The organism is Sandarakinorhabdus sp. (assembly GCF_051860625.1).
Lineage (GTDB): Bacteria > Pseudomonadota > Alphaproteobacteria > Sphingomonadales > Sphingomonadaceae > Sandarakinorhabdus.
In genome coordinates, this window is sequence record NZ_JBHYDQ010000016.1 from 1 (window position 1) to 54,794 (window position 54,794).

Here is a 54,794-nt window from a genome sequence, read left to right on the forward strand (position 1 = left end):
GACACTGACGCTGGCCAGCAGCGACTATGCAGCGGGCAGCGGCACCTTGCTGTCCAACTATGTCTTGCCGGTCAGCGTGAGCGCCGCCATCGGCACGATTACTCCACTCACCCTCGTCTATACCGCCGCTCCGGCAACACGGTCCGCGGGTCAGGCCAACCCGGTGTTTCAGGGCAGCGTGAGCGGCTTCATTACTGGCGAAACCCTGGCCAGCTCCACGACCGGCGCGCTGGTTTTTGATACCACCGCCAACGACAACAGCCTCGCCGGCACCTATCCGATCAACGGAAGCGGGCTGAGCGCGATCAATTATGTGTTTGTCCAGGCTCCGGGCAACGCCACCGCGCTCACCATAACGGCCAACGTGGTCGGCACGATAACCGGCACCATAAGCTCGGTCACGACCAGCGTAACGTCGGCTGTCGTGACCCCGCCCCCCGCGCCGCCGCCCCCCGCGCCGCCGCCCCCCGCGCCGCCGCCGCCTGCGCCGGCCTCCAGCGAATCGGCAGCTGCGCCTGCGCCCGCCAGCGAATCATCAGCTGCGCCTGCGCCTGCCAGCGAATCAGCCCCCGCACCGGCCTCGGGTCCTGCGCCCGCCTCGCCCGCGCCGGCACCAGTGGCAGCGGCACCCAGCGCGCAGGCGCCGGTCGACGCTGCCCCGGCCCCTGCGCCAGCGCCGCTGGCTGATGCCACGCCGCCCGCCGTCGTGGCCGTCGCCGCGCCGTCAGTGGAGCCCACTCCGCCGTCGCCAGTGGCCGCCGAACCGGATCCGGTGGCCCCCGATGCCGAAGATGCCGGCGATCCGGTGCTGCAACTGGCCGAAGAGCGTCCGGCCAGCCGCACCAACCCAGCCGCGCCTCAGGCGGTGCAGATTGCGCCGCAGATCATGCTGGAAACCAGAAGCCCGACACCGCCGCCGGTCGTGGACGCATTATCCTTTTCGATGTTCGTCACGATCGGTGATTGATCTTGCAGGACACATGGGGAACGGAAGTACGGATTTTGGTGACTGGCCCGCCGCGGGCAGTCACGCTGCTGCTGGAAGGCATCTGTGCTGAATAAGAGCGGGGTCCAGTTTCGATGCCGACCCACATTCGTCCACCCAAAGGTGGCCGCACCGCGTGGGCTATGGGCATTACGCGCGGATCGTGGCAGATTGAGACAAAGCATATGCCAGGTTCGAGTGACGCATGAATTGTGCCGACTATGCCGCCCATGACGGCCTTGCCCTGGCCGGCTTGATCCGCACGCGCGCGGTCTCGCCGCTTGAGGTCGTCAATGCCGCGATCGAGCGCATCGAAGCGCTCAACCCCGCGATAAATGCCGTCGTCCACCATGCATTCGATTGGGCGCGCGCCGCCGCGTCTGCGCCGCTGCAGGACGCGCTGTTTGCTGGGGTGCCGTTTCTCGTCAAGGACCTCGGCATCGGCGTCGCGGGCTGGCCGCGCACCAGCGGCAGCCGCTTCTGCAAGGATGTTGTCGACACGGCCGATACTGGGCTGACGCGGCGTTACCGCGACGCTGGCGTCGTGCTCCTCGGGCGCGCGGCATCTTCGGAGTTCGGCATCGTCGGCAATACGGAAACGTCGCTGTACGGCCCGACGCGCAATCCGTGGAACCCGGACTATATCGCCGGCGGATCGTCGGGCGGGTCGGCGGCGGCAGTCGCTGCGGGCCTGGTGCCGCTTGCCCATGCCTCGGACGGGCTTGGCTCGATCCGCATTCCCGCCGCCTGTTGCGGGTTGGTGGGCATGAAGCCGACGCGTGATCGCGTGCCCAACCTTCCCGATGGCTTCGACTATGCGATGGGCTTCGTCGCCGATCATGTCGTCAGCCGGACGGTGCGCGACAGCGCGGCGATGCTCGACGCGACGGGCATCCCGGAGCCCGGCTCGCCCTATGCGATCCCTGCCAAGGCCGGCCTCTACGCCGATGAGGTCGGGCGATCGCCGGGCCGGCTGCGCATTGCCTGGTCCCCCGAAACCGCGTCGGGCAAGCCGATCGACCCTCAGGTGCAGGCCGCGCTCGAAGCCACCGCTGCGACGCTGTCGGCGCTCGGTCATGAGGTGCGCGAGGAGGGTCTCGGCATCGATTATCGCCGGCTCTACAAGGTGCGCGGCGCGGTATCGGGGGCGAATTTTGCTGCCGGCATGGCGCGGACCATCGCCGAGGTCGGGCGCGAACCGCGCGAGGACGAGTTCGAGCCGCTGACCTGGGCCGCATGGCAGATGGCGCGCAGCGTGACCGGCGAACAGGCGTTCTGGGCGCTGCAGGAGTTGCGTCAACTGGCGCGCGGCATCTGTGCTCGCTTCGAGGCGTTCGACGTCTATCTCTGCCCGGTGATGACCGCGCCGGCGCCGCGGATCGGCTTCAGCGACCCGGCGACTGTGGCGCCTGCCGACATCAACCGCGCACAAGGCGTGCTCTACCCCTATACCGCGATGTTCAATTTCACCGGCCAGCCTTCGATTTCGCTGCCGCTCGCGCAGTCCAGAGACGGCCTGCCGATCGGCATGATGTTGACCGCGCGCTACGCCGACGAGGCGACGCTGTTCCGTCTCGCCGGCCAGCTCGAAAAGGAAATGCCATGGGCGGCGCGGCGGCCACTTCTATGGTGACCGAATGGCGCAACTGGTCGGGCAGCGTCGTCGCCAGCCCCGGTCAAATCGCCAGCCCACGCGACGAGGCTGAACTTGCTGCCATCATCCGCGCAGCCGCGCAGGTCCGCGTTGTCGGTGCCGGCCACTCGTTCATGCCGCTGTGCGAAACCGGCGGCACCCTCATCAGCATGGCGGATTACCAGGGCGCACTCGAAATCGCGCCCGACCGCCGTACCGTGTGGGCGCCCGCGGGCTGGAGTCTCGACCGCCTTGGCGTCGCGCTCTGGGCCGAGGGCCTGTCGCTGATCAACCAGGGCGACATCGACCCGCAGTCGCTCGCTGGCGCGACCGCGACGGGCACCCACGGCACCGGCGCCGACCTCGGCAGTATTGCCACCCAGGCGTGCGGCTACCGCCTGATGCTGGCGGACGGCACGACCACGGAATGCGGGCCCGGCGATGAGCTGTTCGAAGCGCAGCGCCTGTCGCTCGGGCTGTTCGGCATCGCCACTGCAATCCGCATCCATGTCGTGCCCGCCTATTACCTCGAGGAACGTATCGAGCGGCGGCATTTCGATGCGGTCGCCGAGCGCATCGACGAACTCGGGGCCGCGACCCGCCACATGGAATTCTTTGTCTTCCCCTATTCGAACCAGGTCACCTTCAAGACCCTCCATCCCGTTCCCGCCGCCGACTTCGTCCCCGCCAAGGACGACGACAGCGTTTTCGGCCTGATCTGCGAACTGGGTGCCGCGGCGCCATCGATGATTCCGACGTTGCAGCGCACGATCATGCGGATGTCGGGCCGCGCGACCCGTCGCAGCGGTCCCGCGCATCGCATCTTTCCGTCCGAGCGCAGCATCCGCTTCGAGGAGATGGAGTATGAGTTGCCACGTGCCAACGGCATCCCGATCCTGCGCGAGGCGATCGCCCATATCCGCAAACACCGTCTGCCCATCGCCTTTCCGTTCGAGTTCCGCCTGACGGCCGCCGACGACATCTGGCTGAGCCCGTTCAACGCCGGACCCGCCGCTTCGCTGTCGTTCCACCAATATGCGGGCATGCCATGGCGCGCGCATTTTTCCGCTATCGAAGCGATCTTCCGCAGCGGGGGTGGGCGCCCGCACTGGGCCAAGCGCCACACCCTGACCACCGCCGACGTCCACCGGCTCTATCCGCGCGCCGCCGACTTTCTGCGCGTCCGCAAGCGCGTCGATCCGGCAGGCAAGTTCGTCAACGCGCACGTTGCCCAGTTGTTCGACATTCAGGTTGCGCACCCGCTCGCAACGTGACCGATGCCGAACGCAACGGCCTTGCAGGATGACCAGCCTCGGGGCTCAGCCAACCTTTTTGAAAGACTTGCCTTGGGGCTTCCCAAATTCATCCACGTTTTGAAGCTGGGATTCTCCGTCCGGTCCACGTCTGGCCGGGGCAGAATTGTCACCAGCTGGAAATTTGTGGCGCCAGCCTGAAGCCACGGACCGAAGCGCCGCCCCGAAAAATCGTTTTCGTCAATAATGGACAGGCTGGTCGGCTTTTGCTCAAGTCGTTCGACAAGCAACGCGTCTTCTGGAACAGCTTGCGCCGCGCGCTTTCACACCAGCCGTGAGGAGACCGTATATGACCCGCATCGATCGCCGCCAGTTGATCGCCTATGGTGCTGCCGGCGCTGCCCTCGTGGCGCTGCCCGGCCCCGCCAACGCCGGTATCGGCAGCATCCCCGCCACCACCCCCATCGCTGCCGCCGCGCCGATCACCGCTGCCGAGCGCGTTGCCCGCATGGCCAAGGTGCAATCGTTGATGCAGCAGGCCGGCATCGGCGCGCTCCTGGTCGAGGCCGGTTCGACGCTGCGCTATTTCACCGGGATCAACTGGTGGCGCAGCGAGCGGCTGACGGCGGCGCTGATCCCCGCCGAAGGGCCGTTGTGCGTTGTCACGCCCTTCTTCGAGGAACCGTCCATCCGCGAAATGCTGGCCGTGCCCGGTGATGTCCGCGTCTGGCAGGAAGATGAAAACCCGCACGCGCTGGTCGCCGGCTGGCTGCAGGACCGCAAGCTGGCGGCCCGCCCGGTCGCCATCGAGGAGACCGTCCGTCACTTCGCCATCGACGGCCTGCAGCGCGCGCTCCCCGGTGTCGCCATCCGGTCGGGCGCTGCGCTGGTCAATGCCTGCCGCATGGTGAAATCACCGGCCGAGATTGCACTGATGCAGCGGGCGTCGGACATCACCATCGCGGCCTATCGGGCCACGGCGTCCCGGATCGAAACGGGCATGTCCGGCCCCGATATCTTTGTGATCATGGCGACCGAAATCGCCCGTTTCGGTGGGCAGACCCCGTCAGGTGGTATCCAGCTCAACGAAGGCAGCGCGCTCCCGCACGGCTCCAAGGAACGTCAGCTGGTGCGCGAAGGCTCGGTCATCCTGATGGACTGCGGCTGCACGGTCGACGGCTATCATGCCGATATTTCCCGCACTCTCGTCCATGGCAGCGCGGATGCCAGCCAGCGCCGCCTGTTCGATCATGTGCGCCGCGGGCAGGACGCAGCCATGGCGGCCGCAAGGGTCGGCACGCCGGCGGGCCGCGTCGATGATGCCGTGCGCGCCGTCTATGAACCATTGGGCTATGGCCCGGGCTACAAGCTGCCCGGCCTGTCGCACCGCACCGGCCATGGCATCGGCATGGATGTCCACGAACCGGTCAATCTCGTGCATGGCGAGGCGACGCTGCTTGCCCCCGGCATGTGCTTCTCCAACGAGCCGGGGCTGTATGTGCCCGGCAGCTATGGCGTGCGCATCGAGGATTGTTTCTTCATGACCGAAACCGGCCCGCGCTGGTTTTCCACCCCACCCAAAAGCCTGGATGAGCCGTTCTCATGAGTCTCAAGCACTTGCTCGGCGCCGCCGCCCTCGTTGCCGCCCCCGCACAAGCATTGGCTGCAGAACTGCCGCCGGCCGATCAGGCCGAAGCCTCGATGCGCCCGGCGCTGCCCGAAATCTTGTCCTTGCGCGACCGGGCTGCCCTGCAGGATCGCTGGCTGCAGGAGCGTCTGGATACGGTGGTCCCGGCGCTGATGCGCGAACATGGCATCGACATGTGGGTGCTGATCGCGCGCGAGAATTTCGAAGACCCCGTGATGGCGACGATGCTGAACGCCACGTCGCTGCATGCCCGGCGGCGCACCGTGCTGATCTTCTTCGATCCCGGCGGCGGCAAGCCCGTGGAGCGGCTGGTGGTCAACAAGCATGGCATGGGGGATCTGTTCGCACCGGCCTGGGACATGGAGAAAGAGCCTGACCAGTGGCGCCGCATCGCCGCGATCATCGCCGAGCGGTCCCCGCGCCGCATCGCGCTGAATGTATCGGACGAACGCGCCTTTGCCGATGGCCTGACCCACAGCCAGCACGAGGCGCTGATGGCGGTGCTCACCCCGGCGCAGCGCGCCAGCGTGGTCTCCGCCTTCCCGCTGGCCATCGGTTGGCTGGAAACGCGCACCCCGGCCGAGATGGCGCATTATGGCGAGATCGTTCGCATCGCCCACGCCATCATCGGCGAAGGCTTCACTGCCGACGTCATCAAGCCCGGCACTACCAATGATGATCTGGTCTGGTGGTATCGCCAGCGCGTTTCCGATCTGGGGCTGGGATCATGGTTTCATCCATCGGTGGAAATCACCCGCCAGGGCGTGCCCGGCGTCATCCGCGAAACCGCCGAAGCGATCCGGCCCGGCGACATGCTGCGCGTCGATTTCGGCATCATCTATCTGGGATTGAACACCGATACCCAGCATGTCGCCTATGTGCTGCGGCCCGGCGAGCGCGATGCCCCGGCCGGGCTGAAGGCCGGGCTGCGTGCCAGCAACGCCGTGCAGGATGCGGTGACCAGCGAGATGCGCACCGGCGATACCGGCAATGCCATCCTGGCCCGCGCCCGCGCCAAGGCGATTGCGCAGGGCCTCAACCCCACCATCTATTCGCATCCCATCGGCTATCACGGCCATGGCGCCGGCAGCGCCATCGGCCTGTCGGAAAACCAGAGTTTCGTGCCGCATGGCGAATATCGGTTGCGCCCCAATATCGCCTGGTCGATCGAACTGAAGGCCACCCAGGCCGTGCCCGAATGGGGCGGCCAGATGGTCGATTTCAAGACCGAGGAGGACGCGTTCTTCGATGGCAGCCGCGTTTCCTACATCGATGGACGGCAAACGAAGTTCCATCTTGTCGGCGCCGATCCGCAATAGCCTGCGCATCAGCCGCCACCCGGAAACAGCCCCGGTGCGCGGTTCAAGGATAACGCCAGCTCGTCAGGTCGGCGCCCTTCGGTGCGGTCTTCTGCATCCGATCGAGAATTTTTGGCACATACATGCTGTTGTAGCGCAGCCTGGTGATCGAATTGGGCAGGGTCGGGTCGCCGTTCCAGCAATGCTCGGCGCGGTCGCCATAAGTCACCTCGCCCTGGTACGGCGGATCGGCCTTGGTCAGGAAATCCTCCATCAGATAGACGGCATTGTTGAGGTAGAAATTGTCCATATCGCCGACGTAGATATGGATCTTGCCTTGCAGCTTGGGTGCCAGCTTTGCCCAGTCGCGCTGCAGGATGTGGCGCAGATCATAATTCTCGCGCCAGTGCGCCGCCACCGCCTTGTCGATCACGCCCGTTGTCTTGTCCCAGATCGGCTTGGGGTAACCGTCATCGCCCATCGGGGAATAGACCGCATCCCAAATGTCCCACTGCCCGCCTGACCGCGATTTCGATCCGATCACCCGTTCGTAGCGATTCTCCATCTCGTTGGTCCAATTGGCATGGCCCAGATAGTTGCGGTTCACGAACCGCGGCACGCGCCCGAAATGCCCCTGTTTCCAAAAGGCGTTGTCGTCCGCATAGATATTGACCACCTTGGTTTGCCGGAAATCGATGCTGTCGGGGCAGGCGGCAAAGGCGCCGTTATATTCGTCGGGATAGAACAGCTGCACGGCCAGCGCCTCCCAGCCGCCGGTCGATCCGCCATAGGTGAAGCGCGCCCAGCCGGCGCCCAGCCCACGGAATTTCTTCTCCAGCGCCGGGATGAATTCCTGCTGGATGGCATCGCCATAGGGCCCGAGATTGGCCGAGTTCACCGCATAGCTGTCGTCGAAATAGGGATTGCTGTGGTCGATCTCCACAACCAGAAATCGCGGAAATTCGGGCGAAATCCACTTCTTGTAGAAATCATGCGCTTCCTGCTGCTCCACGCGGTTGTAGCAGGGATCGTTGAACCGCGCGTTCGGCTCGCACACCAGATCGGGATCGGGCGGCGTCGCCCTGATGCCGCTGAAGCCTTCCGGAAAATGGCCGTGGTTGATCATCACCGGATAGCGCGCTTCGGGGTGGGCATCGAAATCGCGGGGCACCAGCACATAGGCATTCAGAAACGTGTCGCGGCCCCAGAATTTCGAAAGGCTGGGGCTCCTGAAGCTGAAGCGCCGCACGAATTCGGTATCGGCGGGCGGCGTGATCTCGGGCAGCACCTTGTCGAGCAGCAGATCGATCGGCGTTGCGGCCGCCGGATCATAGTCGATCTGTCGGACCGCGCTGATGAGATTGCCCGGCTCCTTGCGCCAGTTCTGCCCCGCGCCGCGCGCTGCCGGCAGCTTCACCGTCTTGCCGTTGGCCAGTTTGAAATTGTCGTACTTGTGCAGGATCGCCTGCACGAAATAGCGGCCCTTGGGGATTTCGCCCATCGTTTCCAGCGGATAGCCGGTCACGCTGCCATCAATGCTGACCGACTGCCCGGCGCGCATCCCGTCAGCATCCACGCCGAATATCTGCGCCGATGTGTTGCTGCGGTTGGCCTGAAAGCGCGGTTCGCTGGCGCCATCCTTGGTCAGCACCACCAGCACGCGGCCGTCATAGGCGGCTTGCGGCTGGCCAGGCCCCAACGTCACCCGAAACGGCCCGGCCGCCGCCGACCCAGCCAGCGCCAGCGCAATCAAGACCCCATATTTCAACATTTTGCCGTTCCCCTTAGGATTAGGGGCATAATGCCTGGCACGGGCGGGGAGGCAAGGGTCTTGCCGCAATCATGCCGCGCTCAACGCGGGTTGAGATCGACCACCTTCCAGTTGAGCGACGCTGCAAATGCCACCCACGCCAGATAGGGCAGGATCAACAAGGCCGCCAGCTGGTCGATGGGCCACAGGCCGATCACCATTGCGAGCACCGAAGCCCAGAGGAACGGCACTTCGATCAGCGCCCAGTCGGGCCGCTGCAGCTTGAAGAACAACGGGCTCCAGGCCACGTGAAACACGCCGTTTACCCCGAACAGGATCAGCACGTCGCGCTGCTGCGCCGGGTCGCCAGCGTTCCAGGCGCGTAATGCCGCCCAGGCCGCAAGACCGAGGATGATCGTCCACCCCGGCCCGAATGCCCAGCCGGGCGGCTGCCATGCCGGCTTGCGCAATCGTGCATACCAGTCGGCGCGCGGCGTCATCAGCCCGCCAATCAGGCAGAGGCCCACCATCCAGGTGATGGCATAAACCAGTGGCAGGTTGAGTTCGGACACCGATGTGCCTCACTTTCAACCGCCACCATGCCGTATCCCGGCTCTGCCAGATAGGGTGGTCTTCACCCATAGGTATCTGATTTCCGGCGTTTTCCGTTTTGCCGGTACCGCGCCGGCATGGCGGCCGCGAATTGCACCGCTCGCGGTGTCAAAGCCCCTGTTCGCGAACGGCTTTCCTGCTCTGCCGGCGCCGGTGCCAGCGGTAGAGCGCCGGGGCAAACACATGATCATAGGCTGCGCTGGCCACATGGCTGATCCCCGGCAGCCCCACGATCTTCGCGAGCAAACGATAGCGCGGCATCTGCGACCACAACACCAGAAACGCGGGCACGCCCGACACCAGCACACCATCATGTTGCACGTACAGATTGCGCGCGGCGGTATCGGAATCGAGCCCCCACCGCTCCCGCGCATCCGTGTTGAGGTCATCAAAACGGATCGTCAGGCCCGCTTCGTCGACATAGCGCGCATAATGCCCGATTTCGACGTTACAGACCGGGCATTGCGAGTTGTAGAGAACCGCCGTCTCAGAATTTTTGGCCATGCACCGTGGATAGTGACAGACGGAAACTTCGCCATGGCGCACCTCGCCGCAGGGCAGAATGGTTCCGATTTCAGCCTGGTCAAGCGCCGCCACGCCGCGGTGGTCGAAGGCAAAAATGTCAAAAAATGTAACTCGTAATTTACACTTCTGAACGTTCAGACCATCGCAACGCAAATAAAATCAGCATGTTGCTAGATTTTGGCAACTGGCACGCCTTTTGCATTTGTAAAACGTGTCGACTCAGATTGTCTGGTCGGAATTTTGCCAAAGAGGCTTCTGATGAAAATCGCCAAGCTCATTCTCGCCGCTGCCGTCGCGGCTTCGGCCACCACCGCCATCCCGGCCTCGGCCGTTGAAGTCGTGTTCGCCAACATCACCGCCACCGGTGGTCAGAACTTCAATTTCCGCCGGGGCAACGTGAACACGGACACGGCCATCTTCCAGACGACGGCCACGGCCACGTCCAATACCGCCGGCGCCACCGACGTGCTGTTCTCGCTGAGCGGTAACACCGCGCCGTTGTTCCAGCAGGCAAAATTCCTGCTGCAGGGCACGACTGTGGGTGATGCCGCCGTCCTGAGCGCCGGCAACTTCCAGCAGCAGCTCGATCAGTTCACCTTCTCGATCCGCGCCAGCAATGCCTTCACCTATGGCGGCACCAATTTTGCTGCTAACGATATCTTGCTGTCGGGCAGCGTGCAGAACGCCAATCTGTCCGGCAACATCGGCGGCACCACTGGCGGGATCAACGCGTCGACCGCGGGCGGCGCCACCATCCTGTTCGACCCGACCCCGCTGCTGACCTTCGAACCGAGCTCGCAGTTCGGCCTCGCCTTCACGTTGAACAGTGTGCTGCCCACCTTCGGGGCCGCGCCTGGTTCGGCATTGAATTCGTTCCGCTCGCAGATGAGCGGCGCGTTCCAGTCGGATCCGGCGCCCGTGTTCGCTGATCCGACGCCACCGGTTGTTTCCAGCATTCCTGAACCGGGCACCTGGGCGATGATGATCGTCGGCATGGGCCTGGTTGGCTTTGCCCGCCGCCGCCGCAATATCGCGGTTGCTGCCTGAACCGCGGTTCACGCCCGACAGCCAAGGGGGGCCGGAACGCCGGCCCCCTTCCGCCGTGCCCGGCCGGCTGCAAGACGCCCGCCATTGTTGGTCTGTTGTAAACCATATCTTACACCCATGGCTCAGCCGTGAATCGCAAATCCCGGTTTTTCAATAGCTTGGGTACATCTACCCACTTGGCACACCCTTTGCATAATTGATTGCGACGGCCAGCAATGTTGGCCGACGAATTGCAGAGGGAGAACTCGAATGAATATCACCAAGCTCATCCTGGCCGCTGCGGTCGCCGCGTCTGCCACCACCGCCGTCCCGGCCTCGGCTGTCGAAGTCGTGTTCGCCAACGTGACCGCCACTGCCGGCCAGAATTTCCACTGGCGCCGCGGCAACGTGAATACCGACACCGCCATTTTCAACACCACTGCAACGCCGACCAGCAACATCGCGGGCGCAACGTCCGTGCTGTTCTCGTTGAGCGGCAACACCACGCCGCTGTTCACGCAGGCCACGCTTCTGCTCCAGGGTACCACCGTCAATTCGGCAGCGGTCGTTGGTGCCGGCAACACGTTCACCCAGAACGTTGATGAGTTCACCTTCACCATCCGTTCCGGCAGCGCTTTCAACTACGGTACCGTCTCGGTGGCGACCAACGATATCCTGCTGTCGGGTACGGTGGGCAACGCGATCATCACGGGGACCCTGGGTGGCACCTCGGGCGCGTTCAGCGCCTCGACGTTGGGTGGTTCGTCCATCATGTTCAACCCGACGCCGCTGTTGGCGTTCCAGCCCAACTCGGAATTCGGTCTGTCGTTCACCTTGAACAGCGTTGCGCCGGCCTTTGCAGTTGCCAACGCCTCTTCGGCGCTTTCCACCTTCCGGTCGCAGGGCAGCGGCGCTTTCCAGTCGAACCCGGAACCGATCTTCGGCAGCCCGCTGCCGCCGGCGCCCCCGGCCATCCCTGAGCCGGGCACCTGGGCGATGATGATTGTCGGTATGGGTCTGGTGGGCTTCGCTCGCCGCCGCCGCAGCGCCACGGTTGCTGCCTGAATTTCAGCCAAACGCTGAATATGGAAAAGGGCCGGGCAACCGGCCCTTTTCTTTTTTGGAAAACAACGCTCTACGTGAAGTAGGCCGCCCCCCAGCGTTGATCAGGCGGCGCGGCGGCTCGACAACACAGCGGCATAGCCTGCGAACAATTGCGCGAAATGCGCGTCGATCGTCCGCGCCGTCGGCGCCGCTGCCATTGCCGCCGATCGTAACGCCGGAATCTGCGGTATGGCTTGCGCCACCACGCCGGCCAGACTCGCGGCATCCAGCGATCGAAACGCCAAGCCAAGCCCAGGCGCCAACTGGTCATAAGCCGCACCTTCATCCGGCACGATCAACGGCAGGCCACTGGCGCGGGCTTCGGCGCAGGCAATGCCAAAGGTTTCGGCTGGCGCGCCGTGTACCATCATGTCGGCGCTGGCCAATATCCGCGCAAACTCCGCGCGGTCACGCACGGGGGCGATCAACTGGATATGCGGGTTTTCGCCCACGGCGCGCGCCACCGATGCCCGGGCATGGCCATCGCCCAGAATGATCAGGCCCAGCGGCCGGCCATAGCTGGCTGCGGTGACCCCGGCGATCACCATCGGCCATTGCTTTTCCGGGCTGTGGCGGCCGACGCCAATCAACAGGGTCGCCTCCGGCGGCAGGCTGCACTGCGCCAGCAATCGCGCGCGCAGCATCTCGTCGCGATTGGCGGGTGAAAACACCCCAGGGTCAACACCCAGCGCATTGTCGACAATCTTGGTGAGGCCGCCGTCGCGCAGCCGCTTGGACAGGCTGGGCGCCGCCGAAATCACCTGATCATAACGCGCATCGAGCCGCCGCAGATAGCGCCAGAACCAATCGAAACCGCGATCGATGGCATGGCGCGGCAGCAATCCATCCAGATAGCGATAAACCCAGGCCGACAGCGGCTCGGCATGCATGAACAGGCTGCGCGGCGCGGTGCCCGGCCATTCCGCCACCGCAGCAGCACTGCCCCACGGCGACGAACATTCGATGAAGTCCGGCTGCTCTTTGTCCAGCACGGCATGAATGATGCGATCATTGGCGAAATAGAAATAGTTGCGATCAAGCGGGAAGCGCGGGGAGCGCAGGCTGATCAGCCGCGCCCGTCCGACATGCCGCACAGCATCGTCCGCGCCTGGCACCACCACCGTCAGCCGCACACCATGTTGTTCCGCCACTTCCAGCTTGCGGTGGGTATAGGTGCGTATCCCGCCGCCATCGGGCGAATAAAGTGCCGAGATGTCAACAACATGCACGTGAAAAAGCCATGCCCCTGCTGCGGTGTGTATCGACCGTGTATCGCTTCTTCTGCTGCTGCCGCTGGCCGGTCAAGCCCGCAATCACTTCCCGTCGCGCAGCGGACCAAAGCTGAACAGCCCTTTGCGGTAGTTCATTCGAATGGTGATGTACGTCAGGCCGGCCGTGGTGACGAAACGCGTGACGGCCGCCTTGGGCTTGCCCAGCCCAAGCTTGGGATTGTTTGGAAAGCCGACACCGTCCGACGAAAGGCCGAATTTGCGATTGCTGTCCCGATCATGCAGCAAGGACAATGTGTAGGCGCCCGGCCCTGGCGTCCGGATGCACAATTGCACCACGCCCGATGTCGGCACGGCAATTTCCACCCGGCGGAACGTCTTGCCGGCGTTCACCAGGATATTGTCGTCCTCCAGGAAATCGTCGTCATTGTCCGGATACAGCTCGGCCCGCAGCAGGCCGACGCGATCCTTCAGGCCGGCCGCCGTGATGATCACCGCCGGGCCTTGCTCGTTCGGCCGGCACTGCCCTTCGGCCTTGCCCAGATTGGGACTGGATTCAACCTGGGCGGCAGCCGGGGAGGCCAGGGCAAGCAGCGGCGCTGCCAGCCACGCCGCGGCAATCACAGGCATCATCTTCATTTGCGGCGCCATCCCACCGCCTCGCCGCCGACCAGCAGCAGCCCGAGGCCCAGATGCGTGACCAGCAACAGGCTGGCCATCATGGTCATCAACGCACCCACTTCGGCATCATGGCCGATCATGAACACCGCCAGCCCGGCAAACACCACATCCTTGTTGGGCAGGAAGGGCAGCCGCGACAGCAGCATGCGCATGGCCGACAACAGCACCCACATCTGGGCTGATTCCGCCGGCAGGGCCAGGTGCCAGCACCAGCCGGTCAATACCAGGGTCGCGACCACGCGCACCGTCTGCACCACCGCCACATGCGACAGATCGCGGCCGGGAAGGCTGAACAGTTTCTTGCGGAAAAACAGGATGCTGCTGGAAATCACCAGCATCAGGGCGACGGATGCGAAGAAGGAACTGCTGTCGATGCCCAGGTGCAGCGTATCGAGCAGCGGATAGGCCAGCACCATCAGCACCAGCGTCACCGCGTTGGCCGCCATCGCCGACAGGATCGCGACGTCCTTCACCGCACCAAATGGTGCCGAGGTCATCGCGGTGCGCTGCCGCGCCCAAGTGTAGAAATAAAGATCGCCGACATAGCCGGTAATCAATTCGTTGCCGATCAGCTTGCGCAGCAGCGCCAGAAAGCCATCGGCCGGGATTTTCCACAGCCGGCGAAAGATGATGAAATCGCCGAGCGGCCCGGCAAAGTAGGACAGGGCAAAAACCAGCCAGAAGGCCGGCGCGCTTGGCACCACGGCGGCCACCCGCGCCAGATCGACCTGCGCCAACTGCATCAGCGCCGCCACCAGCACGGCCAGGGTGATGGCGGAGCCAAGCCACCACGTCCAGCCGCGCTCACTGCGCGGCAGGGCCGGTAGTTGATCGGGAACCAGGCTGGCAGGCGCTGCGCTGGCGTCACTTGGGTACATGTCTGGCGCCAAACTCGTTTGTCCTTCGCGGCCCCTAGGCCGCCAATATGGCAATTTCAGGACGAGCGCCAGCACGACACTCCCGCCAGTTACGTGACGCATCCACCGCCGGACGTGATGTCACGACAAACGCGCGACCGCCGCCAACAGTTCCGCCTGCACGTCGGGCAGGCACATCAGCACGTCGGGCGTGATCGGCCGCGCCTGGTTGAAGGCCAGGGGCCGGCCATCGAGATGACTGACCATCAGGCCGGCGGCCTGTGCGACAGCGGCCGGGGCGCCGCTGTCCCATTCATGCATGTCGCCCTGGTGCAGATAGACATCGGCCTCACCGCGCAGCACGGCCAATGTCTTCACGCCGGCACTGCCCATCGGCACCAGCACGGCGCCAGTTGCGGCGGCCAGTGCGCTGGCAATCGCTGCCGGACGGCTGCGGCTGACGGCGATGCGCAGCGGCTGCTGCGGTGGCGGCACGATTGGCGGATGCGCGGTGCAGAAACATTGCCCCAGCGCCGGTTGCGCCACCGCACCATCGGCAATGCGGCCATCGATGCTGAGCGCGACATGCACGGCCCAATCATCACGCCGTTCGGCATATTCGCGCGTGCCATCCAGCGGATCGACCAGCCACACCCGCCGCGCCGACAGCCGGCTGCGGTCATCGGCTTCCTCTTCAGACAGGATCGCATCATCGGGTCGCTCGCGGCGCAGCGCGGCCATCAACAGGGCATTGCTGGCGCGATCGCCGGCATCGCCGAGCGCCTTGCCATCGACCGGGCCGTTCTGGCGCAGCGCCATCAGCAATTGGCCGGCTTCGATCGCCAGGCGGCGGGCAAGTTCTGCATCGGTCATCATCTTGCCCTGCCATCGGGCTGGAAGGCCGGCAAGTCCTCGCCGGGACAGCCTATTATATGGAAGTGGGTTGCCAGCCGGCGACGCGGCGGGCAGGCTGCAAAAAATCGTACATCGGCCAGGCTTTTGGGGAGACAATATGGCTGCGTCGGGACCGGCTGTGGAGGTGAAGCCACGCTTGCTGCTGTGGACGCTGCTGGTCGTCTATATCTTCAATTTCATCGATCGCCAGATCGTTGCCATTCTCGCCGAACCGATTTCCCGCGATCTCGGCCTGTCCGACAGCCAATTGGGCCTGCTCACCGGCCTGGCGTTTGCCCTGTTCTACGCCACCTTGGGGGTGCCGATTGCCCGCATTGCCGACAATGGCCGCACCAACCGCAGCCGGCTGATTGCGGTGTGCGTGGCGGTGTGGTCGGCGATGACCGCGCTGTGCGGCCTGGCGCAGAATTTCTGGCAGTTGCTGATTGCCCGCATCGGCGTGGGCGTGGGCGAAGCCGGCTGCACGCCCACCGCCCATGCCCTGATCGCCGACAGCCTGCCGCCGGAAAAGCGCGCCGGCGGCATTGCCTTCTTTGGCCTTGGCATCCCGATCGGCGGCCTGATGGGCACGTTGATCGGCGGCGGCATGGCCGAACTGTTGGGCTGGCGCGCCGCGTTTTTCGTGGTCGGCCTGCCGGGCTTGCTGCTGGCGGTGTTCGTATGGTTTTTCCTGAAGGATCCACGATTTGTCGGCGCCGGGGGCCGCGCTGCGCCGGAAAATGCGCCGCCGCGCCTGTCGATGTGGTCCAGCCTGAAGGCACTGGCCGCTTCGCCGGCCTATTGCCTGGTTTTATCGGGCGCATCGATGGTGGCCTTCCTGTCCTATGGCAAGGGCGTGTGGGTGCTGGTGTATTTCCAGCGCAGCCACGGGTTGAGCGTGGGGGAGACGGCACTGTATGTCGGCGTGATCCTGGGGATTGCCGGCATCTTCGGCACCTGGCTCGGCGGGTGGGCGGCCGATCGTTTTGGCAAGCATGACAAGCGCCACATGCTCACCCTGCCGGCCTGGGCGATGGCGTTGGCAGCCCCCATCTTGTTTGCGGGCTATTGGGTGGATGATTGGCGGCTGGCGATTGCCTTGCTGGTGCTGCCCACCGTGGCCAATTCCGCCTATTACGGCCCGGCTTACGGCGCGGCGCAGGTGCTGGCCCGGCCGGATACGCGGGCGATGGCGGCGGCGTGGATGGTGTTTGCCCAAAATCTGATCGGGCTGGGGCTGGGGCCGCTGCTGTTCGGTGCGCTGTCGGACATGCTCAAGCCGGAATATGGTGCCGAATCGGTGCGGCATGTGCTGTATTTTGCGGCATGGGCCGGGCTGGTGCCGGCGCTGTTGTTCTGGCTGGGTGCGCGGGCGCTGGGTCGCGAGACGTCGGGGAAGGGACTGCCAGATGCAAGTGTTGCGCACGCCAAATGAGGCCTTTGCTGGCCTCACGGACTATCCGTTCGCGCCAAATTACGGTGATCTGACCGACCGCGCCACCGGCACGCCCCTGCGCCTGCATTATGTCGATGAAGGCCCGCGCGACGCCGCCCCCATCCTGCTGATGCATGGCGAGCCGAGCTGGAGTTATCTGTACCGCAAGTTTGTGCCGCCTTTGGTCGCCGCAGGCCACCGCGTGATCGCGCCCGATCTCATCGGCTTCGGCAAGTCCGACAAGCCGGCGGATCGCAATGATTACACCTTCGAACGGCATGTCGAATGGATGAGCGACTGGCTGACGGCGCTGGATTTGAAAGGCATCACCCTGTTCTGCCAGGATTGGGGCGGGCTGATCGGGCTGCGGCTGGTGGCGGCCTTTCCGGAACGCTTTGCGCGGCTGGTGATCGCCAACACCGGACTGCCGATCGGCACTGGCTGGTCGGAAGGCTTCCGGGCCTGGCTGGAATTCAGCCAGAAGGTCGAAACCTTCCCGGTCGGCTTCATCGTCAACGGCGGCACCACCCGCGACCTGACGCCCGAAGAAGTGGCGGCCTATGACGCGCCGTTCCCCGACGAGACATTCAAGGAAGGTGCCCGCCAGTTCCCCACCCTGGTACCCATCACCCCCGAACATGCCAGCGTGCCCGAAAACAAGGCGGCATGGGCGGTGTTGGAGCGGTTCGACAAGCCGGTGGTCACCTGTTTCTCCGACAAGGATGCCGTCACCCATGGCGGCGAGAAGATCTTCATCGACCGCGTGCCGGGCGCCAAGGGCCAGCCGCACACCATCGTGAAGGGCGGCGGGCATTTCCTGCAGGAAGACGCGCCCGAGGAATTGGTTGCCATCATCCTCGATCATATCAACAGGGGCTGATCCGATGCAGGTCATCAACGAAACCGCGCCGCGGCCCGAAGTGGTTGCCGCCTTCTTCAGCGATGCCGATCATGGCCCGATGGTCATGGTCAACCTGTTGAAGTTCAAGGACAAGGCCACCTACCCCGATGGCCGCGATCCCGAATTGTCCGGGCGCGATGCCTATAATCGTTATGGCGAGGCCGTCGTCGCCTGCCTGGCGGCCGTCGGCGGCCATGTCGTCTATCACGGCCCCGTCACCGGCATGCTGCTGGGGCAGGTGGACGAGCAATGGGATGCCGTGGCACTGGCCTGGTATCCCAGCCCGCAGGCGATGCTGCAGATGGTGGCGCTGCCCGAATATCAGGCCATCGAAATCCACCGCTACGCCGGCCTGGCCGGGCAGCTCAACATCCGCACGAAACCGCAAGCATGAGCCTGCAATTCGATCTGTTCTGGTCGTTCCGTTCGCCTTATTCCTATCTGCTGCTGCCGCGCATCGTCGATCTGGTGGCGACGCACGACGTCACCTGCAATGTCCGCATCGTTTATCCGATCGCGGTGCGGCAGGCGGATTTCTTCATCAAGGTCGATCCGCTGTGGGCCTTTTATCTGATGAAGGACACGTATCGCACCGCGGACTATCTTGGCATGCCCTATCGCTGGCCAATGCCCGACCCGGTGGTGATGGACCCGGCAACCCGCCTCTATCCGGCCGAACAGCCCTACATCCACCGCCTGTCGATGCTCGGCATCGCCGCGACCGAAGCGGGGCAGGGCCTGCCCTTCATCCGCGAAGTCTCCCACACCATCTGGTCCGGTACCGTCGATCATTGGCATGAAGGCGCGCACCTGGCTGAGGCCGCTGCCCGCGCCGGGCTTGATCTCGCCACGCTTGATGCCGCCATCGCGGCCGATCCCGATCACTACCGCGCCGCCATCGCCGCCAATCAGGACGCCCAGCGCGCGTCCGGCCATTATGGCGTGCCGTTGATGGCCTTGGATGGCGAGCCGTTTTTTGGCCAGGACCGCTTCGATCAACTGGTGTGGCGCCTGAAGCAAAAGGGCATGGCGCCGCGTCAGGCCTGACGCCAGCGTCGGCCAATCCACAGCCCCACCAGCAGCAGCCACAGCGACGCCAGTATCGGCGCCAGCCGCGGCCACAGCAGATCGTTCAGCGCATTGGCATGGATCTGCGCCGGTGCATCATAGCCGTCCGGCATCGGCAACACCTGGTTGGCATCGGCCCATTGCGCCCACGCGGCCTGCATCGCGGCAAAGCGCGCCGGATCGGCCGTCGCCAGATCGCGGGTCTCGCCGGGATCGGCCATGATATCATGCAGATGCCAGGCGCCGTCGCCATAGGGCGGCAGATTCTTCACCAATTTGTGGTTGCCCTGATACAGCACGGCATTGCCGGACAATTCATGGCCGATGGCTTCATCCGCCGGGTGGATCGTGGCGGCCGGATCGGTCAAGGCGGGCAACAGTGACTGCCCCTCCAGCGCATCGCGCTCTGCGACCGCAGCCAGATCGAGCAAGGTCGGCACCAGATCGACCGCATGCGCCGGCGCCGCCACCACGCTACCGCGCGCCTGGGCCATGGCGGGCGGCAGTGTGACGATGAACGGCACCCGCACCCCGCCCTCCCAGGTCGAGAATTTATAGCCTTTCAAGGGGCTGGCCACCGCGCTGGCCCAACTGGCACCGATATAGGTCAACGTGCCGGGCTGCCCCTGGCGGTCGGGTGTCATGTCGTACAACAGGCGCGTCATCGCTGTGGTGAATGGTGTCGCTTCGGGGTTGGTGGCTTCTGCGCCATTGTCGGAGACGAACACGAACAATGTGTTGTCATACTGGCCGCGGGCTTTCAGATGCGCAATCAGCCGGCCGACCTCGCGGTCCATCGCCGTAGCCATGCCGCCATAGACCGCCATGGTCCGCGCCCAGCGCGCTTTCTCGTCCGCTGGCAACGCCGCCCAATTGCGGGTGCTGTCCATGGTCCCACGCGGCGCGGGCGGCAGCACGCCGGCCTGGACCACGCCGGCTGCACGGCTGTCCCGCAACGCGCGCCAGCCGGCGCGATAGCGGTCGCGATATTGCGCGATATCGGCCTCGCTGGCCTGCACCGGGATATGATTGGCCAGAAAGCCCAGCGTGGCGAAGAACGGCTGGTCCTTCACGCCGTCGATCTGGGCAATCGCCTCATCGACGATCAGCGTGGACGAATAAAAGCGTCGCGGCAGCTTTGCCGTCTTGCCGTCCCGCGTCCAGTCGGCACGTTCATACAGCAGGCGGTTGGGCTTGTTCTCCCAATTGTCGGCCCCTGATTGCGACAGCGCCTGCGCATGATCCCAGCCACGCGCCGTCGGCAGGTCGCCGGCATCGTGCCCCAGATGCCATTTGCCGGCATAGAGCGTGGCATAGCCGGCCCGTTTCAGCCGCTGTGCCAACGTGGTGACGCCTGGCGCCAGCACCGCGTTGTAACCGGGCTTGCCCTGATGGTCCGGCGGAATGGTCTCCGGCATGTTGCCAAGCCCGGCGCGGTGATTGTTCACCCCGGTCAGCAGCATGGCGCGGGTGGGGGAGCAGCTTGCCGCGACATGAAAATTGGCAAAGCGCGTGCCCTGGCGGGCCAATGCATCGATATTGGGCGTGGCGATCTCGCTGCCATAGCTGCCGGGATCGGAAAAACCCCAATCATCGGCGATGATCAGCACGATGTTCGGTCTGGTCGGCGCCGCGGGTTGCGCGCTGACAGACAGTGCACTGGCTGCGAGCAGCAGGGCTGCCAGCTTAAAATGCATCGTCTTCGATCGTCTTGCTGCCGGCGGGCAGGTGCAGCAGCAGGCCATCATGGGCAATGCGGATCGGCCCGGCGAACCGCGTCGCCGCGTCGCCCAGAAATGCCGCATGCAGCAGGCGCGACGGCAGCGGCGGCGCAATGTGGGTCAGCACCAGCATGCCGACCTTGGCTTGTGCAGCGAGATCGGCCGCCTGTTCGGGCGTGGTGTGATAATTCAAAATGTCCCGCGTGATCTGTGCGGTGCGCGGCTGGCCGGCGCGCTCCAGCCCCCGCGTGATGTCAGCCACCAGCCGCGGTTGCAGCGCTTCGTGCACCAGCAGATCGGCGTTCTGGGCGGCCGCAGCCACCGCCGGGCTGGCCGATGTATCGCCGCTGATCACTACCACCCGGCCCTTGTACTGCAGCCGATAGCCGAACGCCGGCGCAATCGGCGCATGATCGACCGCGAAGGCCGTCACCACCAGGCCATCGCGGTTCCACACCACGCCGGGCGCCACGTCGCGTCCGGAAAACACGCCGCCGCCGGTGGGGGTGATCGCTTCGCCATGATGGCCGGTGCGATAGGTGGCATCGGCGGCCAGCATCTCATTAAAGCCTGCGGCCACGCGCGCGGTGCCGGCCGGGCCGATCAACGGCAGCGGGGTGCGCGCCGCACTGCCGGTCCAGCGCATCAGCAGGGCCGGGCCCAGCCCCTCGATATGATCGCTGTGCAGATGGCTGATCAGCACGCCGTCCAGCCCACCCAATGGCACGCCCCATCCGGCCAGCTTGCGCACGCCGCCATCGCCGGCATCGATCAACAGCAGATTGGTGCCTGCCTGCACCAGCAGACAGGATTCGGCGCGATCGGGATCGGGCAGCGGCGTGCCAGTGCCGCAGAAAATCAGGGTCAGGCCATCGGAATGCCCCGCCAGGCCGTCGCGCCCGGCACGCAGCCCGGCAATCTGGGCATAGGCCGCCTCACCAAGCGGCGCGCGTTGCCACCACAGGCCTGCCGCCAGCGCGATTATCGCGATCAAGAACCCCCAGCGCCGCATGACCGCAACCTAGGCGGCAGACTGTTCAGAGGCAATGGCGCGCCTCTGTCCTACAGCGAAAGATGGCGCTATGCTGCTTTTGCCGATGGCACATGTGCTTGTGTCAGGTGGCAGCGGGGACGCGCTGAGATATGATCTTTGGCGCACAAAACGCGCAAAAGCCGAACCTTACTAACCTTGTAAACTACAATTTCGGGCATCTGCCCGGGGCGCAGAAAATAATTCGGGGGGACGAGCATGCTGGGGATTTTGCGGGTGGCGGTGGGGGCAATCGCCCTGTTCAATATCGCCATCGGGCTGGGCTTTCTGTTCAACCCGGCTGGCGCGGCGGCGAATTTCTTCCTGATCCCCGATGGCGGGCAGGGCATGGCGACGCTGCGGGCGGATTTTCCGGGGTTCTTCATCACCGGCGGCACGTTCGCGATGATCGGCGCCCTGCAAAAGGATAGCCGCGCGCTGCTGGTGCCGATGCTGCTGCTGGCCATTGCGCTGACCGGGCGCTGCGTGTCGCTGGTGGCGGATGGCATGGGGCCCGATGCGATCCCGCCGATGGTGGCCGAAGCGGTGATGATCAGCGTGCTGGCATTTGCCCGTCAGGCAATGGGGGCCGGCAAATGAAGCGTGGGCTCAAGATCCTGCTCGGCAGTGTCGCGCTGGTTGGTGCCGGGCTCTACTTGTCGGCGGATTATATCAAGCTCAACATCAACCACTGGCTGAGCACGCCGACCGAACCGAACCGGCCGGTGGTGTGGCAAGCGGGCCCGGCAGAGGCTGCTGCTGAACAGCGCCCGCCGAACATCGTGCTGATCGTCGCCGATGATCTGGGCTTCAATGATGTGACCATTACCGGTGAAGGGGTGGGCGGCACGGCGACGCCCAATATCGATGCCATCGGCCACGAAGGCGTGGTGTTTTCGGAAGGCTATGCCGGCAACGCCACCTGCGCGCCGAGCCGCGCCGCGCTGCTCACCGGGCGTTATGCCACCCGCTTTGGCTATGAATTCACGCCCACCGACGTGAAACTGCCAGGCTGGTTCCCGACCAGCCTGTTCCGCCCCGATGCCATGTTCGCCCGCAACATCGCCGAACAGAAAACCGACTGGGCGGTGAAGGCCGTGTTCGATGAAGAGGCGGCAGCCAATCTGCCACCGCCGGGCAACAAGGGCATGCCGGCCAGTGAAATCACCATTGCCGAAATCTTGCGCACCCGCGGCTATCACAATATCCATTTGGGCAAATGGCATCTGGGCGAGGCGGCGGGCATGCGGCCCGAAGATCAGGGCTTTGACGAAAGCCTGGGTTTCATCATCGGCGGCCAGATGTTCCTGCCGGAAAATGATCCCAACGTGGTCAATTCGAAACAGGATTTCGATCCGATCGACCGCTTCCTGTGGGCCAATCTGCCATTTTCAGTGCAGTATAATGGCGGGCCACGCTTTGCGCCCGACAAGTACATGACCGACTATCTCACCGATCAGGCGCTGTCGGCGATCCGAACCAACCGCAACCGGCCGTTCTTCATGTATCTGGCCTATAACGCGCCGCACACGCCGTTGCAGGCGCTGAAAAGCGATTATGATGCGCTGTCGAACATCAAGGATCATCGCCGCCGGGTCTATGCCGCGATGGTGCGCGCCGTGGACCGCGGGGTCGGCAAACTGATGGCCGAGCTGAAAGCCCAGGGCCTGGATGACAACACGCTGGTGATCTTCACGTCCGACAATGGCGGCGCCCATTATGTCGGCCTGCCCGAACTCAACCGGCCCTATCGCGGCTGGAAAGCCACTTATTATGAAGGCGGCACCCATGTGCCGTTCCTGATGCGATGGCCGGCGCGCATCCCGGCGGGCAGCACCTATGCCAATCCGGTCAGCCAGTTCGATATCTATTCCACCGCCGCCGCCGCCGCCGGGGCATCGGCGCCCACGGATCGTGTTGTGGATGGCGTCGATCTGGCGCCGTTCGTGACGGGCGAAGCACCAGGGGTGCCGCACCGCACCTTGTTCTGGCGATCGGGCGGTTATCGGGTCGTGCTGCACGATGGCTGGAAACTGCACAGCCTCGGCCAGCAGCGCGAAATCCGGCTGTACAATCTGGCCACTGATCCGACCGAACGCACCAACCTCGCCGCGCAACAGCCGGCGCGCGTGGCCGAACTGCAGGCGATGCTGGTGGCGCATGATCGCCAGCAGATGCCGCCGGCCTGGCCCAGCCTGATCCGGTCGCCGATCCCGATCGATCGGCCGCTGGGGGTGAAATCGTCACCGCGCGATGACTATATATATTGGTGGAACTGACGGTTGCAGTGAAACTCGACTGGTGTAATCTTGCATCATTATGAAGCTGCCGGAATTTCATGAAACGGATGGCCGCCGCAAGCGTTCCCTTGCCAGTCGGGAACGCATCATCGAAGCTTTCATCGCGTTGATTGACGAGGATATTCTTCCGCCCAGCGCCGAAAATATCGCTGCGCGGGCCGAGGTCGGCCTGCGCAGCGTATTCCGCCATTTCGGCGACATGGATTCGCTGTACACCGCCGTGATGGACCGGATCGGCCGGCGCTATCTGCACATGCTGGAACCGTATCGGAGCACCACCTGGATCGAACAGGTGCGCGAAGGGCTGGAACGGCGGATGATCCTGTTCGAAGGCGGGCTGGGTTATCGCCGGGCCGCCGATCTGTATCGATCGGGGTCGGACACGGTGCGGATCGGGCGGCGGACGTTCGAACAGATGCTGCGGGCCAGGCTGGAATCGGTCGTACCCGAGGCGGCGCGCAGCGACAGCCTGTGGTTCGAGCAGCTTGATCAGTGGCTGAGCCTCGATTGCTATGCCAGCCTGCGGGATCGGCGCGGGATGCGCCATGTGGAAGCGATGGCGGTGATCACCGCTGCCGTCGAAGCGCTGCTGGCCAACAAGGCCGCCATCTGAATTTCTTTGCGAGTCGCCCGGCTGGCGGGTAGAGCATCGCGCTTTCGCGACACGTTCGAACTTTGGGAACCTTGGGTCATGGCAAGCGAAGCCGCCCCCACCGCCGATGTTCGGGTGGGCATCATCATGGGCAGCCAGTCGGACTGGCAGACGATGACGCACGCCGCCGAGACGCTGTCTGCGCTGGGGGTCGGCCATGAAACCCGCATCGTGTCGGCGCATCGCACGCCCGATAGGCTGTATGATTATGCCCGATCGGCGGCCGGGCGCGGCCTGCAGGTGATCGTTGCGGGCGCCGGCGGCGCAGCCCATCTGCCCGGCATGGCCGCCGCGCTCACTGCGCTGCCGGTGCTGGGCGTGCCGGTGGAATCGCGGACGCTGAAGGGCATCGATAGCCTGCTTTCCATCGTGCAGATGCCGGCGGGCGTGCCGGTGGGCACATTTGCCATCGGCAAGGCGGGCGCGGTGAACGCCGCGCTGCAGGCCGCGGCCATCCTGGCGCTGAACGACGCGGCGCTGGCCGAACGGCTGGCGGCCTGGCGGCAGGCACAGACCGACGCGGTGGCCGATGCCCCGTCCGACAGCCTGCCCTGACGCGATGATGCTGCCACCCGGTTCGACCATCGGCATCCTGGGCGGAGGCCAATTGGGGCGCATGCTGGCCATGGCGGCGGCGGCGCTTGGCTACCGCTGTCATGTCTTTGCGCCGGAAGCCGAATTGCCGGCGGCCGACGTGTCTGCGGCCGTGACCCGCGCCGATTATGCCGACCGGGCCGCGCTGTCGGCCTTTGCCGCGGCGGTCGATGTGGTGACGTTCGAGTGGGAAAATGTCGATCCGGCCGCGGTGCGCCATCTGGCGCAGACAGTGCCTGTCCATCCCGGCGCGCACAGCCTGGAAGTGGCGCAGGACCGGCTGGCCGAAAAGCAGTTCGTCGAATGGCTGGGCGGCCGCACCGCCCCCTGGGTCCAGGTCGACAGCCGCGCCGGCCTGGATGAAGCCATTGCCCGCATCGGCACGCCGGCCATCCTGAAAACCCGGCGCTTCGGTTACGACGGCAAGGGCCAGGCGCGGATCATGGCGGCTGGCGATGCCGATGCCGCGTGGGACGCCATCGACGGGCAGCCGGCGATCCTGGAGGCGATGGTCAAATTCGCCAACGAATATAGCGTGATCCTGTGCCGGAGCCAGGATGGCGCCATGGTGCACTGGCCGGTGCCGGTGAACCTGCACAAGGGCGGCATCCTCGCGACCTCCAGCCTGCCGGTGCCAGTGCTGGTGCGATCACAAACCGAAGCTGCGGTGGCGCTGGCTCGCACCATCGCGGAAAAGCTCGGCCACATCGGCGTGCTGACCTGCGAATTCTTTGCCTGCATGGATGGGCTGCGCTTCAATGAAATGGCGCCGCGGGTACACAACAGCGGCCATTGGACGATCGAGGGCAGTGCTACCAGCCAGTTCGAGAACCATATCCGGGCCCTGTGCGGCCTGCCGTTGCGGCCGACCGATCTGGTGTCACCGCAGGTCGAGATGACCAATCTGATCGGCGCCGACGCCGATGACTGGTCGAGATTTCTGTCTGACCCTGCCCTGCACGTGCATCTTTATGGCAAAGGTGAAGGCCGGCCGGGTCGCAAGATGGGGCATGTGACCCGGCTGGGCAAATAACTAGCGGGCTTTGGGGGCTTTCGCTGCGGCAGGCGCAAAGGCGGTGCCGAAATAATCGCCTTCATACCAGCGCGGTGCGGCCTTGGCGTCGGCCAGGCGGCGGATGATGCCGATATTGACCCGGGTCCATTTCGCCGCCGCCGCCCAATCGAACGGCAGGTCCAGTTGGTCGGAAACTTCGTGATAATTGTTCACGCGGAACTGGCGCTCGGCTTCCTTGCACGACTGGCCGCCCTTGCTGTCGGTCCAGCCGGTTTTCAGGAACACCGACGGCACGCCCTTGCGGACGAAGGGATAATGGTCAGACCGGGTGAACACTGCTTCTTCGGGCTGCGGGTCGGGCGACAGGCCAAGGCCTTCGGCTTTGGCGGCTGCCGCCACCACCGGGCCGATGGTCGAACGATCGCCACCAAAGGCCACCACATCACCGAAATCGCAGGTCAGGATTGGCATGTCGATGTTCACGTCTGCAACGATACGCTTCACATCCACGGTCGGCTGGCGGGAGAAATAATCGGCACCGAGCAGACCGGATTCCTCGGCCGTGGTGGCCAGGAACAGCACGCTGCGCTTGGGCGGCGCCTTGGCCAGCGCCGTGGCGGCCTCCAGCAAGGTGGCGCTGCCCGACGCATTGTCCATCGCGCCGTTGTAGATCGCGTCTTCGCCCGGCTTGGCATCAGCCTTGATGCCGACATGATCGAGGTGCGCGGAAATCACCACGATTTCAGCCGACAATGTGGGATCGGTGCCCGGCAGCAGGCCCAGCACATTGGGGCTGGTGATGCGCTGCACGTCGGTGGCGCGGCCAACGGTCAGGGTGCCGGTCAGCGGGAAGCCCTTGACCGGGCCCGCCTTGGCCGCCAGGCGAATGGCGGCAAAATCCTGGCCGACCGCGGCGAACAGGGCGGTGGCGGCGGCATCCTCGATGTTGGCGCGCACCTTCAGCCCGGCGCCATCGCCCAGCGGCTGGCCATCGGCCCCGAGCAGCAGGCGCCGCGGCAGGCGCGCACTGCGCACCGATTTTTCCCAGGGCAGCCGGTCTGCTTCTTTCTGGGTGCGCACGTTGATCAGGCCGATGGCGCCGGCCGCCTGGGCCGCGATCGCCTTGGAGGTGCGGGCGAGGTGGGCGGCCACTTCGCTGTTCATCCCATCGGGCGCGCCAGACAGCACGACCACATATTTGCCGCGCACATCGAGGCCGGCGAAATCATCGATGCCTTGCGATTTGTCGACGAGGCCATAGCCCGCGAACACCAGCCCGCCGCTGATTTCCTCGGTGCCGGCGGCCGGGCCGGGTGCCAGGCTCATGCCGGTGCCGTTCTCCAGGGTCAGGCGCTGGGTGCCGAGATCGAACACGGCTGTCTCACGCGCGCTGGCGAAGCGGCTTTCGGCGAAGCTGACGCGTTGATACCAGGTGCCGCTATCTCCAGCGGGTTGCAGGCCCACCCGTGCGAAATGCTGGGCGACATAATTGGCGGCAATCTCGTGCCCGCGCGTGCCCAATCCGCGCCCTTCCAGCAGGTCATCAGCCAGAAAGGCGACATGGGCGCGGAACGAGGCCGCCAACGGATCAGAGGTGGTGGGCGCGGCTGCGGCGATGAGCGGCAGGGCGGCGGTGAGGAGGAGCAAGCGCTTGTTCATTGGCGAGGCTTATCAGGCGCGCTAGACGGGTGCAAACCCCAGCAATAACGAGAAGGCCGGGCATGCTGAAGCGATTGATGACGATGGTGGCCGGTGCGGCGCTGCTTTGGGCCGGCCATGTTGCTGCACAACCGGTGGTGGCGCCCACAAGCATTGCCAGCCTCGTCGATCAGGTCAGCCTGCCATACGAACAATTCACGCTGCCCAATGGCCTGCGCGTGATCGTGCACACCGATCGCAAGGCGCCGATCGTGGCGGTCAGTGTCTGGTATCACATCGGATCCAAGGATGAACCGGAAGGCAAGTCCGGCTTTGCGCATCTGTTCGAACATCTGATGTTCTATGGCAGCGAGAATAATGACGGCGTGTTCTTCAAGAAGCTGGAGGATGTCGGCGCCACCAATGCTAACGGCACCACCTGGTTCGATCGCACCAATTATTTCGAGAATGTCCCCACCCAGGCGCTGGAACTGGCGCTGTATCTGGAAAGTGATCGCATGGGCTGGCTGCTCGGCGCAGTCACCCAGGCCAAGCTGGATGCGCAGCGCGGGGTGGTGCAGAATGAAAAGCGCCAGGGTGAAAACCGGCCGCTGGGGCTGACGCAGGAAGCCACGTTGAAGGCGCTGTTCCCGGCCGGCCATCCCTATGCCCACGACACGATCGGTTCGATGGCCGATCTGAACGCGGCGTCGCTGGCCGATGTGCAGGCCTGGTTCCGCGCCAATTATGGCCCGAACAATGCCGTGCTGGTGCTGGCCGGCGATATCGACGTTGCCATGGCGCGCACATTGGTCACGAAATATTTCGGTGCCATCCCGCGTGGGCCGGAGGTGAAGCGGCTGCCGGCGCCGGTGCCGAACTGGACCCAGGAACGCCGCGAGACACTGCAGGATCGCATTCCCAGCCCGCGCATCAGCTTCACCTGGACCGTGCCGGGCCGGCTGGATGAAGCGGCTGCCCTGAACGACATTGCCTTGACCGTGCTCGCCGGCGGCGCGTCTTCGCGGCTGTACAACGCGCTGGTGCGGGAATCGCGGCTGGCGGTATCGGTGGGCGGCGGTGTGCAGGCGTTTGAGCAGGTGGGCATGGCAGAGATCGAGGTGACATTGTCGCCGGATGCCAAGCTGGCGGATGTCGAGGCCAAGGTGAAAGCAGTGCTGGCCGAGTTCATCGCCAATGGCCCCACCGCCGATGAAGTGGCGCGCGTCGCCACCCGCAACGTTGCCAGCACCATTCGCGGGCTGGAAGCGGTGGGCGGCTTTGGCGGCAAGGCGGTCGCGCTGGCCGAAGGCGCCGTCTATGCGGGTGATCCGGCATTTTTCCGCACTGAATTGGGCTGGTACGCCAATGCCACGCCGGCCGCCGTGCAGGCTGCGGCCAAGCGCTGGCTGGCGCAGGGCGCCTATGTGCAGACCGTGCTGCCCGGTGAACGCCCGGCCGCCGAAGAGGTGCCGCCGCCGCCCAAGGTCGCAGCCGGTGCGCCGCCGGCGAAAGGCCCGCCGCGCATGGCCGAGCCCATGGTTGGCGCGCCACCGCTGCTGCAGTGGCCCGAGATCGAACGTTTCACCCTGGCCAATGGCCTGAAGGTGGAACTGGCCCGCCGCACCACGGTGCCGTTGGTGCGCATGCTGTTCAGCGTCGATGCCGGCATGGCTGCCGATGAGCGAAGCCAGATGGGCATTCAACAGATGGTATTGGCGCTGCTCGATGAAGGCCATGATGGTCTGTCTGGCCCCGAAATTGCCGAACTGCGCGAACGGCTGGGCGCCGGCATTGGTGCCGGTGCGGGGCTCGATCGCACCAAGCTGACGCTGGATGCGCTGAAATCCAATCTGCCGCAGTCGCTGCAATTGTTTGCCGCCATCGTCCAACGCCCGGATTTCCCACCGGCCGAACTGGAACGGGTGCGCGGCCAGGTGCTGAGCGCGCTGGCACAGGAAGCCAGCAATCCCAATGGCATCGCGCGGCGCCTGCTGACGCCGTCGCTGTATGGCACGGCCCACCCCTATGGCGCGCCGCCGAGCGGGCTGGGCACGCCAGCCAGTGTGAAGGCGCTGACCCGCGATGCGCTGATCACCTGGCACAAGCGCTGGATCCGGCCCGACAATGGCACGCTGTTCGTTGCCGGTGACATCACGGCGGCCGAACTGAAGCCGTTGCTCGAAGCTGCGTTCGGGCGCTGGACGGCAGACCCGGCGGTGCCGCGCGGCACCGTGCAGGCCGCTGCGGCAGCGGCTGCCAGGCCGGCGCGCATCCTGTTCGTCGATCGCCCGAACAGCCCGCAGAGCCTGATCCTGGCCGGCAGCCTGTTGCCGATCAGCGGCGCTGAGGATCTGATCGCCCAGCGCGCCGCTGCCGACGTGCTGGGCGGGCTGTCGACCAGCCGCATCAACACCAACATCCGCGAGGAGAAGAACTGGGCCTATGGCGCCTATGCCGGGTTGTCGGATGGCAAGGGCCAGTTGCACAGCCTGATCTATGCCCCGGTGCAGACCGATCGCACCGCCGACAGCATCAAGGCCATCATCGCCGATATCGCCGCAATCAAGACGACGCGGCCGATCACGGCCGAAGAACGCGGCCGCACCATTGCCAACAGCGTGCTCGCGCTGCCCGGTGAATTCGAACGCGGCAGCAGCTTCCTGTCGGCGATGGAGCGCAACCAGTTGCTCGGCCGCCCCGATGATTATTACACCACCGCTGCCCGTCGGCTGGGGGCGCTGACGGTGGCTGATCTCAACAAGGCGGTGCAATTGTTTGATACGAACCAGCTCCTGTGGGTGGTGGTTGGTGATCGTGCGAAGGTGGAACCGCAATTGCAGACGCTCGGCCTGCCGGTGGAGGTGGTTAAGGTTGAGTGAGCCTATCCCTGCTCCCTCGAGAGAAGGTGCATGTAGCTGCAGTTTATGGGGTTGAGTTTGTTGGTCATGCGATAGGCGGCTGCCGATATAGGGAATCATATTATCGGGTGATAAATCACTATGGACGGGCTCGAATATTGATAAGCCTTTTTCTAGCTTCGTGGTATTTTTCAGTCGGCTTGTTGACCGATGTCAAAATTCCGAGTTGCAAGCGCCCGTTGACAAATCGGATTTAATTGGGAAACATTGAGGGCATACAAGCGTTCCAATTCGACAACATCGCAAGTCTGCATTGGCAGTAGGATGACCTGATTGCAGAAGCTGCAACGTGAACCAGTCGGCTCGACTGAGGAACTGCAGAACCGGCATTTCTTGGCGTCCGCCTTTATAGACTCGGCGCAGGCAGGGCATATGCGGCTTTTTTCTTCAATAACGACGGCGTTTTGCGACCCGGAAGCTTGTATTTCGCGTGAAGCTAATACTGCAGCAAGAAGTGCGAATGGTCCGAGAAGGCAACCGAGTAGGAACCACCCAAACCCGCTGCGTCCCTTGCCGGATGCTATAATAGACGCTGCGATGGCGCAGGCCACCCAAATAGCAAAATACATATTATACGTCTCCCCCTGAATTAATTGTGAAAAGTAAACGTGGCGTTCCCTTGATCACACCTCGCCGGCGATGATCCGCCGGATGACCTTTTCGAACGTCGCCGGTGGCTGCCCACCCATGATCGCATATTTGCCGTTGAAGATGATGGCGGGTACGGCGTGGATATCCTGTTCTTCCCGCCAGAAGGCCTGATCGGCGCGGACTTGCTCGGCATAACGGCCCGAGGCGAGCACGTCGCGGGCGGCTTCGGCGTCGAGGCCGGCAGTTGCGGCGGCGCAAATCAGGGTTTCGGGGTCGTTCAGCGGTTCACCGCGGGTGAAATGCGCTTCGAACAGGGCGGTTTTCAATTGATGCGCGCGCCCGGCCAGTTCGGCCCAGTGCAGCAGGCGGTGGCAATCGTGGGTGTTCCAGATCATGCTATCTGGCCCGCCCCGGAAGCTGAAGCCCAATTGCTCGCCCATCGTCTTGATGTGATTGCGGGCCTCGCTGCCTTCGGCGGGGGAGCGGCCATATTTGCGGGCGATGTGATCGGCGCTGTTTTCGCCTTCCGGCGGCATCGTCGGGTTCAGTTCAAACGGGTGGAAATGCCAATCCGGCTGCACCACGCCATCCAGATTGGTCAGTGCCTGTTCCAGCGCCTTCATGCCGATCACGCACCAGGGGCAGACGACGTCGGAAACGAAATCGATACGCAGCGGCGTTGTCATGCGGCGGCTCCTTCAGAAATCATGGCCGGTGGGCGTGTGGTGGGGCGGGGTGGTGGCGGGATCGCCGAGCATCCGGCCGGCGACATTGGTGGCGTAGCGGCTCCACGGCCGGTTGTGGTGGGCGGTGCGGGTGGCGGCAAGATCGCCGGCAAAGCGCGGATCTTGCGGGCGGACCTGGCCGTCGATGAACCAGGCGATATCCCAGGCCTGCTGCACGGTCAGGCTGTTGCCGTTGCCCAAGGGCATGTTGGCGCGAATGAAGGCCGCAGCCTTGTCGACCTGGGCCATGCCGGCGCCCCAATTATAGCTGTTGGCGCCCCACAGCGGCGGGTTGATCACCATATCGCCATCCAGCATGCCCTGACCCGCTTCGCCGTGGCAGGAGGCGCAATGTTCGCCGAACAGCGCTTCGCCGCGGGCGTGATCGGGCGGGGACGGCGGCGCGGCAATCGTGGGGAAACCGCGCCCGGCTGGTGACACGCCAATCCGCTGGCCCTGCGCCAGCCAACCGGCATAAGCGGACACTGCCAGCAGCACCTCTCCGCCGAGCGGCGGCGGCGCGGCGTTCATCGAGTAGATGAAACAATCCTGCACGCGCTTTTCGAAGCTGTTGATGCGGCCGTTCTTTTCGCGAAACGCCGGGAAATTGCCATAGGCGGCCCACAGCGGTGCAGCGCCGGCGGTGCGGCCGGCATCGAGGTGGCAGTTGGCGCAGCGCAGCTGGTTGCCGGCATGTTGCGGCGCCGCCGCGCGCGTGTCGGTGAAGATGGCCAGCCCGCGCCGGATTGCGTCGCCCGATGGACCGGCGGGGATGCTGGCTTCATCCGGGATCACGGGTGCCGGGGCTTGCGCAGCCAACAGGATAGCGGCGGCGATGGCAAGGGACAGTCGAAGCTTCATACCCGGACGCTAGCATGGCCAGCGCCCGGTAGGAAAATAGTCTCAATCGTTGGCAGCGCCGAACCGCTCGGCATAGCGGCTGGTGATGCGATCGACCGGCATCACCACGAACACATCGACCGTGTTGAACTGGTGATCGACGAAACCGCCATCGCCCACCATCGCACCAACGCGCAGATAGCCCTTCACCAGCGGCGGCAGCGCGCGGGCAGCAGCGCGGGTGTCGATGGCAGCGGCAGGCAGCCGGTTCATGTCCACGCGGTGCGGCGGCAGCGCGGTGGCGCGCAGCTCGGGCGGGGCGAGATGGTGGTGGTAGAGATAGGAGAGTTCGGCGGCATGCAGGTGCGGATCGGCGCCGTGCAGCGAGGCGCAGCCGAACAGATGGCCGATGCCATGCTGGGCCAGATAGGCGGCAATGCCGCGCCACAGCAGCGAGATGGTGGCAGCGGTGCGCCATTCCGGCGCGACACAACTGCGGCCCAGCTCGAGCAGTTGCCGGCCCGGCGCGGACTGGGTGATCAGGCGGGACAGATCATATTCGCCGGCCGAATAGAAGCCGCCGTTCGCCATGGCCACATCCTGGCGCAGCAGACGATAGGTGCCCACCACCCGCGGCCGGGCGGCATCGGCATGATCGATGACGAGCAGATGATCGCAAACCGCATCATATGGATCGATGTCGCGGCGCTGGCGGGCCATCGCGGCGGTCGGCTGCGCACCCATTTCGTCGTAGAAAATCTGGTAGCGCAGCGCCTGGGCGGCGGCAATTTCCGCGTCGCTGGCCGCCAGCCGCACATCGAGCAGGCCGGCGCGGTGGATGGCCGGGGCGCGGGCGATGATGGCCGGGGCAACTTCGGTGGCGCGTGAAAGGGCAAGCATGCGGGGCTGCTCCAAAGCGGCGAGTACCCTGCCATAACCGTGTGATGTGACAGGGATGTGCAAGGTTCGTTACACAGGCGTTGCAGCCGGTGCGGGGTCGCCCGACGCATTATCATCGGCGACCACCAGCCCAGCGCGCCACAGCCAGACGAAGATCAGCACGCCCGGCAGCGCCAAGGCGGTGGTAAGCCAGTAGAAATCGACATAGCCTAGGCTTTCGATCAGCGCGCCGGCAGTGCCGGACGAGAAGGCGCGGCCCAGGATGGCGGCGGCCGACGACAGCAGCGCAAATTGCGTCGCTGTGAAGCGGCGATCGCACAGTAGCGCCAGCCACGCCCCCACCGTCACGCCGCCGATGCCGCTGGCCAGATTTTCAAAACCCTGCACCGCCGCCAGCGCCCACACATCATGGCCGATGACCGCCAGGCCCGCATAAGCCGCGTTCGAAATCCCCATCAGCAGCAGCGACAGGAACACCGATCCAGCAAGGCCCATCCGCTTGTAGAGCATGCCGCCCAGGAACACGCCGGCGAGATAACCGATCAGGCCCAGCGACACGTCGTACGTGGCCACCTCCTCCTTGGTGAAGCCCAGATCATTGTAGAACAGCCGGATGGACAATTGACCCACCGTGTCGCCGATCTTGTGGACCAGCACGAAGGCCAGCACGATCCACGCGCCGGGCCTGCCGAGGAAATCGGCGAGCGGCGCGACGATGCTGTCCTTCACCATCGCGCCAAAGCCGCGCCCCGACGTGACCACCGGCGGCCGTTTGGGTTCGCCAAGCAGCGCCGCGGCAACCAGCGACGGCAAGAACAGGATGATCGCCGCCAGATAGGCCAGGCCCCAGCCGGCTTGGGAGGCGAGCACCAGCGCACCGGCGCCGGCGATATAGCTGCCCATGCGCCAGCCATATTGCGTCATCCCCGAACCGGCGCCCATCTGATCGGTGCGCAGCCATTCGATGCGAATGGCATCGACCACGATGTCCAGCGTCGCCCCGGCAAAGCCGACCGCGATGGCCGCGGCGGCAAACAGCCCGAGACTGGCGGTGGGATCGAGCGCGCCGAGCCAGGCGATGGCGGCGCTGGCCATCAATATCGCCACCACCAGCCACGCCCGCCGCTGCCCGATCAGGCCGGCGAGGATCGGAATCCGCAGCCTGTCGACCAGCGGCGCCCACAGCGGCTTGAAGCTGTAGACCAGCAGCGCCAGGCCGAAGGCGGTCACCGATTTCTTCTCGATTCCCGCTTCGGCCAGCCGCGTGGTCAGCGTGGCGGCGATCATCGTGTAGGGCGTGCCCGACGCCATGCCGAGCGCCAGTGCGCCGAGCGGCCCGGCTTCGACATAGGGTCTGATCGAAGCCAGAAAGGCGTTGCGGGCGGGTTGGGTCATCGCGGCACCTTGGCGTGGAGGTGGGGTCTGTCAATGGCGGCGCGCGGGTTTGCCCGTGGCGAGATTTTCTATGTGGTCAGTTTCTGGCCCGACAGGCATGTGCAGGATCCAAGGAGGCCATTGCCATGACCAGAATTCTCGATGAAGTGACCGCTGCCAATCGGGCCTATGCCGCCGATTTCGGCGACAAGGGCAAGTTGGCGTTGCCGCCGGCGCGCGGCTTTGCCATCCTCACATGCATGGATGCGCGGCTTGATCCGGCGAAATATGCCGGGCTGGCCGAAGGCGATGCCCATGTGATCCGCAACGCCGGCGGGCGGGCCAGTGACGATGCGATCCGATCGCTGGTGATTTCCCACAAGCTGCTGGGCACACGCGAATGGTTTGTCATCCACCACACCGATTGCGGCATGCAATTGTTCGACGGTGCGACCATGGCCACGCTGCTGGAAACCAGCCGGGCAACCGCCAATTTTGATGGCACGACCTGGACGAACCAGCAGGCGGAAGGCGGCAGCCCGGAAGGCTGGCATCTCGCCTGGCTGACCTTCCGCGATCTGGCGCAAAGTGTTCGCGATGATGTGGTCCGCATCAAGGCACATCCGCTGACGCCGGATGACGTGCCAGTGCATGGCTTTATCTATGAGGTGAAAACCGGGGAATTGCTGCCGGTGGACTGATCCGGCCCGCAACGCCCTGTTGCGCCGAACAACAGATGGCGTAGCATGTCGGCCATGGATATCGCCTTCATTCCGAAACATCCCACCCCCGGCCAGCGGGCGCTGGCGGCTGGGGTGCCGGCGGCGGCGGGGAAGGTGCCCAGCGGCGCGATGTGGCAGATTCCGGCCAGCGCCTACACCTGTCCCGATCATTTCGCGGCCGAGCAGGAAAAGCTGTTCCGGCGGATGCCGGTGGTGCTGGCGCCGTCGGCGTTGCTGCCGCAGCCGAACATGGCGGTTCCGCATGATGGTTTTGGCCTGCCGTTGCTGATCGCGCGCGATGGCAAGGGTGTGGCCCGTGTGTTCATGAATGTCTGCCGGCATCGCGGCACACGGCTGGTGGAGGGCTGTGCGTTGCAGCACGGGCCGGCGCTGGTCTGCCCTTATCATGCCTGGTCTTACGGCACCGATGGGCGGCTGAAGGGCTTGCCGCGCCCCGAGACGTTCGAGGGGTTGGACAAGAGCACGCGCGGGTTGATCGAGATGCCGTCGGTGGAGGCCGGCGGGCTGATCTGGGTCGGGCTGGACGCGCAAGCGCCGCCGGATTTCGGATTGGCGGCTGGCCCCCTTGCGGCGGACTTCGCGGCGTTGGGTTTTCCGGAACAGCATCTTTATGCGCGGCGCACGCACAAGGTGGCGGCGAACTGGAAGCTGATCATGGATGCCTTCCTGGAAAGCTATCATGTGCTGCGCCTGCACGCGAACACGATTGCGCCGTTTTTCCAGGACGGTGTGACCACCGGCGACACGATCGGGCCGCATGCCCGGTCGGCCGTCGCGCGGCTGGCGGCGCTGGCAGGCATCGATCTGGACGACATGCGCGACATCCGCCGTACGGTCACTTTCGCCTATCAGTTGGTGCCGGCGACCATCATCGTTGCCAGCCCGGATTATATCAACATCATGGTGCTGATGCCGCGCAGCGTCGGCGAAACCTGGGTCGAGGATTTCATGCTGATCCCCGAAGCGCCGCGCGATGACAAGGCCGAGGCGCACTGGGCGAAAAGCTGGAAATTGCTGGATGGCGGCGTGTTTGCCGGCGAGGATTTCCGCGCCGCGGCGCTGGGCCATGAAGGGCTGGCGTCGGGCGCGGTCGATCATGTGCTGCTTGGCGGGCTGGAGCAGGGCGTGAAGGCGTTTCACGACACGGTGGCCCGGATCGTGGGCGGGGGATGATGGCGTAATAGGGTGGCGTGCTGCTGGCGCAGGCACTTGTTCAAGCCACCAATTAACCAAATAGGCACATAATGCTTGACTATCGTCACGCTCTGGGTTAGAGAAACGGCATGCCTGCGGAATCGCTCCTGAACGGGGCGGGGCGGCCGAGACAGGGACTTCAGACATGGCAATGGATGCAGCGATGCTGGCCGACCGGCCGGTGCGGCAGGGTGGACGTGCCTGCAAGATCGGTGGCAGCACAGTGGCGATGCTGGTGCCGAAACCGCCGCGGCAGCGGGCGCGGCGCCAGGCGGTGTTTGCCACCCGCAGGGCGCGGCTGGATTTTCTGGATGCGCTGGCGAAATTTGGTGATCCGGCGCTGGCGGCCGAGGTCCTGCAATTGAGCCTGGTGAAATTGTTTCGCCTGCGCGCCGAAGATGCGGAGTTTGCGGCGGAGTGGCATGCGGCGATCGGCTTTGCCTGGGAACGGGTGGAGCATCGCGTGCTGGCGCAGATGCTGGACCCGGCGGCGGCGATGGACAGCAAGCTGGCGCTGGCGATCGTGGCACGGCGGGATGCGGGAACCGCCAAGGTGCAGGGGCGCCGGGTGGATGGTGCCGCGGTGGCAAAGCTGCGGGCAGAGCTGCGGGCGCTGGCCGGGTCGGAGGCGGTGATGACCAAGTGAACCACCACGCCGGAGTGACGGGAACGCGCATGATTTGATCGCAGCGGGCGCTCGGGTTGAGTGCCGCGCGCGGGCTCTGGCGGTGGCCGGGCGATTTTCGGGGTCGCGATATTATGGTTGTAGCTCCGCCGGCAGCGGCTTCGCTGCTGGAGCAATTTCGTGCGTGGCCAGCGCCGCTGCAGCAGCAGTTGCTGGCGATGTATCGCGAGGAATTGCTGATTGCTGCGCTGGCCGGTGAAGGCCAGTTGCGGCCCAGCCAGATGGCACCGCCCGGCGATTGGGCGATCTGGGTGATCCTGGCTGGGCGCGGGTTCGGCAAGACGCTGGCTGGGGCTGAATGGATTCATGGGCTTGCAGGTGCGGCGCAGCGGCGGTTCGCATTGGTGGCGCCGTCGCTGGATGTGGCGCGGGCGGTGATGGTGGAAGGCGAATCCGGGCTGCTGGCGCGCGTGCCGCCGGAGACCGATCTGGTGTGGCAGCCGAGCACCAAACGGTTGATCTGGGGCAATGGCAGCGAGGCGCGGATCTATTCCGGCGCGGAGCCGGATGCGCTGCGCGGTGGACAGTTCGATTACGCCTGGGGCGATGAATTCGCGCACTGGCTGCATGGTGAGGACGCGGTGATGAACCTGCGGATGGCGACCCGGCTCGGCGCGGCGCCGCAGATCATGCTGACGACGACACCGCTGCCGCTGGGCTGGTTGAAGGCGCTGCTGGCCGAACCCGGCGTGGTGATCACGCGCGGGCACACGGCGGACAATGCCGCCAATCTGCCGCGCGGGTTTCTGGCGCGGCTGGAGCGGCGCTTTGGCGGCACCGTGACTGGGCGGCAGGAACTGGCCGGCGAGATTGTCGAGGATTTGGACGGGGCATTGTGGACGCGGGCGCTGATCGATCGGGCGCGCGTGGCGGATGCGCCGGCGCTGGTGCGCGTGGTGGTGGGGGTCGATCCGCCGGCGGGCGGTGGCACCTGTGGGATCGTGGTCACGGCGCTGGGGGCCGATGGCAATGCCTATGTGCTTGATGATCGCAGCATTTCGGGCGTCGCGCCGGGGCAGTGGGCGCGGGCCGTGGTGGCCGCAGCCGATCGCTGGCAGGCCGACAAGGTGGTCGCCGAAGTGAACCAGGGCGGCGCCATGGTGACGGCGATGCTGAAATCGGTGGAGTCCGCGCTGCCGGTGCTGGCGGTGCGGGCGGCGCGCGGGAAGGTGGCGCGGGCCGAGCCGGTGGCGGCGCTCTATGGCGAGGGCCGGGTCTGGCATGTCGGGGTGTTCCCGGCGCTGGAGGATGAACTGTGCGGACTGTTGAATGATGGTCGGTACGCCGGGCCGGGCCAATCGCCGGACCGGGCGGATGCGGCGGTGTGGGCATTGTCGGCGCTGATGCTGGGGCCACGCGTGGTGCCGGGCGTCCGTGAACTTTGAACCAGAAAGGTTAGGTCATGCGATTGCCGTTCTTGCGGACGAAGGCGGACGCGCGGGGTTCGGGGCCGCCCGCGGCACGGATTCCGGTCTGGGCGACACCAGTTGGTGATGGTGGCGGTTATGCCGGGCAGGTGCGTGCGGCGTTCCTGGCCAATCCGGTGGCGTCGCGGGCCATCCGCCTTGTGGCGGAAGGCGCAGGCGGGGCGCCGATCACCAGCAATCCGGCCGGGCATCCGGCGCTGGCGTTGCTGGCGAGTTGTGGTTTTGGTGCGTCGGGGCCGGGGTTGATCGAGACACTGTCCGGACATTTGTTGTTGCACGGCAATGCCTATGTCGATGTGGCGGTGGGCGATGATGGCCTGCCGGCGGCGCTGTTTGCGCTGCGCCCGGAACGGGTGAGTGTGGAGGTGGACGCCAACGGTTGGCCGGCGGCGCATGTCTATCGCGCCGGGGGTGCGGTGCGGCGCTATCCGGTCGGGACCGGTGGCGGCTTGCTGCATGTGCGCAGTTTTCATCCGCTCGATGATCATCATGGCGCGGGCTGCCTGGCGCCGGCGGCGGCTGCGGTGGCGGTGCACAATGCGGCGACACGCTGGAATCAGGCACTGCTTGATAATGCGGCGCGGCCCAGCGGCGCGCTGGTGTACCAACCTGGTGATGGATCGACGCTGAGTCCGGCGCAATATGATCGGCTGCGCGCCGAAATGGAGGCGGCGTTCAGCGGTGCGGCCAACGCCGGCCGGCCGATGCTGCTCGAAGGCGGGCTGAGCTGGCAGGCGTTGAGCCTGTCGCCGGCGGAGATGGATTTTGCCGGTATGCGCGAGGCGGCGGCGCGCGACATCGCGCTGGCGCTGGGGGTGCCGCCGCTGCTGCTCGGGCTGAAGGGCGACAACACCTACGCCAATTATCGCGAGGCCAATGTCGCGCTGTGGCGGCTGACGTTGCTGCCGCTGCTGAGCCGCGTGCTGGGCGCGCTGGCGGCCCACCTTGCCTGGTGGTGGCCGGGCCTGTGCCTGGGTGTGGACCGCGATGCCATCCCGGCGCTGGCCGAGGATCGGGAACGGCTGTGGGCCAGCGTGACCGCGGCTGATTTCCTGGAAGCATCGGAAAAGCGGCGAATATTGGGTTTGCAAGGAGAGGCGGCATGACCGGAATCCTGGAAGGGCTGGTGGCACAGGCCGAGGCCCAGGGCGCGGCGCGGGTGACGTTGCAGGCAATCATCGAGGAGGCGGCTGAAACCGGCGCGGCGCGGGCGCTGCGCAGCATCGGGTTGATGGATGACGGTGCCGGCAGCGACATCAGGGAGCTGCGCCAGTTGGTGCAGGGCTGGCGCGATGTGAAATCGTCGGCGCTGAAGAGCTTTGTCGGCTGGTTGGTGCGCACGCTGGTGGTGCTGCTGCTGGCCGGTCTGGCGTTCAAGCTGGGCCTGCTGCGCGGGACGCAGCCATGAACAGCTTGCGGGTGGCGGGCTATGCCAGCGTGTTCGATGTGGCCGATCGCGGCGGCGATGTGGTGGCGCCTGGCGCCTTTGCCGGGGCGGCGGCGCCGCTGCCGTTGCTGTGGCAGCACAAGCCCGAGGAACCGATTGGGTTCGTGGAGGCGTTGGCCGAGGATGGGCGTGGCTTGCGCGTCACGGCGCGGATCGTGGCGCAGGGCCGCGGGGCGGAGGCCGCAGCGCTGGTGAAGGCCGGTGCGATCACGGGGTTGAGCTTTGGCTATCGGGTGAAGGCCGCCAGCCCGGCAAGGACGGGTCGGCGGCTGGAGCGGCTGGAGCTGGTTGAAGTGTCGCTGGTGACCTTCCCGATGCAGCGGGAGGCGCGGGTGCTGGGTTGGCAAGAGGAGAACGAGGATGCTGGAACTGAAATCCGAGAATCTGTCCGCAGTGTTTGATGCGGCCGAAACCATCACGCGGCCGGCGCTGGAGGCCAAGGCCGCGACCGTGGGCACGCCTGCCAAGGGCGGGCTGGCGGTGCCCCAGGAAATCGATGCGGTGATCGGGCGGGTACTGGCGGCGTCCTCGCCGATCCGCGCCATTGCCCAGGTGGTTGAGGTGGGATCGGCCAATTATCGCCGGCTGTTCACCACCAGCGGCGTGGTGTCGGGCTGGGTGGCGGAAACCGCAGCGCGGCCCGAAACCGAGACGCCGGACTTTGCCGAAATCGCGCCGCCGATGGGCGAGCTTTACGCCAATCCGGCCGCCAGCCAGGCGATGCTGGACGATGCGGCCTTCGATGTGGAGGCCTGGCTGGGCGAGGAAATCGGCCGCGAATTTGCCCGCGCCGAAGGTGTGGCTTTTGTGAACGGCGATGGCGTGAACAAGCCGCGCGGGTTTCTGAATGGGCCGGTGGCCGCCACGGGCGACGCCACCCGCGCGTTCGGCACGCTGCAAGTTGTGGCATCCGGCGCAGCGGGTGATTTCGCGGCGGCCAGCCCGCAGGATCGGCTGATCGATCTGGTGCATGCGCTGGCCAGCCCCTATCGCCAGGGGGCGGTGTGGGTGATGAACAGCGCCACGCTGGCGCGCATCCGCAAGTTCAAGACCAGCGACGGCGCCTTCATCTGGCAGCCGGGCCTGGGGCCAGACCAGCCGCAGACGCTGCTCGGCTATCGCGTCGTCGAGGTCGATGCGATGCCCGACATTGCTGCGGACAGCCTTTCGATCGGCTTCGGCAATTTCGAGGCGGGGTATCTGATCGCGCAGCGGGCGGAAACCACCGTGCTTAAGGACCCCTACAGCAACAAGCCCTATGTGCATTTCTATGCAACGCGGCGCGTGGGTGGGGCGGTGCTCGACAGCCGCGCCATCAAGCTGATGCGCTTTTCCGCCTGATCTGACCCTCGGGGGCCGGCGATCAGGCCGGCCCCAATGCGAAAGACCCAACATGGCTGATAATGTGACGGCGCCGGCGATTGGCCTGGCGTTTGCGACCGATGAAGTGGCCGGTGTGCATTGGCCTTATGCCAAGCTGGCGTTCGGCGGCGATGGCAGCGCGGTGGTGCTGGCCGATGCCGATGGCGCGCGGCTGCCGGTGGCGCTGCCGGCGGTGGCGACAACGACGCGCGCCTATGATTGGCCGGCGGGGCAGCGGCTGACGACGGCCGGGGCGGCGGCGGTGCGCAGCACGGCCATCGCGGCAGCCGAAGTGCTGCTGCATGCGTCGGCGCGCGGTTTCGTGGCGGTGGGCGATGCGGCGGTGGTGGCCAGTGTTGGTGCTGGCTCCATCCCGATGGAAGCCGGCGAAAAATTCCATCTGCGCCTGACCAGTGGGCAGCATGTGTCCTTCATCCGCGACGGGGCGGCGGATGCCAGCCTGACCGTCATGCCGGTGGCGCCATGATCGGCGCTGTCGGTCGTGTCGGCCGGCTGGGCCTGTTTGGCGGCGCCATCCGCCGGGTGGTGCGCAGCGCAGATTTCACATTGTCGAACGCCAGTGTCGCCACGATCTGGGGCACTGTCGAGGTCGGCAATCTTGTGCCGAGTGACGCGCCTGCGGGCGCCTATTTCGTAATCGTCGGCGAACCTGCCGGCCTGGCAGTGGTGAACGGCTGATGGCTATTCGTGTCGCAACGCAGGGCGCAACGCAGTTGCAGTTGCCGGCCGGGATCACCAAGCCGGCCAATTTCCTGACCGGGCGCAGCATCGGCGGTGCTGACGGGCAGATCATGGGCTATTGGCAGGCGTTCATGGTCCGCCTGCCCAACAGCGGGTGGCAGACCGGCAATTTCCGCCGCTTCCTGCTGGGCGGTGCCGTCTATGGCGCGACGCCCGGCCTGATCACCGAAGCAACCACTGGCACCAGTGTTGGTGTGAATGGCGTCTGGCTGGGGCAGGACAACACCGAAAGCGCCAACCTGTCGGGTGCTGCGCTGCGTCTGCGCCCGCGCGTGCTGTGGCGCGGCAATGATCAGTTGCTGGGCTATGCCTGGCCCTATGCGGCGGCCAGCATCAACGAAACCGACTTCACCAATCTGACCCAGCTTACCACGGGTGCCGCCTGGCTCATGCTGTCGGGTGTCACCAACACCGCCGCGCAGGGCGACACGCCGGTGTGGCGCGGTTGGGCGGCCAACTGCCTGATCGGGCCGGATGGTGTCGTGTCGAGCGATATCACCAGCACCGGGCCACAGAACAACACCTGGCTGGAGGCCACGACCGGTTCCGTGCTGATGCGGCAGGTGTTTCTGGCTCAGGCCAGCGGCGGCAGCATCGCGCTGAACAGCATCGTCGGCACTGAGATCGAGCATATCGCGCTGTGCCAGGGCGATTTCCCGTGGAATACGGCGACCGACCGTCCGCACCACGATGCCATTGCCGCCCTGGCCGGCGTGACCGGTGCGACTCCGCTCAACTATGCCGGCCTGGTGGCCGCGCAGAACGCCGGCAGCTTGCCTTATGCCAATTGCCGGCAGGGCAAGGGTGATCTGACCCACCATTGGCCGCTGGCCGATCTGACCCCGGCGGGCCTGACCAGCACCGGCAGCGCCACGCCTGCGACCTTCGAACAGGTGAACTACAACAGCCTGTCGAACGGGCTGGCGGCTGAAGCGACTCTGGCCCCGCTGCACTGGCAGGGCGGTGCCCCGGCAATCACGGCGCCTGCTGTCAAGTTTCAGGGCGGGCGCGGGACATTGCCATTCACCATCGGTGGCACCTATCAGGCCGGCACCACCGCGCTGGAGCGGCGCTGGGAAGTGGAAGCCACCGGCAACGCTGTGCCCGGCTTTGATTGGGAAGCCGTGGACGTGATCGGCAGCGGCACCTGGCAGACCACCGACACGCTGCCGATCGGCGGCCCCTACACGCTGCGCGTGCGCGATAGCGCCGATACCGGCCGCGCTGTCGCGATGACCGGGATGCTGGTCGGCACCGTCATGCTGGCCCATGGTCAATCCGGCATGGCGCAGGCGCTGCGCACCGGCGACAACGTGCTGGGGATCGCCGTGGATGCCGGTGCCATCGGCGTGTATCTGACCGCCAGCAACGACGCGGGCGGTGCCAGCTATGTCAAGCCGGTGCCCGTCACCTATGCGATGAACGGCGGCGCCACGCCGCCCATCGCCAGCCATGGCAGCATCTTGTTGCTCAACGAGTGGAACGCCCACAACCCCGGCCACCCGCTGCTGATCGCCAACATGGCCATCGGCGGGCGATCGATGGATGAATGGACCGCCGACAGCGCCTGGGGGCAATGGACCTTCCTGGGCAATGTCGGCGAACCGGGCGTGGCCGGGCCGGATGGTGTTGGCCACACCGGGCATTTTGCCTGGATGATGCGCGGCTATACCGATTGCCACGCGATCATGTGGACGCCGGGCATGTCGAGCGTGCAGGCCACCCGCAACGCCTATGCCGCCGCCATCGATGCTCGATTCGATGCCAGCCCGAACGCGCCGTGGCTGGTGATGCCGCCGTGGCGGGGCCACCGCAGCGCGCCGGAAAACTCGGCGACGGTGGGCAAGCGTGCGCAGCATGTCGATTTCGTCGCCGAACGCGGGGTCCGCGGCATCCTTGGTCCCTATTGGCCGGATATCGTGATGGACGGCAACCCGCAGCCGGCCGACACCACCGCGCAAGGCAGCCTGCACAGCGCCTATCACAGCGACGCCTCTGCCGGTGGCGGCGGCAGCCCGGTAAGCGATCAGAACCAGGTCGGCCAGGGCCGGCTTGGGCGCGGTATCGGCCGGGCGCTGGCGTGGGCGTTTGACCGCACGGTGAAGGCCATCGGCCCGCGCGTGGTCGGCGCCTGGTTCCGCGATGCCGGCCGCACGGTGATCGAGGTCGAGATTGGCCGCGCGGTGCGCACATTGAACGGCGCGGCGATCAGCGAGCAGTTCTGGGTGAGCAGCGACGGCGGCACCAATTTCATCAAGACGGGTTTCACAGTGGCACTGGATGCCACCGGCGCCCGTGCGGTGCTGACCAGCACGGGCGGGGCATGGCCGGAAACGACGACTCGCGTGGATTACGCCCGCGCCTGGCCGTTCGGCCCGGCCGACGGCGATCTGGATGAGACCCTGACCGAACGCAAGCTGGATGGGCTGTTGTATGACGATCAGGTGTATCGCGGCGGCGTGAACCTGGCGACGCCGGCCGGCAATCCGCTGGCCAGCGCGAACGGGAACGGCGTGGCGGTGACGGCGCGCGGCGCAGCGAAGCTGCTGGCCACCGAACGCTGGGCCGGCACGCGCAACGTGACCGTGCGCATGATGGCCGCCGACGGCGTGACGGTGCTTGCCGAAAAGACCCTGGCCGTAACGGGAAGCTGAGAGGACAGGCGCATGATCCTGACGCACTTCCTGGTGCTGCTGTCGGCCCCGGCCGTGGTGGCGCCGGTGGCGGTGTTGCCGCAGCCGGCGACGCTGCCGATCGGCGACGCCGGCGCGGTGGTCGTGGTGCCGCGCGCCCTGGCATTGCTGCCGGCGTTGGCGGTGCGGGCGGTGCCGGTGCTGGCGGTGCGCGGCGACTGATATTTCATTTTCGGGAGAGGGATGATGGCGCGATTTGCGGGCCAGCCGGTGCTCGATGCCGGGCTGGATGTGCTGGCCAGTGCCGATCGGTTGCTGGTGCTGGCCGGGGCGCCAGCGGATTTTGCCGCGGCGGTGGCGGCGCCTCTGGCGGAGGCGGTGTTGGCGCCGACGGATTTCGGCAAGGCGGATGCTGATGGTGGCGGCCGGACGCTGGCGGTGGCGGCGCGCGCCGGGCTGGTGGCGCTGGGTTCGGGCACGGCCGATCATGTCGCGCTGGTGGATGGGGCGGGGGAACGGCTGCTCTATGTCACGCCCTGTCCACCGCAGCCGGTGCTGCAAGGCGGAGCCGTGAGCGTGGCGGCGTGGACGGTGACGGCGGCGGCGCCGGTGTAACGGCAACAGCTGAGGAAGGTGCCCGACATGACCTTGTTTCTGAAGGATCCCGGCGCGGTGGTGGACCATGTCGTCGATTGGGACGCGGGCTATCTGAATGGCCGCGCCATCGTCGCTTCGGCGTGGAGTGTGGAGCCCGACGCCGGCCTGACGCTGGCCAATCCGCGCCGGGCGGGCGGGCGCACCGCGATCAGCCTGGGCGGCGGCACGGCCGGGCAGGTCTGCCGGGTGACCAACCTTGTGACGCTGGACGACGGCAGCCGTGATGAACGCACGTTGCTGGTGCGGGTGGAGGAGCGGTGATGGTGGAGCTGGAACCGGGGCCGCTGGTGGTGGGCCTATCCGAGTGCAAGGCGGCGCTGCGGCTGGATCGTGATGACGAGGATGCAGCGATTGCCGGCCATATTCGTGCTGCCATGGGCCTGTGCGAGGCGTTCATCGGCCAGTGGCTGATCGTGCGGGAGGGTGAAAAGGCGCTGGTGGGGGATCTGGCCTGGCAGCGGTTGCTGGCCAGCCCATGCGTGGCGATTTCGGGAGTGTTTGTTGGCGGCGATGCGTTGCCGGACGGTGATTGGCAGGGCGATATTGCCGCCGATGGCACCGGCTGGGTCCGGCTGGTGCGTGTGCCTGATGGCCGGGCAGTGGTGCGGTTTCGCGCCGGGCTGGGTGCCGATTGGAACGGCGTGCCAGAGCCGCTGCGCGCCGGGATCGTGCGGCTGGTCAGCCATTTGTTCAGCCATCGCGATGCCGCCGATGCCGGCCCGCCGCCGGCCGCGGTGGCGGCGCTGTGGCGGCCGTGGCGGCGCATGCGGCTGGGGGGTTGAGCATGAGCGAAGTGGCGGGCCGCCTGAGCGAGGCGGTGGTGATCGAGCGCTGGCAGGCGGCGCGCGATGCGGCTGGCGATGATGTGGGTTCGTGGGTGGTGCTGGGGCGCGCCCATGCCGAATTGCGGCCGGACGGCGCACTGGCGGCGGCGGTGGGCGGCGCGGCCGCGCGGCAGGTGCGGCGCTGGCGGGTGGTGCTGCGGGATCGCGGCGATCTGGGGCTTGAGGTGCGGCTGCGCTGGCGCGGGGTGGCCCTCGCGGTACTGGCGGTGGCCCGCGATCCGGCGGCGCCGGGGCTGGTGACCTTTCTGTGTGAGGGGCGCGGCCCATGATGGGCGCGGCGCTTGCGGTGCTGCTACGGCGGCGCGTGGATCGGCTGGCGGCGGCAGCGGTGGCGCGGCTGGGCCGCCAGGTGGCGCAGCGCTGGGAGCGGCAGGGTGTTGTGACGCACAGCGATGACACGGTGCGGCTGCTGGGGCCGGGGGTGCTGCTGCGGCGGCGGGGCAGCCGGGATGCCTTGGCGGACGCTGATTTGTTGTGGCCGGGAGGTGAAGCATGAGCGCGAGCCTGGCGGTGCAATCCTTGGTGGTAGCGGCACTGGCCGATCTGCCCGGCCTGACCGGCGTGTATGATGGTCCGCCGGCTGACGCGGTGGCGCCCTATGCGGTGATTGGGCCGGATCTGGTGACCGATTGGAGCAGCAAGACCGAGACCGGCCATGCCGTGCGCCTGGTGGTGACGATCTGGGATGATCGCCACGGCGCGGCGCGGCTGCGCGCTCTGCTGGGCGCGGCCGAGGTGCGGCTGCGGGCGTTGGCGGGCGTGCGGGACGGCGCGCGCATCGTGGTGGTGCAGTTGCTGCGGTCCGGTGTGGGCGCGGCGCAGGATGGCTGGCGGCCGGGGAGCATCGAAATCCGGGTGTTGACGCACGAACAATAGGAGCAAGATCATGGCGATGGAAAAGGGCGCGGCCTTCCTGTTGAAGGTCGGCAATGGCGCGGTGCCGCCGGCGTTCACCACGGTGGCGGGCTTGCGCACCACGCAATTGACGTTGGCCACCGAGAGCGTGGTGGTGACCAACCAGGGCTCGGGCGGCTGGCGCGAATTGCTGTCTGGGGCGGGGGTGCGGTCGGTGTCGCTGTCGGGATCGGGGGTGTTCACCGGATCGGCGGCCGAAGCGCGGGTGAAGGCCAGTGCGCTGGCCGGTGTGATCGATGATTATCAGGTGCAGTTCGAAAGCGGCGAGACGATCAGCGGGCGATTCCAGATCGGCCGGCTGGATTACGCCGGTGATTTCAATGGTGAGCGCACCTACAGCCTGGCGCTGGAGAGCAGCGGGCCGGTGGTGGCGGCATGATGGCCAATGCCGTGCGGGGCGAAGCGGAACTGATGATCGGTGGCGAGCGGCTGGTGCTGCGGCCGACGTTCGCAGCGCTGGTGGCGGCCGAGGCCGAGCTGGGGCCGTTGTTTGCCCTGTGTGAGCGGGCGGCGGCCGGGCAGTTGACGCTGGCCGAGCTGGTCGGCTTGTTCTGGCATTGCCTGGTGGAGCGGCGCGAGCGGGCGGAATTTGCCGAAGCGCTGGTGGCAGGCGGGCTGGTGCATGCGACGCCGGCGCTGCGCGTGCTGCTGGGCCAGATATTGGCGGGCAAATGACATTTGCCGATGCGGCGCGGCGGGCTGCGCATGTCGCGGCGGCCGTGCTGGGCTGGCGGCCGGGCGAGTTCTGGGCGGCGACGCCCGCGGAGCTGTTGACCGCGCTGGGGCTGGATACGGCACCGGCCGCGCCGGCCGATGCCGCGAAGCTTGCGGCCTTGATGGAGGCATTTCCCGATGGATGAGGTGGACGAGCTGGTGGTGAAGCTGCGCGCCGACACCGGCGGCTTTCTGGCCGGGGTGGGGGAGGTGCAGCGCACGCTGGATGGCCCGTTGGCGGCCGGGCTGGAGCGGGCAGGCGCGGGGCTCAGTCGTTCGCTGGGGCGGGCGCTGGCGGATGGCAAATTGGGGTTTGACGATCTGCGGCGCATTGCGGTGTCGGCGCTGGGCGATATCGCGAGCCAGGCGCTGCGGCTTGATCTGCGGTCGCTGTTCGGTGGCGGTGGCGGCGTGATCGGCGGGCTGCTCGGTTTGCCGGGGCGCGCCACCGGCGGATCGGTGAGCGCCGGGCGCGCCTATATGGTTGGCGAACGTGGCCCGGAAGTGTTTGTGCCCACTGCGGCGGGGCGGGTGGAGGCCAATGGCGCCGGTGCGCGGCCGGTGAACATCACTGTGAATGTTGCGGCGCCGCGCGAGGCCAGCGCGGCGGTGATGCAGCAGACCGGCAACCAGGTGGCGCGCGCCGTCGCCCGCGCGCTGGAGCGGGCGCGATGATGCGCTGGTGGCTGGCCGACGCCGACGACAGGCAAGCGACGCGGCATGTGCGGCGGTTCGATCCGCGCTGGTGGCTGGTGGATTTTCCGCGGCCGATGATGGCCAGCGTGGTGACGGAAGGCGCAGAGTCGGTGGTGGTGCGGCTGGAATTTCAGCGGCGCAATGATCTCGCCGGGCTGATCTGGGAATCGGCGGACCGCTGGAGCCACCGGCTGTGCGCTTTGGAAGAACGGCGCGACTATCGCGGGCTGTTGTGGCGGTTTCGCTGGCAGGCGAGCGGCGATGTGCTGGCGCTGGATGTGCTGAACGGCCCGGTGCTGACCATCGAGGGGCGGGACGCGGCGGGCAGCCCGCGTACCTGGTATGTGCGGCTGTGGAACTATGCGGTCGGCACGCCGATGGATGCCGAAATTGCGCTGGATTTCGATGCGCTGGTTGGCGGATTTCTGCTGCCAGCCGAGGCCGATCCGGTGTGGGCTGGCGATATCGACCGCATGTTCATCAGCCTGGTGCCGCCGGGCTATACAGGTGCCGACACGCCATTGCTGGCGGTGGCGCAGGCGGAGGTGCGGCTGACGACCTTGTTGCTGGAGGGCGACGGCGCCGTGCTGCGCGCCGGGCGGCCGGCGCTGCCGCCGCATGACTGGCGGCTGTGCACCGCCTATGACGACAGTTACAACCAGACGCCGGAGCGCATCCTGGAGCAGGCGCTGCTGCTCGGCTGGCGGGGGGCGATCACCCACTATCTGGGCATGAGCCATTTCATGGCGCTGCTGCCGGAAGGGGATGATTATCTGGTCGATCCGGCGCGGCCCTTTTGTGGCCCGGCGCAGGCCTGGCATGCGGATTTTCTGGCGCGGGCGCAGGCCTTGGGCTTTGCGCCGATCCTGTCGCTGTCGATGGAGTTGTTCGCCGCGCATTGCCCGGCCGATTGGGCGCAGCGCGATGTGGATGGGGCGATGGGCCTGACCGGCTGGGTGCCGCCGTCGGCGCTGCTGTCGCCGTGCCATCCGGGAGCGCAGGCCTGGTTGCAGGCCGTGGTCGCTGCCGCGATGGCGCTGGTGCCGGCCGGCATGGCGCCGGCATTTCAGGTGGGGGAGCCGTGGTGGTGGGTCGGGCCGGATGCGCGGCCTTGCCTTTATGATTCGGCGACGGTGGCGCGCTGGACTGGCGAAACCGGGCTGCCGCCGCCGCCGATGGCCGATATTCGGGGCGCCAAATCGCCGGCCGAGCAGGCGTATCTCGATTGGTGCGGCGCGCGGCTGGCCGAGGCCACGGCCGGGATGGTGGCGGCGGCGCGGGCAGCGGCGCCGGATGTGCGCACGCATCTGCTGTTCTATGCGCCGCAGGTGTTGCTGTATGACCGGCCCGATCTGGCGCGCGCCAATCTGCCGGCTGCCTGGGCCTGGCCGGCCTATGATGTGTTACAGTTGGAGGATTACACCTTCGTCACTAGCGCCAACCAGGCCGGGCAGGCGCGGGCGCGCGCAGCGGTTGATGCGCTTCTGGGTTATCCGTTGGCCCAGCAACATTATCTGGCGGGTTTTGTGCTGAATGCCGAAGATGCAGCCGCGCAATGGCCGCTGATTGCCACGGCGGCCGCGCAGTCGCCGGCGGCCGAACGCTTCATCTGGGCCTGGCCGCAGGTGGCGCGCGACGGCTTCACCCCCTTCATGCTTGTTGATGGAGACGATGCCATGCCGGCGTTTCACGATGTGCGCTTCCCGCTGCATTTGGGCTATGGCGCCGCCGGCGGCCCGGCCTTTTCCACGCAGGTGGTGGTGACGGGTTCGGGCGCCGAGCAGCGTAACGCCGAATGGGCCGATGCGCGGTTGGAATATGATGCCGGGCTGGGCGTGCGGTCAGAAGCCGATCTGGCGCAATTGCTGGCGTTTTTCCGGGCGCGGCGCGGGCAGGCGCATGGCTTTCGGTTTCTCGATCCGCTCGACAATAGTTCGGCGATGGCGGGCGAGCCGGCGGCGACGGATCAGCCGCTGGGGGTGGGCGATGGCAGCACCACCCGTTTTGCGCTGGTGAAGCTGTATGGCGATGATGGCCTTGCCGATGATCCGCCGCAGCGTCGGCGAATCACAAGGCCGTGGCCGGAAACGGTGCTGGTGGCGGTGAACGGCGTGGCGCAGTCCGGCTGGACGCTAGGTGAGGCTGGCCACATCGATTTTGCCACACCACCGCCGCCGGGCGCGCTGGTCACGGCCGGCTATCGCTTTGATGTGCCGGTGCGCTTCGCCAGTGACCGTATCGCGGTGTCGATCGCCGGCTGGCAGGCCGGCGAGCTGCCTGGCGTGCCGCTCATTGAAATCCGCGAGGATTGAGATGCTGAGCGATGATCTCACTCATCTGGCGCTGTGCTGGCGGCTGGTGCGCCGCGATGGCGCGGCGCTGGGCTTCACCAGCCATGATGCGGCGTTGTTGGTGGATGGCCTGATCCATCTGGCGCGGCCGGGGATGACGCCGTCGGCGGTCGTGCTCGGCGACGGGCTGGAGGCCAACGACATGGAAGTGGCCGGGGCGCTGTCGGCCGGGGCGTTGACGGCGAGCGATCTGCTGGCCGGGCGCTGGGATGGCGCACGGGTGGAATTGTTCCTGGTCGATTGGCGCGTGCCGGACGCTGGCCGCCATGTGCTGGCCAGCGGCACGCTGGGCGAGGTGGCGGTGGGTGACGGGGCGGACGCCAGTTTTACCGCCGAGCTGCTCGGGCCTGGCGCAGCGCTGGCGGCAAGCGCGGTCGAGCTGTGTTCGCCGGAATGCCGCGCCGAACTGGGTGATGCGCGCTGCCGGGTCAGCCTGCGCGGCCGCGAACCGATCTTGTTGTTGGCCGAGGCCGAACCGGATCGGGTGCGCGCCGATGGCATCACGGCGGCGGATTTTGCGCAGGGGTCGCTGCTGGTGCTGGATGGGCCGCAGGCCGGGCTGGAGCGGCGGCTGATTGCCGAGGATGACGGCTGGCTGCTGTTCGATGAGCCGTTGGCGCTGGCGGCGGGCACGCGGGTGCAGGTGCAGGAGGGGTGTGACAAGCGTTTTGCCACCTGCCGCGACCGCTTTGGCAACGCCGCCAATTTCCGCGGCGAACCGCAGGTGCCGGGCGCGGACCTGCTGACGCGGTATCAGTTCTGATGCGCGCGGCGGTGAAACTTTCGCGGCGCCGGCGGGCGGCGCTGGCGGCGGCGCGTGCGGGCATCGGCACGCGGTTTCGGCCGCAGGGGCGGGTGCCGGGGCTGGGCCTTGATTGTGTCGGCGTGGTGCTGCTGGCGGCGGCCGGGGCCGGCGTGACGCTGCCGGCGCTGCCGGTTTATGCGCTGGGCGGCGATCATGGCGCGTTGCTGGCCGACACCGTGCGGGCGTTGCGCCTGCGCCGGGTGCGGCGCGCCAAGCCCGGGGACATCATCGTGTTTCGGCTGGCGGCCGGGCATCGCCACATGGGCGTGCTCAGCGATGTCGGGATCATTCATGCCCATGCCGGCCTGGGGCTGGTGGTGGAGGGGCCGGTGCCGGGTGATTGGCCGGTGGCGGCGGTGTGGGGGCTGCCGGGGGTGCGGTGACGCGGCGGTTTCGAAGCGTGGGTGATGGGCCGCGGCGTTCGCCGGGGTGACGGGAAAGGGTGGAGCAACATGGCCAGTCTGGTGCTCGGCGTGGTCGGGCGGGCGGTGCTGGGCCCGTTTGGCGGCATCGTCGGTACGCTGCTCGGCGGTGCCATCGATCGCAGCCTGGCGGGTGGCCGGCGCAGTGCGGGGCGGCAGGCGGTGCCCGAAGTGCAGGCGGCCAGCTATGGTGAGCCGATCCCGGTGGTGCGTGGCCGCATGCGGCTGGCCGGCAATGTCATCTGGGCAGCGCCGATCCGCGAAACGGCGACGCCCGGCGGCGGCAAGCGGGGCGGGGGTGGCGGGATCAGCTATTCGGCGAGCTTTGCCGTGCTGCTGGCGCGCGGGCCAGTGCAGGCCATCGGCCGGGTATGGGCCGACGGCAAATTGCTGCGCGATGGCGCTGGCGAGTGGCTGCAACCGGTGACGATGCGGCTGCTGCCCGGCAGCGAGCGGCAAGCGCCGGACCCGTTGATTGCCGCGGCCGAAGGCGCCGCTCCGGCATTTCGCGGCCTGGCGGTGGCTGTGTTCGAGGATCTGCCGCTGGCCGAATTCGGCAATCGCCTGCCCAATCTGGCGTTCGAAGTGATTGCCGATGCGCAGCCTGTTGATCTGGGCAGCGCGATCACGGCGGTGGCGGCGCAGGTGGATGTGGCGTTGCCGGTGCGCGGGCGCTTTCCGGTGGTCGATGGCCTTTATCTCGGCCGGTCCGGGCCGTTGGCCGATGCGATTGCGCCCGCGGTACAGGCGGCCGGTGCAGTGCTGGCGGCTGGCACCGCGCTGGTCGGTCCGGGGCTGCCGGTGCTGTCGATTGCGGCAGGCGATGCTGCCAATGCGCGGGCGAATGGCGGTGAGGCGGTTCGCGATCGGCATTTTCGGGCCGCCAGCCACACGGCCGCCGATGCAGTCGAGCTGGGCTATTTCGATGAGAGCCGCGACTATCAACCTGGCCTGCAGCGCGCCCGGCTGCGCAGCGGCGCTCGGGTGGACAATGTGGCATTGCCGCTGGTGCTGTCGGCGGTGGCGGCCAAGGCGCTGTGCCAGGATCGGTTGCTGCGGCTGGCGGCGGCGCGTCAGCGCCGGACGCTGCATCTGCCGTGGCGCTTTCTGGGCTTGCGGCCCGGCGATGTGCTGCGGCTGGATGGCAGCGATTGGCAATTGCGCGAGCTGCGCTTTGCCGGGTTCGTGCTGACACTGGAACTGGCACGGGTGCCGGGCGCGGCGGCGCCGTTGCTGGCCAGCGATGCTGGTCGCGGGCTGGATCATGGCGATCGGGCGGCCGGGCCGACGACCTTACTGGCGCTCGATCTGCCGCCGTTGCCAGGGGAGCTGCCGGCGGGGCCGCGGCTGTGGCTGGGTGGCGCCGGTGCCAGTGCCGGCTGGCGGCGTGCAGACGTGGTGGTGAGCGTGGATGCCGGCATCAGTTGGCAGCGGGTCGGCAATCTGGGGGCGACCGTGCTGGGCCAGGCGGTGACCGTGCTGGCGCCGGCGCTGGCGGCCGGCTGGGATCGCCTTGGCCAGGTCGAGGTCGAACTGCTGAACGATGCGATGTGGTTGGAAAGCCGGCCGGAAGCCTCGGTGCTGGCCGGGGCCAATCTGGCGCTGCTCGGTGACGAGTTGATCCAGTTCAGCAGCGTGCAGGCCATCGCGCCGCGGCGGTTTCGGCTGGCGGGCTTGCTGCGCGGCCGGCGGGGGACCGAGTGGGCGGTGGCCGGGCATGTGGCCGGCGAGCGATTCGTGTTGATCGATGGCGGCGCCTTGCTCCGCCTGGATGTGCCGCTGGAACTGCTGGGGCAGACGATCCTGCTGCGGGCGGCCGGGGTTGGCGATGTGGGGGTGCCTGCGCAGCCGGCGATGGTGGGCGGTGCCGGGCTGCAGCCGTTGGCGCCGGTGCATCTGGGTTGTGTGCGTCGCGATGGGCAGTTGCAGTTCGGGT

The 54,794-nt window shown here is 66.4% G+C and carries 57 protein-coding genes (1 of these 57 running past the window's edge); 43 read left to right on the top strand and 14 right to left on the bottom strand.

The genetic code is table 11. The features are described from left to right. The 5 genes from ACTIEZ_RS13570 to ACTIEZ_RS13590 form a co-directional block, all read left to right on the top strand. On the top strand, positions 1-967 hold a 967-nt coding region (locus ACTIEZ_RS13570; protein ID WP_439547220.1), incomplete at its 5' end, for an MBG domain-containing protein. Between the two features lie 271 nt (positions 968-1,238). Then, a complete protein-coding gene (locus ACTIEZ_RS13575) occupies positions 1,239-2,618 on the top strand; it encodes an amidase (protein ID WP_439547221.1) in 1,380 nt (459 codons plus the stop codon). Then, positions 2,588-3,892: a D-arabinono-1,4-lactone oxidase gene (locus tag ACTIEZ_RS13580; RefSeq protein ID WP_439547222.1), complete on the top strand. Its 1,305-nt coding sequence runs from the start codon at positions 2,588-2,590 to the stop codon at positions 3,890-3,892. Before ACTIEZ_RS13575 ends, ACTIEZ_RS13580 begins: the two co-directional genes overlap by 31 nt. 328 nt (positions 3,893-4,220) lie before the next feature. Continuing rightward, positions 4,221-5,477 (top strand): M24 family metallopeptidase, encoded by a 1,257-nt coding sequence (locus tag ACTIEZ_RS13585; RefSeq protein ID WP_439547223.1) that lies wholly within the window; start codon positions 4,221-4,223, stop codon positions 5,475-5,477. After that, positions 5,474-6,838 carry a M24 family metallopeptidase gene (locus ACTIEZ_RS13590; protein WP_439547224.1) on the top strand — a complete coding sequence of 455 codons (1,365 nt, stop codon included), beginning with the start codon at positions 5,474-5,476 and terminating at the stop codon, positions 6,836-6,838. Before ACTIEZ_RS13585 ends, ACTIEZ_RS13590 begins: the two co-directional genes overlap by 4 nt. 43 nt (positions 6,839-6,881) lie before the next feature. Here ACTIEZ_RS13590 and ACTIEZ_RS13595 read toward each other — a convergent pair whose 3' ends face one another. From ACTIEZ_RS13595 to ACTIEZ_RS13605, 3 genes are all read right to left on the bottom strand, one after another. Continuing rightward, positions 6,882-8,588: a hypothetical protein gene (locus tag ACTIEZ_RS13595; protein ID WP_439547225.1), complete on the bottom strand. Its 1,707-nt coding sequence runs from the start codon at positions 8,586-8,588 to the stop codon at positions 6,882-6,884. 80 nt (positions 8,589-8,668) lie between these two features. Further along, on the bottom strand, positions 8,669-9,139 hold the full coding sequence (locus tag ACTIEZ_RS13600; RefSeq protein WP_439547226.1) for a TspO/MBR family protein: 471 nt from the start codon (positions 9,137-9,139) through the stop codon (positions 8,669-8,671). A 148-nt stretch (positions 9,140-9,287) separates the two neighbouring features. Next, positions 9,288-9,776: a thiol-disulfide oxidoreductase DCC family protein gene (locus tag ACTIEZ_RS13605; RefSeq protein WP_439547227.1), complete on the bottom strand. Its 489-nt coding sequence runs from the start codon at positions 9,774-9,776 to the stop codon at positions 9,288-9,290. A gap of 105 nt (positions 9,777-9,881) precedes the next feature. On the opposite strand from ACTIEZ_RS13605, the gene ACTIEZ_RS13610 reads away from it, so the two are divergent. Both ACTIEZ_RS13610 and ACTIEZ_RS13615 read left to right on the top strand, forming a co-directional pair. Next, a complete protein-coding gene (locus tag ACTIEZ_RS13610; RefSeq protein ID WP_439547228.1) occupies positions 9,882-10,751 on the top strand; it encodes a PEPxxWA-CTERM sorting domain-containing protein in 870 nt (289 codons plus the stop codon). Positions 10,752-11,000: 249 nt separating this feature from the next. Next, positions 11,001-11,795 carry a PEPxxWA-CTERM sorting domain-containing protein gene (locus ACTIEZ_RS13615; protein WP_439547229.1) on the top strand — a complete coding sequence of 265 codons (795 nt, stop codon included), beginning with the start codon at positions 11,001-11,003 and terminating at the stop codon, positions 11,793-11,795. 101 nt (positions 11,796-11,896) lie between these two features. On the opposite strand, the gene ACTIEZ_RS13620 is transcribed toward ACTIEZ_RS13615, so the two are convergent. From ACTIEZ_RS13620 to ACTIEZ_RS13635, 4 genes are all read right to left on the bottom strand, one after another. After that, positions 11,897-13,063, bottom strand: coding sequence for a glycosyltransferase (locus tag ACTIEZ_RS13620; protein ID WP_439547230.1), 1,167 nt, complete (start codon positions 13,061-13,063; stop codon positions 11,897-11,899). Positions 13,064-13,147: 84 nt separating this feature from the next. Next, a complete protein-coding gene (locus ACTIEZ_RS13625) occupies positions 13,148-13,693 on the bottom strand; it encodes a DUF2141 domain-containing protein (protein WP_439547293.1) in 546 nt (181 codons plus the stop codon). 5 nt (positions 13,694-13,698) lie between these two features. Then, a complete protein-coding gene (locus tag ACTIEZ_RS13630; RefSeq protein WP_439547231.1) occupies positions 13,699-14,622 on the bottom strand; it encodes a hypothetical protein in 924 nt (307 codons plus the stop codon). Between the two features lie 120 nt (positions 14,623-14,742). Continuing rightward, positions 14,743-15,474, bottom strand: coding sequence for a 3'(2'),5'-bisphosphate nucleotidase CysQ (locus ACTIEZ_RS13635; RefSeq protein ID WP_439547232.1), 732 nt, complete (start codon positions 15,472-15,474; stop codon positions 14,743-14,745). 139 nt (positions 15,475-15,613) lie between these two features. Here ACTIEZ_RS13635 and ACTIEZ_RS13640 point away from each other — a divergent pair, with 139 nt between their 5' ends. Genes ACTIEZ_RS13640 through ACTIEZ_RS13655 form a run of 4 tightly spaced genes read left to right on the top strand, consistent with a single transcriptional unit; the run spans position 15,614 to position 18,878 of the window. Continuing rightward, entirely contained in the window at positions 15,614-16,930 is a 1,317-nt protein-coding gene (locus ACTIEZ_RS13640; protein ID WP_439547233.1) for a spinster family MFS transporter, read from the top strand. Beyond that, positions 16,905-17,810 (top strand): haloalkane dehalogenase, encoded by a 906-nt coding sequence (locus ACTIEZ_RS13645; RefSeq protein WP_439547234.1) that lies wholly within the window; start codon positions 16,905-16,907, stop codon positions 17,808-17,810. The genes ACTIEZ_RS13640 and ACTIEZ_RS13645 overlap by 26 nt, the downstream gene beginning before the upstream one ends. Positions 17,811-17,814: 4 nt before the next feature. Next, a complete protein-coding gene (locus ACTIEZ_RS13650; protein WP_439547235.1) occupies positions 17,815-18,225 on the top strand; it encodes a DUF1330 domain-containing protein in 411 nt (136 codons plus the stop codon). Then, complete coding sequence (locus ACTIEZ_RS13655) at positions 18,222-18,878, top strand: 2-hydroxychromene-2-carboxylate isomerase (protein ID WP_439547236.1); 657 nt, start codon at positions 18,222-18,224, stop codon at positions 18,876-18,878. Before ACTIEZ_RS13650 ends, ACTIEZ_RS13655 begins: the two co-directional genes overlap by 4 nt. Here ACTIEZ_RS13655 and ACTIEZ_RS13660 read toward each other — a convergent pair. After that, positions 18,869-20,596 (bottom strand): arylsulfatase, encoded by a 1,728-nt coding sequence (locus tag ACTIEZ_RS13660; protein ID WP_439547237.1) that lies wholly within the window; start codon positions 20,594-20,596, stop codon positions 18,869-18,871. The genes ACTIEZ_RS13655 and ACTIEZ_RS13660 overlap by 10 nt on opposite strands. After that, positions 20,586-21,632 (bottom strand): MBL fold metallo-hydrolase, encoded by a 1,047-nt coding sequence (locus ACTIEZ_RS13665; RefSeq protein WP_439547238.1) that lies wholly within the window; start codon positions 21,630-21,632, stop codon positions 20,586-20,588. The genes ACTIEZ_RS13660 and ACTIEZ_RS13665 overlap by 11 nt, the downstream gene beginning before the upstream one ends. A 237-nt stretch (positions 21,633-21,869) precedes the next feature. On the opposite strand from ACTIEZ_RS13665, the gene ACTIEZ_RS13670 reads away from it, so the two are divergent. The 5 genes from ACTIEZ_RS13670 (at position 21,870) to ACTIEZ_RS13690 (ending at position 26,229) form a co-directional block, all read left to right on the top strand. After that, the gene (locus ACTIEZ_RS13670) at positions 21,870-22,250 is read left to right on the top strand and encodes a hypothetical protein (RefSeq protein WP_439547239.1); all 381 of its coding nucleotides are present in this window, start codon (positions 21,870-21,872) and stop codon (positions 22,248-22,250) included. Then, a complete protein-coding gene (locus tag ACTIEZ_RS13675) occupies positions 22,247-23,929 on the top strand; it encodes a sulfatase-like hydrolase/transferase (protein WP_439547240.1) in 1,683 nt (560 codons plus the stop codon). The genes ACTIEZ_RS13670 and ACTIEZ_RS13675 overlap by 4 nt, the downstream gene beginning before the upstream one ends. A gap of 40 nt (positions 23,930-23,969) precedes the next feature. Continuing rightward, positions 23,970-24,563: a TetR/AcrR family transcriptional regulator gene (locus tag ACTIEZ_RS13680; protein ID WP_439547241.1), complete on the top strand. Its 594-nt coding sequence runs from the start codon at positions 23,970-23,972 to the stop codon at positions 24,561-24,563. 78 nt (positions 24,564-24,641) lie between these two features. Continuing rightward, entirely contained in the window at positions 24,642-25,157 is a 516-nt protein-coding gene (purE, locus tag ACTIEZ_RS13685) for a 5-(carboxyamino)imidazole ribonucleotide mutase (protein ID WP_439547242.1), read from the top strand. Positions 25,158-25,161: 4 nt separating this feature from the next. Further along, positions 25,162-26,229 (top strand): 5-(carboxyamino)imidazole ribonucleotide synthase, encoded by a 1,068-nt coding sequence (locus tag ACTIEZ_RS13690; protein WP_439547243.1) that lies wholly within the window; start codon positions 25,162-25,164, stop codon positions 26,227-26,229. On the opposite strand, the gene ACTIEZ_RS13695 is transcribed toward ACTIEZ_RS13690, so the two are convergent. Next, the gene (locus ACTIEZ_RS13695) at positions 26,230-27,870 is read right to left on the bottom strand and encodes a M28 family peptidase (protein WP_439547244.1); all 1,641 of its coding nucleotides are present in this window, start codon (positions 27,868-27,870) and stop codon (positions 26,230-26,232) included. Positions 27,871-27,932: 62 nt separating this feature from the next. On the opposite strand from ACTIEZ_RS13695, the gene ACTIEZ_RS13700 reads away from it, so the two are divergent. Then, positions 27,933-30,731, top strand: coding sequence for a M16 family metallopeptidase (locus tag ACTIEZ_RS13700; protein WP_439547245.1), 2,799 nt, complete (start codon positions 27,933-27,935; stop codon positions 30,729-30,731). A gap of 662 nt (positions 30,732-31,393) precedes the next feature. On the opposite strand, the gene ACTIEZ_RS13705 is transcribed toward ACTIEZ_RS13700, so the two are convergent. The 4 genes from ACTIEZ_RS13705 to ACTIEZ_RS13720 all read right to left on the bottom strand — a co-directional run bounded on the left by ACTIEZ_RS13705 (position 31,394) and on the right by ACTIEZ_RS13720 (position 35,221). Beyond that, positions 31,394-32,047 (bottom strand): DsbA family oxidoreductase, encoded by a 654-nt coding sequence (locus ACTIEZ_RS13705; RefSeq protein WP_439547246.1) that lies wholly within the window; start codon positions 32,045-32,047, stop codon positions 31,394-31,396. Positions 32,048-32,059: 12 nt separating this feature from the next. Then, positions 32,060-32,947, bottom strand: coding sequence for a c-type cytochrome (locus ACTIEZ_RS13710; protein ID WP_439547247.1), 888 nt, complete (start codon positions 32,945-32,947; stop codon positions 32,060-32,062). 42 nt (positions 32,948-32,989) lie between these two features. Continuing rightward, entirely contained in the window at positions 32,990-33,826 is an 837-nt protein-coding gene (locus tag ACTIEZ_RS13715) for a GNAT family N-acetyltransferase (protein ID WP_439547248.1), read from the bottom strand. Between the two features lie 69 nt (positions 33,827-33,895). Next, on the bottom strand, positions 33,896-35,221 hold the full coding sequence (locus ACTIEZ_RS13720) for an MFS transporter (protein WP_439547249.1): 1,326 nt from the start codon (positions 35,219-35,221) through the stop codon (positions 33,896-33,898). Between the two features lie 125 nt (positions 35,222-35,346). Between ACTIEZ_RS13720 and ACTIEZ_RS13725 the strand changes: the two genes are divergently transcribed. The 26 genes from ACTIEZ_RS13725 to ACTIEZ_RS13850 form a co-directional block, all read left to right on the top strand. Beyond that, positions 35,347-35,901, top strand: coding sequence for a beta-class carbonic anhydrase (locus tag ACTIEZ_RS13725; RefSeq protein ID WP_439547250.1), 555 nt, complete (start codon positions 35,347-35,349; stop codon positions 35,899-35,901). Positions 35,902-35,955: 54 nt separating this feature from the next. Then, positions 35,956-37,116, top strand: coding sequence for an aromatic ring-hydroxylating oxygenase subunit alpha (locus tag ACTIEZ_RS13730; protein ID WP_439547251.1), 1,161 nt, complete (start codon positions 35,956-35,958; stop codon positions 37,114-37,116). Positions 37,117-37,282: 166 nt separating this feature from the next. Next, positions 37,283-37,783 carry a hypothetical protein gene (locus ACTIEZ_RS13735; protein WP_439547252.1) on the top strand — a complete coding sequence of 167 codons (501 nt, stop codon included), beginning with the start codon at positions 37,283-37,285 and terminating at the stop codon, positions 37,781-37,783. Positions 37,784-37,896: 113 nt separating this feature from the next. Then, entirely contained in the window at positions 37,897-39,207 is a 1,311-nt protein-coding gene (locus ACTIEZ_RS13740) for a DNA-packaging protein (protein WP_439547253.1), read from the top strand. A 23-nt stretch (positions 39,208-39,230) separates the two neighbouring features. Further along, complete coding sequence (locus ACTIEZ_RS13745) at positions 39,231-40,355, top strand: phage portal protein (protein ID WP_439547294.1); 1,125 nt, start codon at positions 39,231-39,233, stop codon at positions 40,353-40,355. Further along, on the top strand, positions 40,352-40,657 hold the full coding sequence (locus ACTIEZ_RS13750; RefSeq protein WP_439547254.1) for a DUF6127 family protein: 306 nt from the start codon (positions 40,352-40,354) through the stop codon (positions 40,655-40,657). The genes ACTIEZ_RS13745 and ACTIEZ_RS13750 overlap by 4 nt, the downstream gene beginning before the upstream one ends. Then, positions 40,654-41,097: an HK97 family phage prohead protease gene (locus ACTIEZ_RS13755; RefSeq protein ID WP_439547255.1), complete on the top strand. Its 444-nt coding sequence runs from the start codon at positions 40,654-40,656 to the stop codon at positions 41,095-41,097. Before ACTIEZ_RS13750 ends, ACTIEZ_RS13755 begins: the two co-directional genes overlap by 4 nt. Then, a complete protein-coding gene (locus ACTIEZ_RS13760; protein WP_439547256.1) occupies positions 41,057-42,037 on the top strand; it encodes a phage major capsid protein in 981 nt (326 codons plus the stop codon). Before ACTIEZ_RS13755 ends, ACTIEZ_RS13760 begins: the two co-directional genes overlap by 41 nt. 52 nt (positions 42,038-42,089) lie before the next feature. Then, the gene (locus tag ACTIEZ_RS13765; RefSeq protein WP_439547257.1) at positions 42,090-42,545 is read left to right on the top strand and encodes a hypothetical protein; all 456 of its coding nucleotides are present in this window, start codon (positions 42,090-42,092) and stop codon (positions 42,543-42,545) included. Next, a complete protein-coding gene (locus ACTIEZ_RS13770) occupies positions 42,542-42,757 on the top strand; it encodes a hypothetical protein (protein WP_439547258.1) in 216 nt (71 codons plus the stop codon). The genes ACTIEZ_RS13765 and ACTIEZ_RS13770 overlap by 4 nt, the downstream gene beginning before the upstream one ends. Beyond that, entirely contained in the window at positions 42,757-45,474 is a 2,718-nt protein-coding gene (locus ACTIEZ_RS13775; RefSeq protein ID WP_439547259.1) for a hypothetical protein, read from the top strand. The genes ACTIEZ_RS13770 and ACTIEZ_RS13775 overlap by 1 nt, the downstream gene beginning before the upstream one ends. A 12-nt stretch (positions 45,475-45,486) precedes the next feature. Beyond that, positions 45,487-45,675 carry a hypothetical protein gene (locus ACTIEZ_RS13780; protein ID WP_439547260.1) on the top strand — a complete coding sequence of 63 codons (189 nt, stop codon included), beginning with the start codon at positions 45,487-45,489 and terminating at the stop codon, positions 45,673-45,675. 24 nt (positions 45,676-45,699) lie between these two features. Further along, on the top strand, positions 45,700-46,068 hold the full coding sequence (locus tag ACTIEZ_RS13785; RefSeq protein WP_439547261.1) for a hypothetical protein: 369 nt from the start codon (positions 45,700-45,702) through the stop codon (positions 46,066-46,068). Between the two features lie 27 nt (positions 46,069-46,095). Next, positions 46,096-46,371 carry a phage fiber-tail adaptor protein gene (locus tag ACTIEZ_RS13790; protein WP_439547262.1) on the top strand — a complete coding sequence of 92 codons (276 nt, stop codon included), beginning with the start codon at positions 46,096-46,098 and terminating at the stop codon, positions 46,369-46,371. Beyond that, complete coding sequence (locus tag ACTIEZ_RS13795) at positions 46,371-46,892, top strand: head-tail connector protein (RefSeq protein ID WP_439547263.1); 522 nt, start codon at positions 46,371-46,373, stop codon at positions 46,890-46,892. Before ACTIEZ_RS13790 ends, ACTIEZ_RS13795 begins: the two co-directional genes overlap by 1 nt. A gap of 2 nt (positions 46,893-46,894) precedes the next feature. Next, positions 46,895-47,224 carry a phage head completion protein gene (locus ACTIEZ_RS13800; protein ID WP_439547264.1) on the top strand — a complete coding sequence of 110 codons (330 nt, stop codon included), beginning with the start codon at positions 46,895-46,897 and terminating at the stop codon, positions 47,222-47,224. After that, positions 47,221-47,451, top strand: a complete 231-nt coding sequence (locus ACTIEZ_RS13805; protein WP_439547265.1) for a hypothetical protein — start codon at positions 47,221-47,223, stop codon at positions 47,449-47,451. Before ACTIEZ_RS13800 ends, ACTIEZ_RS13805 begins: the two co-directional genes overlap by 4 nt. After that, positions 47,448-47,831 (top strand): tail completion protein gp17, encoded by a 384-nt coding sequence (gene gp17, locus ACTIEZ_RS13810; RefSeq protein ID WP_439547266.1) that lies wholly within the window; start codon positions 47,448-47,450, stop codon positions 47,829-47,831. The genes ACTIEZ_RS13805 and gp17 overlap by 4 nt, the downstream gene beginning before the upstream one ends. Positions 47,832-47,841: 10 nt before the next feature. After that, on the top strand, positions 47,842-48,249 hold the full coding sequence (locus ACTIEZ_RS13815) for a phage major tail protein, TP901-1 family (RefSeq protein ID WP_439547267.1): 408 nt from the start codon (positions 47,842-47,844) through the stop codon (positions 48,247-48,249). Further along, positions 48,246-48,545: a GTA-gp10 family protein gene (locus ACTIEZ_RS13820; RefSeq protein ID WP_439547268.1), complete on the top strand. Its 300-nt coding sequence runs from the start codon at positions 48,246-48,248 to the stop codon at positions 48,543-48,545. Before ACTIEZ_RS13815 ends, ACTIEZ_RS13820 begins: the two co-directional genes overlap by 4 nt. Beyond that, on the top strand, positions 48,542-48,730 hold the full coding sequence (locus ACTIEZ_RS13825; protein WP_439547269.1) for a phage tail assembly chaperone: 189 nt from the start codon (positions 48,542-48,544) through the stop codon (positions 48,728-48,730). Before ACTIEZ_RS13820 ends, ACTIEZ_RS13825 begins: the two co-directional genes overlap by 4 nt. After that, the gene (locus ACTIEZ_RS13830) at positions 48,723-49,259 is read left to right on the top strand and encodes a tail tape measure protein (RefSeq protein ID WP_439547270.1); all 537 of its coding nucleotides are present in this window, start codon (positions 48,723-48,725) and stop codon (positions 49,257-49,259) included. The genes ACTIEZ_RS13825 and ACTIEZ_RS13830 overlap by 8 nt, the downstream gene beginning before the upstream one ends. Further along, on the top strand, positions 49,259-51,592 hold the full coding sequence (locus tag ACTIEZ_RS13835; RefSeq protein ID WP_439547295.1) for a DUF2460 domain-containing protein: 2,334 nt from the start codon (positions 49,259-49,261) through the stop codon (positions 51,590-51,592). Before ACTIEZ_RS13830 ends, ACTIEZ_RS13835 begins: the two co-directional genes overlap by 1 nt. A gap of 1 nt (position 51,593) precedes the next feature. Further along, positions 51,594-52,394, top strand: a complete 801-nt coding sequence (locus ACTIEZ_RS13840) for a DUF2163 domain-containing protein (RefSeq protein WP_439547271.1) — start codon at positions 51,594-51,596, stop codon at positions 52,392-52,394. 11 nt (positions 52,395-52,405) lie between these two features. Continuing rightward, positions 52,406-52,819, top strand: coding sequence for an NlpC/P60 family protein (locus ACTIEZ_RS13845; RefSeq protein WP_439547272.1), 414 nt, complete (start codon positions 52,406-52,408; stop codon positions 52,817-52,819). Positions 52,820-52,888: 69 nt separating this feature from the next. Then, positions 52,889-54,794: the 5' portion of a phage tail protein gene (locus ACTIEZ_RS13850; protein ID WP_439547273.1), read on the top strand. Its footprint extends 230 nt past the window's final position; the window shows 1,906 of its 2,136 coding nt (coding positions 1-1,906); its start codon is at positions 52,889-52,891; the stop codon falls past the right edge of the window.

Coding starts and splice junctions, on each gene's coding strand:
- ACTIEZ_RS13785 (WP_439547261.1), top strand. CDS start 45,700: ATGGCGCGATTTGCGGGCCAGCCGGTGCTCGATGCCGGGCTGGATGTG.
- ACTIEZ_RS13705 (WP_439547246.1), bottom strand. CDS start 32,047: ATGACAACGCCGCTGCGTATCGATTTCGTTTCCGACGTCGTCTGCCCC.
- ACTIEZ_RS13690 (WP_439547243.1), top strand. CDS start 25,162: ATGATGCTGCCACCCGGTTCGACCATCGGCATCCTGGGCGGAGGCCAA.
- ACTIEZ_RS13750 (WP_439547254.1), top strand. CDS start 40,352: ATGACCGGAATCCTGGAAGGGCTGGTGGCACAGGCCGAGGCCCAGGGC.
- ACTIEZ_RS13820 (WP_439547268.1), top strand. CDS start 48,246: ATGATGGCCAATGCCGTGCGGGGCGAAGCGGAACTGATGATCGGTGGC.
- ACTIEZ_RS13635 (WP_439547232.1), bottom strand. CDS start 15,474: ATGACCGATGCAGAACTTGCCCGCCGCCTGGCGATCGAAGCCGGCCAA.
- ACTIEZ_RS13795 (WP_439547263.1), top strand. CDS start 46,371: ATGGTGGAGCTGGAACCGGGGCCGCTGGTGGTGGGCCTATCCGAGTGC.
- ACTIEZ_RS13595 (WP_439547225.1), bottom strand. CDS start 8,588: ATGTTGAAATATGGGGTCTTGATTGCGCTGGCGCTGGCTGGGTCGGCG.
- ACTIEZ_RS13650 (WP_439547235.1), top strand. CDS start 17,815: ATGCAGGTCATCAACGAAACCGCGCCGCGGCCCGAAGTGGTTGCCGCC.
- ACTIEZ_RS13660 (WP_439547237.1), bottom strand. CDS start 20,596: ATGCATTTTAAGCTGGCAGCCCTGCTGCTCGCAGCCAGTGCACTGTCT.
- ACTIEZ_RS13835 (WP_439547295.1), top strand. CDS start 49,259: ATGCGCTGGTGGCTGGCCGACGCCGACGACAGGCAAGCGACGCGGCAT.
- purE (WP_439547242.1), top strand. CDS start 24,642: ATGGCAAGCGAAGCCGCCCCCACCGCCGATGTTCGGGTGGGCATCATC.
- ACTIEZ_RS13670 (WP_439547239.1), top strand. CDS start 21,870: ATGCTGGGGATTTTGCGGGTGGCGGTGGGGGCAATCGCCCTGTTCAAT.
- ACTIEZ_RS13840 (WP_439547271.1), top strand. CDS start 51,594: ATGCTGAGCGATGATCTCACTCATCTGGCGCTGTGCTGGCGGCTGGTG.
- ACTIEZ_RS13585 (WP_439547223.1), top strand. CDS start 4,221: ATGACCCGCATCGATCGCCGCCAGTTGATCGCCTATGGTGCTGCCGGC.
- ACTIEZ_RS13580 (WP_439547222.1), top strand. CDS start 2,588: ATGGGCGGCGCGGCGGCCACTTCTATGGTGACCGAATGGCGCAACTGG.
- ACTIEZ_RS13815 (WP_439547267.1), top strand. CDS start 47,842: ATGGCGATGGAAAAGGGCGCGGCCTTCCTGTTGAAGGTCGGCAATGGC.
- ACTIEZ_RS13775 (WP_439547259.1), top strand. CDS start 42,757: ATGGCTATTCGTGTCGCAACGCAGGGCGCAACGCAGTTGCAGTTGCCG.
- ACTIEZ_RS13760 (WP_439547256.1), top strand. CDS start 41,057: ATGCTGGAACTGAAATCCGAGAATCTGTCCGCAGTGTTTGATGCGGCC.
- ACTIEZ_RS13770 (WP_439547258.1), top strand. CDS start 42,542: ATGATCGGCGCTGTCGGTCGTGTCGGCCGGCTGGGCCTGTTTGGCGGC.
- ACTIEZ_RS13755 (WP_439547255.1), top strand. CDS start 40,654: ATGAACAGCTTGCGGGTGGCGGGCTATGCCAGCGTGTTCGATGTGGCC.
- ACTIEZ_RS13825 (WP_439547269.1), top strand. CDS start 48,542: ATGACATTTGCCGATGCGGCGCGGCGGGCTGCGCATGTCGCGGCGGCC.
- ACTIEZ_RS13695 (WP_439547244.1), bottom strand. CDS start 27,870: ATGAACAAGCGCTTGCTCCTCCTCACCGCCGCCCTGCCGCTCATCGCC.
- gp17 (WP_439547266.1), top strand. CDS start 47,448: ATGAGCGCGAGCCTGGCGGTGCAATCCTTGGTGGTAGCGGCACTGGCC.
- ACTIEZ_RS13665 (WP_439547238.1), bottom strand. CDS start 21,632: ATGCGGCGCTGGGGGTTCTTGATCGCGATAATCGCGCTGGCGGCAGGC.
- ACTIEZ_RS13645 (WP_439547234.1), top strand. CDS start 16,905: ATGCAAGTGTTGCGCACGCCAAATGAGGCCTTTGCTGGCCTCACGGAC.
- ACTIEZ_RS13830 (WP_439547270.1), top strand. CDS start 48,723: ATGGATGAGGTGGACGAGCTGGTGGTGAAGCTGCGCGCCGACACCGGC.
- ACTIEZ_RS13655 (WP_439547236.1), top strand. CDS start 18,222: ATGAGCCTGCAATTCGATCTGTTCTGGTCGTTCCGTTCGCCTTATTCC.
- ACTIEZ_RS13800 (WP_439547264.1), top strand. CDS start 46,895: ATGAGCGAAGTGGCGGGCCGCCTGAGCGAGGCGGTGGTGATCGAGCGC.
- ACTIEZ_RS13675 (WP_439547240.1), top strand. CDS start 22,247: ATGAAGCGTGGGCTCAAGATCCTGCTCGGCAGTGTCGCGCTGGTTGGT.
- ACTIEZ_RS13700 (WP_439547245.1), top strand. CDS start 27,933: ATGCTGAAGCGATTGATGACGATGGTGGCCGGTGCGGCGCTGCTTTGG.
- ACTIEZ_RS13720 (WP_439547249.1), bottom strand. CDS start 35,221: ATGACCCAACCCGCCCGCAACGCCTTTCTGGCTTCGATCAGACCCTAT.
- ACTIEZ_RS13765 (WP_439547257.1), top strand. CDS start 42,090: ATGGCTGATAATGTGACGGCGCCGGCGATTGGCCTGGCGTTTGCGACC.
- ACTIEZ_RS13780 (WP_439547260.1), top strand. CDS start 45,487: ATGATCCTGACGCACTTCCTGGTGCTGCTGTCGGCCCCGGCCGTGGTG.
- ACTIEZ_RS13680 (WP_439547241.1), top strand. CDS start 23,970: ATGAAGCTGCCGGAATTTCATGAAACGGATGGCCGCCGCAAGCGTTCC.
- ACTIEZ_RS13715 (WP_439547248.1), bottom strand. CDS start 33,826: ATGCTTGCCCTTTCACGCGCCACCGAAGTTGCCCCGGCCATCATCGCC.
- ACTIEZ_RS13630 (WP_439547231.1), bottom strand. CDS start 14,622: ATGTACCCAAGTGACGCCAGCGCAGCGCCTGCCAGCCTGGTTCCCGAT.
- ACTIEZ_RS13790 (WP_439547262.1), top strand. CDS start 46,096: ATGACCTTGTTTCTGAAGGATCCCGGCGCGGTGGTGGACCATGTCGTC.
- ACTIEZ_RS13805 (WP_439547265.1), top strand. CDS start 47,221: ATGATGGGCGCGGCGCTTGCGGTGCTGCTACGGCGGCGCGTGGATCGG.
- ACTIEZ_RS13725 (WP_439547250.1), top strand. CDS start 35,347: ATGACCAGAATTCTCGATGAAGTGACCGCTGCCAATCGGGCCTATGCC.
- ACTIEZ_RS13735 (WP_439547252.1), top strand. CDS start 37,283: ATGGCAATGGATGCAGCGATGCTGGCCGACCGGCCGGTGCGGCAGGGT.
- ACTIEZ_RS13615 (WP_439547229.1), top strand. CDS start 11,001: ATGAATATCACCAAGCTCATCCTGGCCGCTGCGGTCGCCGCGTCTGCC.
- ACTIEZ_RS13740 (WP_439547253.1), top strand. CDS start 37,897: ATGGTTGTAGCTCCGCCGGCAGCGGCTTCGCTGCTGGAGCAATTTCGT.
- ACTIEZ_RS13730 (WP_439547251.1), top strand. CDS start 35,956: ATGGATATCGCCTTCATTCCGAAACATCCCACCCCCGGCCAGCGGGCG.
- ACTIEZ_RS13710 (WP_439547247.1), bottom strand. CDS start 32,947: ATGAAGCTTCGACTGTCCCTTGCCATCGCCGCCGCTATCCTGTTGGCT.
- ACTIEZ_RS13640 (WP_439547233.1), top strand. CDS start 15,614: ATGGCTGCGTCGGGACCGGCTGTGGAGGTGAAGCCACGCTTGCTGCTG.
- ACTIEZ_RS13590 (WP_439547224.1), top strand. CDS start 5,474: ATGAGTCTCAAGCACTTGCTCGGCGCCGCCGCCCTCGTTGCCGCCCCC.
- ACTIEZ_RS13625 (WP_439547293.1), bottom strand. CDS start 13,693: ATGCCTGTGATTGCCGCGGCGTGGCTGGCAGCGCCGCTGCTTGCCCTG.